Source organism: Lysobacter soli (assembly GCF_009755585.1).
Classification (GTDB): Bacteria; Pseudomonadota; Gammaproteobacteria; order Xanthomonadales; family Xanthomonadaceae; genus Lysobacter_J; species Lysobacter_J soli.
The window spans coordinates 2,730,799-2,786,152 of sequence record NZ_CP046603.1; the positions used below are offsets into that span (position 1 = coordinate 2,730,799).

A 55,354-nucleotide genomic window follows, 5' to 3' on the forward strand; every position below is an offset into this window, starting at 1 on the left:
GCGCGGCACGGCGGCCGCGGCTTCCAGCGTGTTGACGGTGACGCGGACCATTTCCGAGCCCGCGCGCCAGAGCTCGGCGACCTGTTTGGTGGTGGAGGCGACGTCGGCCGTGTCGGTATTGGTCATCGACTGGACGACGACCGGATGGCCGCCGCCGACGTCGACGCCGCCGATGCGGACCGCGGTCGTCAGTCGGCGCGGCAGGGGTCCGAAACCGGGGTGCGCACAGGGCGCCTGGGCATGCGAATTCATCTGCATATTGTAGGCCACGCGGGCGCCGCGGCCGTCCGTCTTCACGCGTGCGATCACGTGACCGGGGCCCCCACCTGCGGTACCGTGGCCGGCCATCGCAACGCCCCCGCCATGCGCGACCTCCCCGACGACACCCGCCCCGACACGGTGCTGACGCCCAGCCAGCTGAACACGCTGGCGCGCGACCTGCTGGAAGGCGCCTTCCCGTCGATCTGGGTCGAGGGCGAGCTGGGCAACGTCTCGCGCCCGTCGTCCGGGCACCTGTACTTCACGATCAAGGACGCGCGCGCGCAGGTGCGTTGCGCGATGTTCCGACCCAAGAGCAGCTGGCTGCGCTTCACGCCGCGCGAGGGCCTGCGCGTGCTCGGTCGCGGCCGGCTCACGCTGTACGAAGCGCGCGGCGAGTACCAGATGGTGTTCGACCATCTGGAAGAAGCCGGCGAAGGCGCGCTGCGCCGCGCGTTCGACGAACTCAAGGCCAAGCTCGCCGCCGAAGGTCTGTTCGATGCAGAACGCAAGCGTCCGCTCCCACGTTTCGCGCGCCGCGTGGCGGTGATCACCTCGCCCACCGGCGCGGCGGTGCGGGACGTGCTGAGCGTACTGTCGCGGCGCTTCCCGCTCGTCGAAGCCGATGTGCTGCCGGTGCCGGTGCAGGGCGAAGGCGCGGCGGCGCAGATCGTGGCGATGCTGCAGAAGGCGGTGGCGGCGCAGCGCTACGACGTGATCGCGCTCGCGCGCGGCGGCGGTTCGCTGGAAGACCTGTGGGCGTTCAACGACGAGCGCCTGGCGCGCACGATCGCCGCTTCGCCCGTGCCCGTGGTGTCGGCCGTCGGCCACGAAACCGACTTCAGCCTCAGCGATTTCGCCGCCGATGTGCGCGCGCCGACGCCGTCGGTCGCCGCCGAGCTGCTGGTGCCCAATCGCGAGGATCTGCTGCACCGTGTGCGCGTGCTCGACGCGCGTCTGCGCAATTTGCAACTGCAGCGCCTGCGGCAGGCGATGCAGCGCGCCGATCGCGCCGCGCTGCGCCTCAACGCGCTGCGTCCGCGCGCGCGGCTGGACATGCTCTGCCGTCGCCAGGCCGATGCGCTGCGCCGCCTCGACGCTGCGTGGAAGCGCCGCCTCGAACGCGAACGTGCGCACCTTCGCCATGCCGACGCCGTGCTGCGCGCGGCGCATCCGCAACGCCGAATCACGCGGCTGCGCGAGCGCCTCGCCGCCGTCGCGCAGCGCCCGCAATCGGCCATCGTGCGCCGGCTGTCGAAGGAAGCCCTGCACCTGCGCGGGCTGGCGCGATCGCTGGAAGCGGTGAGCCCGCTGGCCACGGTCGCGCGCGGGTATTCGATCCTCCGCCACGAAGACGGCCGCATCGTGCGCAGCGTGCTCGATGCGGCCCCGGGCGACCGCCTGTCCGCGCGGCTGTCCGACGGCGAACTCGCGGTGCGCGTGGAAGCGCACGACGGCGACACCTGATCGTCCGGGTCCTGCGCGACAACTGATCGCGCGCTAACGCGGGCTGCCCTACCCTTGCCGTTTTCCGGGAGCAGACCATGCCCAAGGACAAGAACAAGCGCGCCGGCAAGGGGCTGAAATCCAGCTATCCCTACTACCTCGCCAACCGTCCGGTCGCGGCCAACACCGATCTCGACGTCCTCGACAAATACAGCGGCAAGCGCGCCACGCGCGTGGCGCTGGCCGACGGCGCGGCGGTGCGCAAGGCGATCGTCGCGGGCTACCAGGCGCGCGAGGCGGTGGCGGCGTTTCCGCCGGATGCGCGCCGCGATGTGCTCGAACATTGCGTGCAGCGCTTTACCGAACGCTTCGACGAACTCGCGCTGGCGCTGTGCATCGAAGCCGGCAAACCCATCCGCGACGCGCGCGGCGAAGTCACGCGACTGATCGACACCTTCCGCATCGCGGCCGGCGAGGCGTCGCGCCCGGGCGGCGAAATGGTCGAGTTGCAGATCTCGCCGCGCACGCGCGGCTATCGCGGCATGGTCAAGCGCGTGCCGGTCGGGCTGTGCGGCTTCATCACGCCGTTCAACTTCCCGCTGAACCTGGTCGCGCACAAGGTGGCGCCGGCGATCGCCGCCGGCTGCCCGTTCGTGCTTAAACCCTCGGAGAAGACGCCGATCGGTGCGCTGATCATCGGCGAGATCCTCGCCGAGACCGATCTTCCGAAGGGCGCGTTCTCGATCATGGCGTGCAGCAACGACGACGCCGCGCAGCTGGTCGAGGACGAACGCGTCGCGCTGTTGAGCTTCACCGGCGGCCTCGTCGGCTGGGACCTGAAGGCGCGCGCCGGCCGCAAGAAGGTGACGCTGGAACTCGGCGGCAACGCGGCGTGCATCATCGATGACGAACCCGGTGCATCGCTGGACCACGTCGTCGAACGACTGGTCTTCGGCGCGTACTACCAGTCTGGCCAGAGCTGCATCAGCGTGCAGCGCATCTATGCGCACGCGGCGGTGTACGACCGGCTGCGCAAGAAGCTCAAGGCCGCGGTGGCGAAGCTGCGGATGGGCGATCCGCGCGAGGAATCCACCTTCATCGGGCCGATGATCGACGAGAAGGCGGCACAGCGGATCGAGTCGTGGATCGCCGCCGCGCGCAAGGGCGGTGCGAAGCGGCTGGCCGGTGGCGATCGCGCTGGCAACATGGTGCCGGCCACGCTGCTGGAGAACGTACCGCGCGATTCCGACCTGTACCGCAAGGAAGCCTTCGCGCCGGTCGCGATCATGGAACCGTTCGACGACTTCGAGCAGGCGCTCGACAAGGTGAACGACAGCGACTTCGGCCTGCAGGCGGGCGTGTTCACCGGGCGCCTGGACCATGCGATGCGCGCGTGGGACCGGCTCGAGGTCGGTGGCGTGATCGTCGGCGACGTGCCGAGCTTCCGCGTCGACAACATGCCCTACGGCGGCGTGAAGCAATCCGGGCTGGGCCGCGAAGGCGTCCGCTACGCGATGGACGACATGACCGAACAGCGGCTGCTGGTGATCCGCGACCCGGTCGGCTGACGCGCCTCAACCCCGTTTTGCGCGGACGCGCGTTTGCCACGGCGACCCAACCATGGAGTTCGCCGATGAACCGCACCGCCCTCGTTTCCACGCTGCTGTGCGCCGCGGTGGTCGCCGCGCTCGGCGGCTGCCGCAGCACGTCCCAACCCGCCGAACAGGCGGCCGCACGCCAGCGCGCCGAGCAGGAGAACGCCGCCCGGGCGCAGGCGAAGGCCGCTTCCGCCGATGCGGCGGCGGCGTCGGCCACGCTCGATCGCATCGAAGTCACCGGCAGCCGGATGCGGGAGGCGTACGCGCCGGCGGTCGCGCCCGCTCCGCCGCCGGCGCCGATGATGCTGATGCGCGTGGCCCCGATGCAGCCGGCCAACACCGAGAAGTACGCCGAGCGCACCGACAACCCCGTCCAGCGCGCCGCCGAGCAGCCGGTGTCGACCTTCTCCATCGACGTCGACACGGGCAGTTACGCCAACGTGCGGCGCATGTTGAACGATGGCGTGCGCCCGCCCAGCGATGCCGTGCGCGCCGAGGAGTTCATCAACTACTTCGATTACGGCCATCCCGCGCCGACCTCTCGCGAGACCCCATTCCGCGTCACCACTGAGCTGGCGACCGCGCCGTGGAATCCGCAGCGTCAGGTGCTGATGATCGGCATCAAGGGCTATGACGTGCCGAAGGCGAACCTGGCACCGGCCAACCTCGTCTTCCTCATCGACACGTCCGGGTCGATGGGCGAGCCCGACAAGCTGCCGCTGGTGAAACAGGCACTGCGGCAACTCGTACCGCAGCTTCGTGCGCAGGACCGCGTGTCGATGGTCGTCTATGCGGGCAGCGCAGGCCTCGTGCTGCCACCCACGCCGGGCAACCGGCACGGCGAGATCCTCGCCGCGCTCGACCGCCTCGACGCCGGTGGAAGTACCAACGGCGGCGAAGGCATCGCGCTGGCGTATGCGATGGCGAAGCAGGCCTTCATACAAGGCGGGGCGAACCGCGTGATCCTCGCCACCGACGGCGATTTCAACGTCGGCACGGTCGACCAGAACGCGCTGGAAACGCTCGTCGCCGATCAACGCAAGAGCGGTATCGCGCTGACCACGCTCGGCTTCGGCACGGGCAATTACAACGACGAGCTGTCCGAACGGCTGGCCGACGTCGGCGACGGCAACCACGCCTACATCGACAGCGTGCGCGAGGCGCGCAAGGTGCTGGTGCAGCAGATGGGCGGCACGCTGCTGACCATCGCGCGCGACGTGAAGATCCAGGTGGAATTCAACCCGGCGCAGGTCGCCGAGTACCGCCTGATCGGGTACGAGAACCGCATCCTGCAGCGCGAGGACTTCGCCAACGACAAGGTCGACGCCGGCGACATCGGCGCGGGCCACCAGGTAACGGCGCTGTACGAGATCACGCCTGCCGGTTCGTCCGCGACGCGCGTGGCGCCGCTGCGCTACGGCGATGCGAAGGCCGCGAAGCCCGACCTCGCGATCGGCAACGAACTTGCACACCTGCGCCTGCGCTACAAGCTGCCGGGCCAGGACAGGAGCAAGCTGATCGAAACGCCGATCCTCGCTTCGCAACTCACGCGCACGCCGGGCGAATCGCTGCGTTTCGCGAGCGCGGTGGCTGGATTCGCCGATGCGCTGCGCGGCGGCGAACGCATGGATGGCTGGGGCTGGGACGCGATGATCTCCGCCGCACGCAACTCGCGCGGCGACGATCCTCGCGGCGAGCGCGCGGAGTTGATCCAGCTGATGGACGCCGCGCGGCAGCAGGCCGGTGCGGACGAGCGCGTCGGCATTCGTCGGTAAGAGACGGCGCGCAGGCGCCGCTGGAGATCAGCCGGAAACGACGAGCTTCAGCGGCGTCACGCGCATGCGTTCGGCCGGATAGCCGAACAGATAGCCCTGGCCGTAGGTGCAGCCCAGTTCGCGCAAGGTCGCGCGCTGGGCTTCGTTCTCGACGCCTTCGCCGATGGTGTGGATGCCCAGCGTGCCGGCCAGCGCCTGGATCGCGCGGACGACCGCCACGCTTTCAGGCTGCGTATCGCCGACCAGGCCGGAGACGAAACTCTGGTCGATCTTCAGGCACTCGATCGGGAAACGATGCAGGTACGACAGCGCCGAGAAGCCGGTGCCGAAGTCGTCCAGCTGCGCGAGCACGCCGTGACTGCGCAGCGTGCGCAGCATGCGCAGCGCGCGCGGCACGTCGTCCAGCAGCGCGACTTCGGTGATCTCGATGCGCAGGCGATGCGGGTCGGCACCGGCCTGGTCGATCATGCGCAACAGACGGTCGGCAAAGTCCGACGAACGGAAATGCCGCGGCGACACGTTGACCGAGATGTAGCCTTCGCCGCCGCGCGCCAGTTCGTCCATCACCTGGCGATACAGGATCCAGTCGACTTCCTCGATCAGCCCGCTGTCCTCGCCCACGCCGATGAACTCGCTGGGCGTGAGCAGGCCGCGGCGTTCGTGACGCCAGCGCAGCAGCGCTTCGTGGCCGATCACGCGCTGGTCGTCCAGGCGCACGATCGGCTGGTAGAACGCGACGAAACCGTCGCCGTTGATCGCGCGACGCAGGTCGGCTTCGAGGTCGAGGATGCGCACGGCTTCCTCGCGCATCGCCTCGTCGAACACGGCGCAGCGATCGCGACCGGAGGACTTGGCGCGGTACATCGCCGCGTCCGCGTCGCGAAGGAGCTCGGCGCCGGTGCGGTAACGCGGATGCCACAGCGCGATGCCCAGGCTCGCCGACGGGAAGACCTCGCGGCCGGCGATCCAGCACGGTTCGCCGAGCGCGCGCAGCACGCGCTGTGCGAGTTCCTCGGCCACCTGCGGGCCGTCGATGTCCTCGATCAGGATCGCGTACTCGTCGCCGCCCAGTCGCGCGACGGTGTCGCCGGTGCGCACGGCATCGACGATGCGGCGGCCGGTTTCGATCAGCAGTTCATCGCCGGCCGAATGGCCGACCGAGTCGTTGACCAGCTTGAAGCGGTCCAGATCGAGGAACAGCACCGCAAACGTTCGCTGCGGCTCGCTCTGCGCACGCGCGATGGCGTGCGAGAGGCGGTCGAGCAGCTGGCTGCGATTGGGCAACCCCGTGAGCGCGTCGTGCGTCGCCTGGTGCGTGAGCTGCTGTTCGACGCGGAGGCGCTCGCCGATCTGCGACAGCAGCTCCGCGTTGGCCTGCGCGAGTTCTCGCGTGCGCGATTCGACGCGTTGTTCGAGTTCGGCATGCGCGGCGACCAGGCGGTCCTGCGACTGCTTGCGCGCAAGACCGATCGAGATGTGGTGCGCGACGAACGTCAGCAGTTCCTGGTCGCGCACGCTGAAGTTGATCGCCGGCGAATAGCTCTGCACGGTGATCACGCCGACCACCGATTCGTTGCGGAACAGCGGCACGCCCAGCCAGCAGTGCGCGAGCGAGCCGCGGCTGCGCACCAGCCCCTGCGATTCCAGCGCCTGGATGCGCTTGCGGTCGGCCAGCAGCGGGCGGCCGCGCGCGATCACGTACTCGGTCAGGCCCGAGGTCAGCTTGCGCATCTCGCGGACGGCGTCGCGTTCGTCGATCGAATACGGGAATTCCAGCCGCTCGCCATCGTCGGTGAGCAGCGCGATGTAGAAGTTGCGTGCGTACAGCAGGTCGCTGACGACGTCGTGCACCTGCGTGTAGAAGCGCTCCAGCGTCTCGGAGGTGATTGACAGTTCGGCGATGCGGAACAGCGCGCGCTGCAGGCGTTCGGCGCGCTGGCGCTCGATGATCTCGGCCTGCAGGTCGCGGTTGCTCAGCTGCAGCGCCTGCGTGCGTTCCTCGACGCGACGTTCCAGTTCCTCGCGTGCATGGAAGCGGTCCAGCGCGGTGAGGATGTGCTGCGCGACGAACGCGAGCAGCGCGCGCTCCTCTTCGCCGTAGACGTCGGGGCGGTCGTAGCTCTGCACGACGATGGCGCCGCAGATGCGGTCGTCGCGGCGCATCGGCACGCCGAGCCAGTCCTCGCTGTCGGGACCGTGCTGGATGTCGCGCGGCACGCCGAGGCGTTCGCGGATCGCCGCCGACGGACCCTGCAACGGCTCGCCATGGCGCAACAGCGCGACGGTCACGCTGTTGGGCATCTCGTCGACCGGGATGTCGCGGTCGGGTTCGGCGACGTAGGTATCGCGCTGGTCGGCGAAATACAGGAAACGCATCGAGTCGCGAACGTCGTCATACAGGACGATGTACAGGTTCGCCGCGTACATCAGGCCGGCGACGACCGTGTGGATCCGCCGCAGCATGTCGGCCAGTTCCAGGTCGGAACCGGCGAGGTCGGCGATCTCGAACAGCGCCTGCTGCAGGCGTTCGGACTTCTCCAGCGATTCGGCGCGCGCCAGGGTGCGCAAGGCGACCAGGTGCGCGCCGATCACCACGCGCGCCAGCGCCAGCCACATCTCGCGGGTTTCGGACGAGATTGCCGCCGGCAGCTGCGCGGCGAGGCCGACGCGCACGCCTTCGGACGTCGTCCAGCTTCCCTCGATGCGCTGGGAGTGGATCGTCAGCGGGTCGCGCGTCAGCAGCGATTCGGCCCGGTGGGCCAGCGAGGAGCTGGCGCCCAGCGACGCCGAACCGGCGACGCCCCCATAGCTGTCGCGCCACAGCACGGCCACTTCCGACCCGGCCGGCAGGGCTTCCTGCAGGGTGTCCGCGAGCGCGTCCCGCCCATGACGGGCATCGACGATTCTCACGGCCTTGGGCCTGGGACGAGTGGACACAGCGGAAGAACCCCTGGGCAGACGGGGCAGGATAACGCGGCAATTCGCCCGCGTGCTCAACCCCTTCCGGAACTGCGACCCGTTCGTCTGAATATGAACCTCGCGATCCGGGCCGCTGCCGGCCCCGCCCCAGTGCCGTGCGACTTCCCGCCGGCGCGCGCACCCCGTACCCTGCCGCGCATGAATGCGGGCGCGGATACCGACGACGACGTGCTGATGCGGGCCTGGGCGGCCGGCGACGCCGCGTCGTTCGAACTGCTCTACGCCCGCCATCGGGGTTCGCTGTACCGGTTCCTGCTACGGCAGCTGCGGGATCCGGCGCTCGCGGACGAGTTCTTCCAGGACGTCTGGCAGCGCGTCATCGCCGCCCGCCAGGGCTGGAAACCCGAGGCCGCGTTCAGGACCTGGCTGTTCCGCATCGCCCACAATCGCCTCAACGATTACTGGCGCGGCCTGAAGCACCGACCCGCCGCGCCCGAAGATGCCGACGAACGCGCCGCGCGCGTCCCGGATCCGAGCAGCCCGGAACGCGAGTTGTCGGAGTTCGAACAGCGCCGCCGCCTGCAGCTGGCGATCGAAGAACTGCCCGACGAGCAGCGCGAAGTCGTGCTGCTCCGGCTGGAGCAGGAACTGAGCCTGGAGGAGATCGGTGCCATCACCGGCGCCGGCCGGGAAACCGTCAAGTCGCGGCTTCGCTATGCGATGGACAAGCTGCGCGCGAGATTGAACGAATGAGCCGCTTCGACGACGAACCGCTGAGCCCGGAAGAACGCGCGCTGGCCGACCGCCTGGCGCGCCTGGGCCCGCACGACGGGCCGTCGCCGGCGCTCGACGCGAAGATCCTGGCCGCCGCGCATGCCGCGGCCGTGCCGAAGCCGAGTCGTCGCCCCTGGCTCGGCCTCACCGCGATTCCCGGAAGCCTGATCACCGGCACTGGCATGGCCGCCGCGCTGGTGCTGGTGATCGGCACCGTGTGGCAGTTGCGACCCAACGATCCCGCGCCCCGCCCTGCGCGCGAAGAAGGCGACGGCGCCTATGTCAGCGCGGAGATCATCAGGCGCGAGCAGAAGGTCGTGGCACCGCCTCCGCCCGCTGCCGACGCGCCCGCGCCGACGAAAGCCCCGAGCACGCCCGCCATCCCCAGCGCGTCCACGACGGCCCAGCGCAAGGCAGCGCCGATGGCACAGGCTGCCGCTCCGGCGTCCGTGCAGGAGGACGTTCCGGGCTCCGCCGCTGCCCGCATCGCGATCGTCGGACCGGACGAGCCCATCGCCTACCGCAACGCCCCGGCCGGCACGCGCGCGGCCGATCCGTTCACTGCGCCGGCGGCGGCGCCGGCCGCCCCGGTCGCCATGCAGGCGTATTCGGAAGCGGAAAAGACCGAGGCGTTCGAGCTCGCCCGCGCCCGCCAGCAGCGCAGCGAGGAGCAGGCGGTTTCCGCGAAGCGCTCCCTGATCGACACCGGGTCGGCCGCGCCCGTCGCCGCGGCGGCACCCGCTCCACCCGACGCCGGATCCGATGCCGCATCGGGCACGACGCTCGACCGCATCGAAGTCACCGGCAGCCGCATCACGCCGGCGGACCTGCTCGCCGCGACACCGGTCGCCGAGGACGCGCAGCTCGAGGCCGCCCAATGGCTCGAACGCATCCGCGAACGTCGCGATGCCGGCGATGCGGACGGCGCGCGCGAGAGCATGGCGCTGTTCCGCAAGGCGCATCCGCGCGTGCGCCTGCCGCGTGACCTGCGCGCGCTCGCGCAGCCCGCCGCCACGCGATGAGCAGCACGCTGGCCGGCCCGACCTCGCACCTGCTCGAGGTCAAGCACAGCCGTTTCCTCGTGAACGCCGCGCCGGTCGACAGCCCGGACGAGGCGCTCGCGTTCGTCGCGCGTGTCGGCGACCCCGCCGCGACGCACAACTGCTGGGCCTACCGCATCGGCAGCGAATACCGCTTCAACGATGACGGCGAGCCTGCCGGCACCGCCGGCCGGCCGATCCTCGCCGCGATCGATGGCCAGGGCCTGGACCGCGTGGTCGCGGTGGTGACGCGCTGGTTCGGCGGCATCAAGCTTGGCGCGGGCGGGCTGGTGCGCGCCTACGGCGGCAGCGCGGCCGAGTGCCTCCGCGTCGCGCCTCGCCGCGAACTGGTCGTGTTCGCCGAATTCGCCCTCGCCTACCCCTTCGCCGAAACCGGCCCGGTGCACGCGGCGGTCGCGCAATTCGAGGCCGAAAAACTCGACGAGCGCTTCGATGCCGACGGCGCGCGCCTGCATGTGCGCCTGCCGGCCGATCGCGTGGACGCCTTGAAAGCTCGCCTGCGCGACGCCACCCGTGACCGGGTGCGTTTCTCCGACGCCTGAGGCGGTACACGCCGAAGTCGAAACGCGGAAACTTCCGACCCTCGCGCGCGGTCCGTTCCGCGTCCTGCATTCCTGCTGCTGCCCCATACTGGCCAATCGATGACCACCGACGTCTCCACCGCCAAAGCCCCGATCGGCAGCCTGCGCACGCTGTGGCCGTTCGTGCAGCGACATCGCACGTTGTTCATCGCGTGGCTCGTCGCGCTGGCGGCTTCGAGCGCCGCGACGCTCAGCCTCCCGGTCGCGGTGCGCACGATGATCGACCAGGGTTTCGCGCAAGGCGGCGGCGCCGCGATCGACCGCGCGTTCCTGCTGCTGTTCGCCGTGGCGGTCGCGCTGGCGCTCGCGACTGCGGCGCGCTTCTTCTTCGTCTCGCTGCTGGGCGAGCGCGTGGTCGCCGACCTGCGCGAGCGCCTCTACGCGCACCTGATCGCGCTCGATGCCGGCTTCCACGACCGCAACCGCAGCGGCGAGTTGGTCTCGCGCCTTACCGCCGACGCCGAATTGCTGCGCAGCGTCGTGGGTTCGAGCATGTCGGTGGCGCTGCGAAGCACCGTCACGGTGGTCGGCAGCCTGGCGATGCTGTTCGTCACCGCGCCGCGTCTGGCGGCATTCGCGCTGGTCGGCATCCCGCTCGCCGTGTTGCCGATCGTCATTGGCGGGCGCCGCCTGAAGAAGATGTCGCGCGTAAGCCAGGACCGCGTCGCGGACGCCAACACGCTCGCGAACGAAACTCTCGGCGCCATCCGCACCGTGCAGGCGCATGCACGCGAGCCCTACGAGCGCGATCGTTTCGGTGCCGCACTCAAGGAAGCCGTGTCCACTGCGCGACGGCGCATCCAGGCGCAGTCGTGGGTCACGGCGATCGCCATCGTGCTGATCTTCGGCGCGATCACGCTGGTGCTGTGGTCCGGCGCGCACGACGTCGTCGCCAATCGCATGAGCGCCGGCACGCTCGGGCAATTCATGCTGTACGCAATGATCGGCGGCGGTTCGGTCGGCGCGCTCGCTGAAGTCTGGAACGAACTCCAGCGCGCCGCCGGCGGCATGGGGCGTATCAGCGAGTTGCTGGTCGAAACCGCGGCGGTGCAGTCGCCTGCGAACCCGGTGACGCTCCCGAAACCGGTGCGGGGCGAGCTGACATTCGACCGCGTGAGCTTCCATTACCCGTTGCGCCCCGACGCGCCGGCGCTGGAGGAGTTCGACCTGCGCGTGCGCCCGGGCGAGACGGTCGCGCTCGTTGGCCCATCGGGCGCCGGCAAGAGCACGGTGTTCTCGATGCTGCTGCGTTTCCACGATCCGCAGTCCGGCTCGGTACGCGTGGACGGCACCGACGTTCGCCAACTCGATCTGGCCGAATTGCGCGAGGCCATCGCGCTCGTGCCGCAGCAGCCGACGATCTTCGCCGCCAGCGCGCGCGACAACATCCGCTACGGCCGCCTCGAAGCCAGCGACGCCGACATCGAGCACGCTGTGAAAGCCGCGCATGCATCGGACTTCATCGGCGCGCTGCCGCAGCGCCTGGATACCGAACTCGGCGAACGCGGCGCGCGGCTGTCCGGCGGCCAGCAGCAGCGCATCGCCATCGCGCGCGCCTTGCTCAAGGACGCGCCGATCCTGCTACTCGACGAAGCCACCAGCGCGCTGGACGCACAGAGCGAGCGCGCCGTGCAGCAGGCGCTGGAAACCTTGATGGAAGGCCGCACGACGCTGGTGATCGCCCACCGCCTCGCCACCGTGCTCAAGGCCGACCGCATCGTCGTGATGGATCGCGGCCGCATCATCGCCGAAGGCACGCACGAGCAACTGCTGGCGCAAGGCGGCCTGTATGCGGAGCTTGCGAAGTTGCAGTTCCTGGATTGATCCGTCGAGTCGTTGCGACGGCGGGTCGTTCTGTGTCCCGAACGATGACGCGGAGCATGCTGTCGCGTCACGAGCCACGCTTGGAGCTAGGATGCGCTGGAAGAAAATTGCAAAGCTTTCCGCTGCGCTGACCGCGGTCTTGTTCGCTGGGCTTTTCGCGGCACCGGCGTACCGTTGGGGCAAGATCGAACTAGAACGCCGCGCCGAGGCACCCGATCCGGTCGTTGCCACCATGGATGAAACTCGCGCCATTCTGGCTGCCGTGTTGGCGCATCACGCGTATGAGGGCGTTCCTCCTCCACCGGCGCCTGAATATCGCCACGCGAGGACCGTCCGCGCACGCTGATCGTTTCCGATCGCTCTCTATGCCTGTACCGGAAAACGCCTCGCGCTGGCTGCGGCGATGGGGATAGCTCGTCCTGTATCCCGAGCTGGACGCTGTGGCGCCACTCAAGCTTCGCACAGAACTGGTGATGGCAAACCCGGAGGTGCAGGCGCTGTCGCTTGGCGGCGTTCCGGGAACGCGCGTGGTCGCGCAGACGGACATCGATCACGCGCTCCAGCAGCGCGGGTGGTGGGAGACGTTCTATCGACAGTTCGGCAAGTCGGCCGGCATGGTGCGGATCACGCGACCGGTTCTGGGCAACGGCCGATCGCGCGCATTGATTCTCGTGGATCACATGTGCGACGGTCTTTGCGGAAGCGTGACACTTTTTGAGCTCGAGCACCGGAATGCGCAGTCGCACGTGTCCGGAGCGTTCCAGATCGCCGTCAGGTAGTCCCCCTCCCCCCGGCTTCCGGTCACGACACACTTCGGCGCTATCACGTAGCCCACGCCCGCGCGATCAACGACCCCAGCTCGAAATCCCGCGGCAGCGTCCCGTACGCATTGCCGTGATCGCCGCCGATGCGCGTGCTGCAGAACGCCGCCGCCATCGGGCTGTCGTTTCGCAGCAGCAGGCTGGCCTGCAACGCCAGCGCCAGCGCTTCGACCCAACGCCGTGCTTCGACTTCGCCCGGCACCGTTTGGCCTTCCAGCACCGGACGCAACTCGGCGATCTCGGTGTCGAGGTCGGGATCCACGTTGTGCGCCGCTTCCAGTTCGGCGAGCAGCGCGCGCCCGGTGTGGGGCTCGCGCTGCAACGCACGCAACACGTCCAGGCACTGGATGTTGCCGCTGCCTTCCCAGATCGAGTTCAACGGCGCCTGCCGATAGAGACGCGGCAGCAGCGATTCCTCGACGTAACCCGCTCCGCCCAGGCATTCCTGCGCTTCGTTGACGAAGCCCGGCGCACGTCGGCACACCCAGTACTTCCCCACGGCGGTGGCGATGCGCGCGAACGCGGCCTCCTGAGGGTCGTACGGTGCGCGATCGACCGCGCGCGCCACGCGCATCGCCAGCACGACGGCCGCTTCGGCTTCGATGGCCAGGTCCGCCAGCACGTTGCGCATCAGCGCGTGGTCGGCCAGCCGCTTGCCGAAGGTCATCCGATGGTGCGTGTGATGCATGGCCTGCGCCAGCGCCATGCGCATCTCGGCGGCGGCACCGAGCATGCAGTCCAGTCGGGTGAGCATCACCATCTCGATGATCGTCGCCACGCCGCGGCCTTCGTCGCCGATGCGGTACGCCCAGGCGTCCATGAACTCGACCTCCGACGATGCGTTCGACCAGTCGCCGAGCTTGTCCTTCAAACGCATCAGGGCGAACGCGTTCTTCTGACCGTCCGGCGTCCAGCGCGGCAGCAGGAAACAGGTGAGGCCTCCGGTGGCCTGCGCCAGCACAAGGAAGGCGTCGGACATCGGCGCGGAAAAAAACCACTTGTGGCCGACGAGGCGATATTCATTTTCGCCCGACAACGCAGTGGCGACCGTGCGGTTAGCGCGCACGTCGCTGCCGCCCTGCTTCTCGGTCATGCCCATGCCGATCGTGATGCCGAGCTTCTGGTCGCCCACGATGTCGCGCGGGTCGTAGAACGGCGAGGTCGCCTTGCCTTCCCAGCCGACGAGGTCGGGCGCATGCCGCAGCACGGGCACCGCCGCGTGCGTCATCGTCAGTGGGCAACTGGTGCCGGGCTCCACCTGGTGATGCAGGTAACTGAGCGCGGCACGGGCGACGTGCGCGCCCGGTCGCGGCTGCGTCCAGGACAGGCCGGCGACGCCATGCTCGATCGCCGCCTGCATGATGCGGTGGTAATTCGGATGGAACTCGACCAGGTCGATGCGGTTCCCGAAGCGATCGTGCGTGCGCAGGCGCGGGCGGTCGCGATGCGCATCGAAGCTCAGCCGGTAGAGTTCGTCGCCCGCAAGCGCGCCGTAGGTCGCCAGCGTTTCGGCGAAATCGCCGCCTCCTTCGCGCACCACCGCTTCGCGCAGCGCGGCATCGTCCTGCCACAGATCGCGCGGGGCGAACTCGGGCGGCTGGTTCTCGACGCGATGCGTGGCGAACGGCGGCAGCGGGTCCATCTGCAGCTCCGGCATGGGTCTGGTGGGTGGGGACGCGCGGGATGGATCGATTCTAGGCCGCGTACCGTCGGCTACGCGTTTTCGACGGCGAGCCGGCCGGTCGTGTTTGGCGTGCGTTCCGCCAGGGCGCTGACGAAGCCGGCGTCGAGCGCGTATGTCCCCAGCCAGCCGCGACGGGTGCCGGTGAGCACGCGGAGCATCTGCCCGCGCCCGCCCGGCAGGCGCGACATCGGATGGAAAAGGCGGTCCCGCATCGCCGCCAGGCGGTCGCGTTCGGACTGGAACAACGGCGTGAGCCAGCGGCTCCAGAAGTGGTAGATGCCCAGATGATCGCGGCGGCGGCGCTCGTAATCGGCGAACGCATCGACGGGGCGTGCGTGCGTTCGCAGCGCGTCGCGTAGCGCGAGCGCGTCGGCCAGCGCCATGTTCACGCCCTGCCCCAGCTGCGGGCTCATCGCGTGGGCGGCGTCGCCCATCAATATGGCGCGCCCGCAATGCCAGCGACGCTGCACGGTGTCGCGGTAGCGCGCCTGCGCCAGTCCCGCCGGCACCGCCGTGCCGTGCAGGCGTTCGGCCGCCTCGGGCCAGACCGTAGCCACGTCGCGACGCCAGGCGGACTCATCGGTGCCGGCGTGCGGCAGCTCGGCCGCAGGCAAGCTCCAGAAGAAACTCAGTCGCGGCACGGGATCCCCGGGACGCGTGCCGACCGGCAGCATGCCCGCCATGCGGCGCGCGCCAACGTAGCGCTGGTGCAGTTCGTCGGGAAACTCCCATGCGTCCTGCGCGACCAGGCACCACTGCGCGCCCCACGGGTACGGACGATCGAGCGCCGGCGCGGCGACCGCGCCGCGCAGCATCGATGCGGCGCCATCGGCGACGATGACGACGTCGAAGGCGCCGTGCTCCTCGCCCGCGTCGTCCCGAAGCACGCCGCGAGCCGTGTCCACCTCGACGATGCGCCGGCCGCAGTGCACGCGCCGGCCGTCGCGCCAGGCGTCGTCGAGCAGGCCGAACAACGCGCCGCGCTGCATGCCCAGGCCGAAGAAATGCGGCGCCAGCTCGCGGTAGCGCATGTCCATCACCGGGCGACCGCCCGTGGTCTCGCCGAACAGGCGGCCGATCCGGGCGCCATGCGCGAGCGCGTCGTCGAGCAGGCCGAGCTCCCACAACACCGCCAGCCCGGTCGGCTGGAGCAGGAAGCCCGCGCCGACCGGTCCGAGCACCGGCGCGCGTTCGAAGACCTCCACGTCGTGGCCATCGCGCGTGAGCAGCAGCGCCGCGGTCTGGCCGGCGGTGCCGTAGCCGACGATCCCGATGCGCAATGTCGATCCCTGGCGCGTCATGCGATTCCCTTCAGATACCCGGACCCGTCGATCCCGGGCGAAAAAAAGGCCCCGCAGATGCGGGGCCTTCGAACGCGATGTGCGTGGTGCTCGGAGGGTTATCCCCGGAGGATCACGCGACCACGTTGATGTTGGACGCCTGGGCGCCCTTCGGGCCCTGCGTCAGCTCGTAGCTCACACGCTGGCCTTCCTGCAGGCTGCGGAAGCCCTTGGCGTTGATCGCGGAGAAGTGCGCGAACACATCTGCGCTGCCATCTTCGGGAGAAATGAACCCGAAGCCCTTGGCGTCGTTGAACCACTTCACGGTGCCGTACTGCATGTCCTTGTCAACCTCATGCTGGATGCGAGTCGCGCACCGACGCGGATGCGATCCGGAGCGCTCGGCGAGTATGCAAACTGAATGCCGGCTTGACAATCATCTTGTTGCACGGGCGCCGAGCAGCGCCGACAGGAGGCGCGGCAGGCCCGACGAGGCGGCGGCCACGTTGTCCAGCACGTCCTGCAGGGTGATGACCTCGTCCGGGTCCGGCCCGGCGCCGGCCGCCCAGTTGGCGACGATGGCCAGGCAGGCGTAGTCCAGGCCCATTTCGCGCGCGAGGCCGGCTTCGGGCATCCCGGTCATGCCGACCAGGTCGCAGCCGTCGCGCCGCATGCGGACGATCTCCGCACGGGTCTCCAGACGGGGGCCCTGCGTGGCGCCGTAGCAGCCGTCGGCGACCAGCGCGACGCCGGCCGAGGCCGCGGCGTCGATCACCTCCTGCCGGAGCGAGCGCGTGTATGGCTCGCCGAAATCCACGTGCAGCACCTCGGTGCCGGGCTCCTCGCAGATCGTCGAGACGCGGCCCCAGGTGTAGTCGATGAGCTGGTCCGGGCACGCCAGCACGCGCGGGCCGAAGCGCTCGGTGATGCCGCCGACCGTATTCAGCGCCAGCACTCGCGTGGCGCCCAGCGCCTGCAGCGCGGCGAGGTTGGCGCGGTAGTTGATCTTGTGCGGCGGGAGCGAATGGCCTTCGCCATGGCGCGCCAAGAATGCCACGCGGTGCCCGCCGAGGGTGCCGACGCGCACCGGCCCGGACAGTGCGCCGTAGTGTGTGACCGGCTGGTGCGTCTCGACGTCCTGCAGGTCGGCCAGCTTGTACAGGCCCGTGCCGCCGATGACGGCCAATGCGATATCGGTCATCGGCTCAGTCCTTCAGCGCGTAGATCGCCGGCAGGTTGCGGCCCTGCTCGTGGTAATCCATGCCGTAGCCGAAGACGTAGCGATCCGGCACGTCGACGCCGACGTAATCGGCGCAGATGCCTTCGACGCAGCGGTCGTGCTTCTTCACCGCGAGCGCGGCGATGCGCACGTCGCGCGCGCCCTGCCCCAGGCACCAGTCGCGGATCGCCGCGAGCGTGTGACCTTCGTCGAGGATGTCGTCGGCGAGCAGCACGCGACGGTTCTTCAGCGGCGTCGCCGGGCGGTGCTTCCACACCAGTTCGCCGCCGGAGGTCTCGCCGCGGTAGCGCGTGGCATGCAGATAGTCGAATTCGAGGTCCTGTCCCAGCGCGCCCAGCTCCATCGCCAGCTGCGCCGCAAACGGCATGCCGCCGTGCATGACGGTCAGGTACACGGGCACGTCGGCAGCGGTGTAGTCGGCGTCGATCTGGCGCGCCATGCGTGCGATCGCCTGTTCCAGCGTGGCGCGATCCAGAAGCAGATCGGAGTTGGCCAGCGCGGCGGCCAGGTCGTGCGTGTTCGCAATGGTGTCCATCAAGCCAGTCCTTCCTGCCGGTTGCGGGCGGCGTCGTAGCGGGCGTCGGCCAGCAGGCCGTCCCATCCCAGCGCGCCGCGGCCGATCAGGCCGGCGAGCGCCATCGTGTTGAGCTTTCGGCCTTCGACGGCCGCGAGCGCGTCTTCGACCAGCTCCGGGTGGCAGACGAGGATCGCGTCGCAGCCGGCGTCGTAATGCGCGTCGATGCGCCCCTTGACGCCACCCGGATGTTCGCCGGCCTTCATGCCGATGTCGTCGGTGAAGACGACGCCGCGGAAATGCATCTCGCCGCGCAGGATCTCCTCGATCCAGCGCTTCGAAAAACCGGCAGGTTCCGGCGCCACGGCCGGGTACTTCACGTGCGCCATCATCACCGCGTCGGCCTTGGCATCGATGCCGGCGACGAAGGGCACCAGGTCGTTCGCACGCAGCTCGTCGAGCGGGCGCGGATCGACCGCCTCGTTGAAATGCGTGTCGGCCAGCACCGAGCCGTGGCCCGGGAAATGCTTCAGCGTCGCCGGCATGCCGGCGCCGTGCATGCCGCGAATGTAGGCGCGCGTGAATTCGGCGACGACCGTGGGATCCTCGGAGAACGCGCGATTGCCGATGGCGAGGTTGCCGCGCCCGAGGTCCGCGACCGGCGCGAAGCTCAGGTCCACGCCGCTGGCGAGCACTTCTTTCGCCATCAGCCAGGCGTGTTCCTCGGCCAGCTTGAGGGCGGCCGCGGGATCGGCGGCGTAACGCCTGCCGAAGCCGTCCAGCGGCGGCAGCGCGCTGTAGCCGTCACGGAAGCGCTGCACGCGTCCGCCTTCCTGGTCGACACAGACCAGCTGCGGGCGCGGTGCCGCTTCGCGGATGGACGCCGATAGTTCGGCGACCTGCGCCTTCGACGCGAAGTTACGGCTGAACAGGATCACGCCGGCGCAGGCGTCGTGCTGCAGCCAGTCGCGCTCCTGCGCGGTGAGTTCGGTGCCGGCCACGCCGATCACGAGCATGCGGAAGACTCCGGTTGTCTGGGCCGCGCCCGTTGCGCGGGCCCGCATTGTCGCGCAGATGCCCGAACGGGGCATCCGCACGTGTCTGGCTTGCGTGAAGGCGCCGGCGTCAGACCGCGCAGCCGTCCGGGCCGCAGGCGTCGCTCGACGCGTGTTCGTCCGACGGGCGCGCTTCCACGCCGAGGCGCTCGAACACCTGCGCGAACACCGCCGGCGTCTGCGCGCCCTGCACCGCCAAACGTCCGTCGAAGACGAATGTCGGCACCGCCTGGATGCCCAGCGAGTGGGCCTGCGCGAGCTGCGCGCGAACTTCGGCGATGCCTTCGTCCGAGTCCAGCATCTGCCGCACGCGTGCTTCCGGCAGCCCGCCTTCGGCGCCAGCGTCGATCAGCGTCTGCACGTCGGCGAGATTGCGGCCTTCGGCGAAGTGCGCACGAAACAGCGCCTCGCCGACCTTGTCCGCATCGCCTTCGCGGCCGGCGAGCCACACCAGGCGATGCGCCTTGAGCGTGCTCACGCGCACCTGCCCGCGATCGAAATCGAACGGCAGGCCTTCGGCGCGACCGGTGGCCTGCGTTTGCGACAGGATCTGCTCGGTGCGTTCGGCGCCGCCGAACTTCTTTTCGTAGGCCTCGCGCAGTGGCACGGGCGTGTCGCCGGGCGCGTCGTTCAAATCCGGATCGAGCTGGAACGCGTGCCAGTGGATCTCGGCCGTGCGGCCCTTTTCGCCCAGCTGCGCCAGCGCTTCACGCAGGCGGTGCTTGCCGATCCAGCACCAGGGGCAGACCACGTCGGACCAGATGTCTATGCGCAAAGGAGTGTTGTCCATGGACTCGAAATGGGGCCGCGGTGCCCTTACGCAACCAGGCCCGCGCGCTCGTCCGCGCTCCATTGCGCGTACGGACGCGTGGCGAGCGCGAGGTTGTAGTAGCGCGACGATTCGGTGACTTCCGCGCCGATCCACTCCGGGCGCGCGAAGGCTTCATCCGCGCTGGACAACTCGATCTCGGCGACGACCAGCCCCGCGTTGTCGCCGAGGAACTCGTCGACCTCCCACAGATGCCCTTCGTGCTGCACGTAGTGGCGACGCTTGTCGACCAACCCGCCTACGCACAGCGCGAGCAGCGCGCGCGCGTCGGCGACCGGAATGGCGTAATCGAACTCCTGCCGCGTGTGGCCGAGTTCGCGCGACTTGAGGTTGAGGAACGCCTCGTCGCCGGCGATGCGCACGCGCACCGACGCCTTCATCGCGCCCTCGTCCATCGCCTTCTGGTCGTTGATGTACCCCTGCGCCATCGGCACGACCTCGCGTGCGGCCGCGCGCCAGCCGTCGCCGGTGACCAGGAACTTGCGTTCGATTTCGAGTGCCATGCGGTGTGTCCTGTGCGGGCGATCGCGATCAGCGCTCGAACAGCGCGATCGATTCCACGTGCGCGGTGTGCGGGAACATGTCCATCACGCCGGCGGCCTTGAGCTTCCAGCCGCGCTCCTTCACCAGGAAACCGGCGTCGCGTGCGAGCGAGGCCGGATGGCAGCTGACGTAGACGATACGGTCGAACTGTTTCAGCGGCAGCTGCGCCAGCACGACGTCGGCGCCCGAGCGCGGCGGGTCGAGCAGCAGCTTGTCGAAGGGCTCCTTCATCCAGCTCTCGCCGGACAGGTCCTTCGCCAGATCCGCCGCATGGAACTGCGCATTCGCGATGCCGTTGTGCGCGGCGTTCTCGCGCGCGCGACGCACCAGCCCCGCCTCGCCCTCCACGCCGACGACTTCGCGCACCTGGCGCGCCAGCGGCAGCGTGAAATTGCCCAGGCCCGCGAACAGGTCGAGCACGCGGTCTTCGGGCCTGGGATCGAGCAGATCGAGCGCCAGCTGGATCATCTTGCCGTTGAGGCCAGCGTTGACCTGGATGAAGTCCAGCGGGCGGAACAGGAATTCCAGGTTCCACTGCGGCAGCGAAAACGCCAGCTTCGGCGCTTCGGGCCACAACGCGTGCACGGTATCCAGGCCGCCGGGCTGGAGGAAGATCGCGAACCCGTGCGCCTTGCCGAACGCGACCAGCGCCTCGCGATCACTGTCGGTGAGCGGCACCAGGTGGCGGATCGTCAGCGCGACGCCGCCGAAGGCCTCGCCATGCGAACCATCCTGCGCGTCACCGGCGATGAACTCGATCTGCGGGATCTCGCGCCGCGCCTGCATGCCGTCCACCAGCGCGGCGAGTTCGGGCAGCTTCGACGCGATCTGCGGCATCACCGTGTGGCATTCGCGGATGTCGGCGACGAAGCGCGGATCGGTTTCGCGGAAGCCGACCAGCGTCTTGTCCTTCTTCTCGACGCGACGCACCGAGAAACGGCCCTTGCGGCGATAGCCCCACGACGTATCGACCAGCGGCGGCAGAATGCGTTCGGGCGCGACGTGGCCGATGCGCTCGAAGTTCTCCATGAGCACGCGCTGCTTGGCGAGGATCTGTCTTTCCTCGTCGTAATGCTGCATGGCGCAGCCGCTGCACACGCCGAAGTGCGCGCAACGCGGCGCGACGCGTTCGGGCGCGGCTTCGAGGACTTCGACGGTCTTCGCCTCGTCGAAACTCCGATGGCGACCGGTCTGCGAGGCCATGACGCGCTCGCCGGGCAGCGCGCCGGCAACGAACACGGCCTTGCCGTCGGGACGGCGGGCCACGCCGCGGCCGTCGTGGGTCAGGTCGGTGATGAGGACTTCGAAGGGGGTTTGATCGATGCGGGCCACAGCGGCTGGCGGTACTGCTCAACAGGGCCGCGTATTGTCGCAGATCGAGCGAGCCCGCCCGACCTGCCCCCCTCCCATTGCGGGAGAGGGGCGTTCAGGTCACTTCTGGCGCCAGCCGCCACCGGCGTCCTGCACCCACCAGCCCGGCCGCGCGCTGTCGACCCACTGGCGCGCGAACACGGCGCGGATCTGCTGTTCCCATTCGGGATGATCGTTGGCCACGGCGATTTCGCGATAGACGGCGCGGGCGTCGCGATTCTGTTCGGCGACGGCCTGGTTCACGCCGACGCGCTGCGGCAGCGGGATCTTGGCCGCGTCGCGCACGTCGATGGTGCCGTCGTTGGCGATGCCCAGCGCGCCGGATTCGAAATGCGCCTTGAGCTGGCCGTCGAAACGCTGCGCCATGCGCGCCTGGATCGACTGGATCGCCGGCGTCTTGATCGTGATGTCCGGCTGGCCCTGCGCCTGCGCGGTGCCGATGCCCATCAGCGACAACCAATCGATGCGCGAGGCGAGCGAACGCTCCGCCGACGGCACGTAGGCGCTCTGGCCGCCTGGCTTTTCCTGCGGCTTCGGCGCGGGCTGTGCGTCGTCGCCGATCACCTTCTCGACGAACTCGCGCGCCGCTTCCTTCGCCTCGGCGGCGGGGAAGTACACGTTGATCGTGACGCAGGCAGTCAGCGCGACCGCTGCCACCGGGATGCCCATCCAACGACGCATGACGATTTCTCCTGTTGATCCGATGCCGGCAGCACGTGCGTGCGGCCGGCGCGATGCAGCGAAACTTACCCGAAGCGAGCGACCGGCAGCCAATCAGTCGAAGACCGGCTTCACGTCGCCCGTGCTGGCGGCCTTCAACCGTTCCAGCAGGGTCGGCCAGTCCACGTCGCGGTTGAACCCCACCACCGCCAGCCGCGGCAGGCCGGCCCCTTCGACGATAGTGAATCCGTTGCCGGCTGAACCCAGACCGCTCATCCGGCAGACCTGGTCGCCGAGATAGCACGACAGGCCGATGCGCCGATAGCCGAAATCGTCGAACAGCCCGATCAGCTGCGACTGCAGCGAACTGACGAAGGAGGCATCGGACACGCTCGACAGGTCCTGCACCGCGCGCTGGCTGATGCGCTGGCGCACGCCGGCGCGGCGTGCGGCATCGGCGTCGGTCGCGATGGCGGCCTCGAACGCGACGGGCTGCCAGTCGACCAGCCGCAGCCGGTCGAAGCGCCCGTCGAGCTTCCCCGTGATTTCGCCGAAGCCGAGCACGCCGGTCAGCGATTGCAGGTCGATGTCCTCGAAGGCGATGTCCGACGACAGCGTCGGCGCGACGCCGAACGGCCGCTCCATCGCCAGCGACGACACCTGCACCGTGCCGCCGAACAGCTGCACCGACAGGCCGCCTTCGAAATCCAGGCGGTCGTCCGCGTAGCGCGCTTCCGGGATGTGGCCGGTGAGCTCGCCGGTGAACGCGGGCCAGCCCAGCGCCTGCGCGAGCTGCGCGATGTCCAGCCGGTCCAGGTCCAGGCCGAAGCGGATCTGCAGCCCCTGCCCGTCCGCCGGCGGCCGCAGGCTGAGGTGGTCGATCGACACATTGCCGCCGAGCATCGCCATGGTCGACGCCTCGCGCAGGCGCAACTCGCCGGCATCGCTCACGAAAGGCAGCCGTGCCGGACCGAAGGCGAGGCCGTGCAGGCGCCCGCCGGTCCAGCGCAGTTCGCTTTCGAGCTGTTCGGCGCGGGAAAAACGCACGTCGCCTTCGAGCCCGGCGAAGTCGAACCGCCCGCGCGGGTCGTCGATCGCCACGCCGTGCGGCACGAAGGCCGCTTCGTGCACGGTGCCTTCGTCCATGCGCAGCTGGACGTCTGCCGCGCCGCGCAGTTGGAGGTCCGCCAGTCCCGCCAGGCCGAGGAAGCCGGTGAGATAGCCATCGCGCATCGGCGCCAGATCGGTGCTGCGTGCGCGCACGTCGAGCGAGCGTAGCGACGCGTCCGCGCCGAGGTACGCGCTCCCCTGCGCCGTGAGCACGCCGGGGTCGTCCCATCGGAATCGCGGAATCTGCCAGCCGCCAGCGCCGTCCTGTCTCGCCAGCAGGTCGACCGCGACCCGTCGCTTCTGCAAGGCGATGTACGCGTTGCCGAACAGCAGGTCGCCGCCGAGCAGCGCGCCGTCGATGGCGAAGTTCGTGTTGGTGCCGAAGGTCGCGTCGAGCGTCGCCTGCGCGGAAAGGTTTTCGCCAGCGGTGAGACCGTCGGCCGTATCGAAGGCGACGCCCGTCAGGCGCAGCGGGCCGGTGACGCGCAGTGGCGCGTTGGCGGGCGCGCGCACGTCGATACGACCATCGAGCGTGCCCGTGCCGAATCGCCCGGCCGCCCAGGCCTGCGACATCAGCGCCTGCGCCCACGTAACCGGGACCTGCGCCAGGTCGATACGCGTGAGGTCGGGCGTCCGGCTTTCGCGATTGAGGGCGATGCGGCTGCGACCCTGGGACAGGCTCGCGTCGGTGCGGGCGTCGTCGATATCGATGGCCAGCGTCAGCGCGGCGCTTCGCCCCTCGCGCACGGCGCCTTCACACTGCCACCGGTTTCCTGCATGCGACAGTGGACACTGCCAGGTGACGTCACGGAAGCGGTAACCCAGCCCCGGCGCGTCGATGCGCGCGGCCTGCAGGCGCAACACGCCCTGGGGCGCCGAGTCGGGCCAGTCGAGCTGGACGCGAACGCCTTCCAGCGTCGCGACCGCGGTGCGTATTCTGGCGATCTTCGCCTGGGCAGTCGCCGCGGAAGCGGCATCGGTCCACGCGGCGAACGCGATGGCCGATGCAACCAGCAGCAGGCGTAAGATCGAACACGACATCCGAGCAGCATACCGACAGGACGCGAAATGCCGATGATGCGCGACACACTTCCCCGCATCCTGCTCGTCGAGGACGATCCGACCAGCCAGGCCTTCCTCACTGCCGCGTTGCGCGCGACGCCGGCCGAGGTCGACGCGGCCGACACGATGGGCGCGGCGCTGGCGCTCGCGGCATCGCAGACCTACGCGGCCTGGATGATCGATGCCCGGTTGCCCGACGGCAGCGGCGCGGAACTGCTGGCAAGACTGCGCGAACGCGACACGCGTACACCGGCCATCGCCCACACGGCCGCGCACGAATCCGACGTGCTCGATGCGCTGGTCGCGGCAGGCTTCGCCGAGGCGCTGGTCAAGCCGATGCCCGCCGCCACGCTGCAGTCTGCATTGCGGCGCGTGCTTGGGTCGGCCGCCGACGAGGCGCCCGCGGCCGAACTGGCCATCGTCGAGGACGTTCCGCTGTGGGACGACGACGCGGCCGCACTCGCGCTCAATGGCAACCGTGCGCACGTGGAAACGCTGCGCGAACTGTTCGTGCAGGAACTGACGAAGTCGGTGTATGCGATTTCCACCGCGGCCGAGCGCGGCGACCTCGATTCGGTGCGCGGCGACCTGCATCGACTGCGTGCGAGCTGCGGCTTCGTCGGTGCGCAGCGACTGGCGGCAGCCGTGCAGGCGTTGCAGCAGGATCCTGCATCGCCGGCACGACTCGATGCGCTGGAGCACATTGCGCACGAGACCCTGGCGCACGCCGGCGTCGTGCCGCATTCGGCGCCGATCGTGGAAGCTCAGTCGGCCGCGTTCTGATCCCGCGGTCGCGACACGCGGTTCAACTCGGAGAGCATGTCCCACGATTTCAAGCCGCGTGGCCCCAGATGGTGCGCGAGCACGTCGCGCATGGCACGGCGAAGGCCGGGCAGATCGTCGGTTTCAGGCACGAGGTCGGCCGCCAGCGCCAACAGTCCGCGGCCGGTCGCGGCGCGGCTGCGATCGCCATGGCCGCGATCGCTCAACACGCGGCGCGGCCCGTATTCGGGTTCCAGCCGGTAGCGCGCGGCGGGATCGATCGGCGCGCCTTCGCCGTCGTGCGACAGGTCGAAGCCAAAGCCAAGCGCATCGATCAGGTCGCGCTCATAGCGGCGCAACGTCCACGCCAGCGGTTCGCCGGCGCCCAGTCGCGCGCGGGCACGGCCGTAGGCGTCGTAGAGCTCGGACGACGGATCCTGGCGCGGGGCCAGGCGCAGGGTGAGTTCGTTGAGGTAGAAGCCCGACAGCATCGCCTCGCCCGACAGCCGCGGCGCGACATCGAGCGCCTCGGCAGCGTTCAGGCGGGCGAGCTCGCCGACCTGCACGGCGTCGAGCCGGATCCACTGCAGCGGCTGCAAGGCCGCGCGCAGGAGCTGCTTCTTCGGCCCCTGCACGCCGCGCGCGACCAGGCCCAGCCGGCCGTGATGTTCGCTCAGCACTTCCACCAGCAGGCTGGTCTCGCGCCACGGGCGCGCATGCAGGACGAAGGCGGATTCGGCGCTAAGTCGCATGGAGGCCGGGGCGGCGGATCAAGGTAGAAGACGAAGACGTCGGCGGGCTCGGTTTCGGGTTCGCACCGGAGCCCTCGCCGTTCGTCGTGGATCAGTCGTGGTAGCCGAACGCCCGCAGCGCCGCTTCGTCGTCCGACCAGCCTTCGCGTACGCGCACCCAGGTTTCCAGGAACACCTTGCTGCCGAACAGGCGTTCCATCTGCTGGCGGGCCTTGGCCCCGATCTCGCGCAAGCGCTCGCCGCCCTTGCCGATGACGATCGCCTTCTGACCATCGCGCTCGACCCAGATCACCGCGCCGATGCGCAGCAGGTTGCCGTCGACCTCGAACTTCTCGATCTCCACCGTCGTCGCGTACGGAAGTTCTTCGCCCAACTGGCGCATGAGCTGCTCGCGCACCATTTCGCCGGCGAGGAAGCGCTGGCTTTTGTCGGTGATCTCGTCTTCGCCGTACAGCGCAGGCTGCTCGGGCATCAGCGCCAGCACGTCCTTCACAAGCGGTTCCAGCCCCTTGCGGCGGAGCGCGGAAATCGGGTGCACGGCGGCGAAGTCGCGCCCGTCGCTCACCTTCGCCAGGAACGGCAGCAGCGTGGTCTTGTCCTTGATGCGATCGACCTGGTTGGCGACCAGCACTACCGGCACGCCGCCCTTCTTCAGCGCGTCGTAGGCCAGCGAGTCCTCGTCGTCCCACTGGCCGGCACGGACGACGAGGATCGCGGCGTCGACGCCCTCGAGCGCACCACGGGCGGCGCGATTCATCCAGCGGTTCATCGCGCGCTTCTGCTCGCGATGGATACCGGGGGTGTCGACCAGCAGCAGCTGGCCTTCAGGGAAGGTCGCGATACCGAGCAACTGGTGCCGCGTGGTCTGCGGGCGATCGGAGGTGATACTGACCTTCGCGCCGACCAGGGCGTTGACCAAGGTGGATTTGCCGACGTTTGGACGGCCGATGACGGCCACATGGCCGGCTCGATGGGCGGGGGTATTCATCCGGGAATTGTAAGGCGCCCGTGCCGGGCCCGTACGGCGAACGACGCTGTCAGCGTTCCTGCAGCAGGTCCAGGACGGCCTCGGCGGCCGCCTGTTCGGCCGCCCGTCGCGAGGTTCCGACGCCCTCGGCCGTCACCGGTGGGTGACTCAGCGTACAGCTGACCTGGAAGCTCTTGGCATGTTCCTCGCCCGTCTCGCCCAGCAGCGTGTACACCGGCAGCGGCTTCTGGCGGGCCTGAAGCCACTCCTGCAATCGCGTCTTGGCGTCCTTGCCGACCTTGTTCGGCGGCGGGAGCGCGGCAATCGCCGATTCGAACCACGGCATGACCGCGGCGCGACAGGTCGGAAAGTCGGAATCGAGGTAGATCGCCGCGATCAGTGCCTCGAGCGCGTCGGCCAGGATGGAGTCGCGGCGATGGCCACCGGATTTCATCTCGCCCGGGCCGAGGGTCAGGCGGGGACCGAGGTCGAGGGTCCGCGCGATGGGTGCCAGTGCCGACTCGCGCACCAGTTCGGCGCGCGCCCGGGTGAGCGCGCCTTCGTCCGCGCGTGGCCAGTGTTCGTACAGCGCCTCGGCGACGATCAGGTTGACCAGCGCGTCACCGAGGAACTCCAGCCGCTCGTTGTGCGGCGCACCCGCACTACGGTGCGTCAGGGCCTGCTGCAGCAGTTCCGGACGCGAGAAGCGGTGGCCGATGCGATCAGTCATCCCCGGCATTGCGCGAGAGGACCTGTTCGGCATTGAAGTGGCCGACGATGTCGAAGTTGGCGATCAAAGGGCGACGCACTTCGTAGTCGACCGTCATCACGTAACCGGCGTCCTTGCGCGCGATCTTTACGTCGGTGGGCTTCACGTTGCTCGAATAGCTGATGTCCAGACGCGTAAAGAACTGCTGCTTGATCCGGGCCGGGTCCAGCTGAGAGACGCCCGGCTCCTGCGAAAGTTGCTTGAGCGCCTGCTTCACCGAGAAGAACTCCGAATACATCGGAATGACCTTCATGCCCATGTAGATGAACACGCCGACAACCGCCAGCACGATGATGAACCCGATCAGGGTCATGCCGCTCTGAGTACGCTTCATTACCAATCCCCCATGTTTGCAATGTGCCCCCGCCGGCGCTTTCCCCTCGCCGACGGGTGATTGTTACTGGATCCTGTTGCCGATGCGCGAGGTGTCCACGCCACCGTCGAAGTTCATCCAGATCAAGAATGCCTTCCCGCGCAGGTTTTGTTCCGGCAGGAAGCCCCAGTATCGGCTGTCCTCGCTGTTGTCGCGGTTGTCGCCCATCACGAAATAGTGTCCGGGCGGGACGATCCAGTCGCCCTCACCCTGGTCGATGAACGGCAGGTTGGTGCGCTCGAGCACGTGGTGCTGGCGGCCCAGCAGGTCTTCCTGCAGTTCCTCGGCGCCGGTCATCTCGGTGCCGTTGCCCTTGCCCTGGAAGACGCCGATCGGCGCGTACGCCAGCGCCTTTCCGTTCACGCTGACCTGGTTGTCGTGGTAGCCGACGCGGTCGCCCGGCAGGCCCACCACGCGCTTGATCCAGTCCTGGTCCGGATGGTGCGGCGGGCGGAAGACCACCACGTCGCCGCGTTGCGGCTCGCCGATGCCGATCACCTTGTGGTTGTTGATCGGCAGGCGCAGGCCGTAGGTGAACTTGTTGACGAGGATGAAGTCGCCCGTCAGCAGCGTCGGCATCATCGAGTTGGACGGGATGCGGAAGGGTTCGGCCACGAAGCTGCGCAGGATCAGCACCACCGCGAGCACGGGGAAGAACGCCTTGGAATAGTCGACGACGATGGGTTCCTTGCCGTCGTCCAGCAGGCCCTGCCGCGCTTCGCGACGCTTGGCCAGCACCAGCTTGTCGAGCAGCCAGACCAGGCCGGTGAACAGCGTCAGGACGACCAGGGCGATTTCAAACCAGCGCATGCATGCTCCTTTGCAGAGCGGAGAACGGGACGAACGGGAAAACCATCGGGGACATCGCAACCGGGCCGAACGACCGGCCAGCTGCGCAGGTCGCTCCCCGGCAACCTGCCACGGCGAGGATAGCGGCGGGCGTGCCGTCCGTCATGGGCGAATCCTTGCCGCAGCCGGCGGGAACTCCGCCTTCGGGTGTAGGAAAACCGCGCGCCACCGGCCTGCTTACTTGTCGACCTGCAGGACGGCGAGGAACGCCTCCTGGGGGATCTCGACGCGGCCGACCTGCTTCATGCGCTTCTTGCCCTCCTTCTGCTTCTCGAGGAGCTTCTTCTTGCGACTGATGTCGCCGCCGTAGCACTTGGCCAGCACGTTCTTGCGAAGCGCCTTGACCGTGGTGCGCGCGATGACCTGCGAGCCGATCGCCGCCTGGATCGCCACGTCGAACATCTGGCGCGGGATGAGTTCCTTCATCTTCTCGCACAGCTCGCGACCGCGACGGTCGGCGTGGCTGCGATGGCAGATGATCGAGAGCGCGTCGACCTTGTCGCCGTTGATGAGCGTGTCCACGCGCACGAACGGACCCGCGTCGAAGCGCAGGAAGTGGTAGTCCAGCGAGGCGTAGCCGCGGCTGACCGACTTGAGCTTGTCGAAGAAGTCCAGCACCACCTCGGCCATCGGCAGCTCGTAGCTGATCTGCACCTGGCTGGCCAGGTACTGGATGCTGATCTGCACGCCGCGCTTTTCCTCGCACAGCTTGATGATGTTGCCGATGTACGCCTCGGGCGTGAGGATGTTGGCGCGGATGATCGGCTCGCGGATTTCCTGGACCAGGTTCAACTGCGGCAGCTTGGCCGGGTTGTCCATGGGCATGATCTCGCCGTCCGTGCGCAGCACCTCGTAGATCACCGTCGGCGCGGTGGTGATCAGGTTGAGGTTGTACTCGCGCTCCAGACGCTCCTGCACGATTTCCATGTGCAGCATGCCGAGGAAGCCGCAGCGGAAACCGAAGCCCATGGCCTCGGAGCTTTCCGGCTCGAACCGCAGCGCCGCGTCGTTCAGGCGCAGCTTGTCCAGCGCTTCGCGCAGGTCCGGGTAATCCTCGGCGTCCACCGGGAACAGACCGGCGAACACGCGCGGCTGCATTTCCTGGAAGCCCGGCAGCGGCTTGGCAGCAGGATCGCCAGCCAGCGTGAGCGTGTCGCCCACCGGCGCGCCGTGCACGTCCTTGATCGAGGCGTGGATCCAGCCCACTTCACCGGCACCGAGCTTGGGCAGGTCCTTCCGCTTGGGCGTGAACACGCCGACCTTGTCGACCTGGTGCGTGCGGCCGGTCGACATCACCAGCAGCTTGTCGCCGGGCTTGATCTCGCCCTGCATCACGCGCACCAGCGAGACCACGCCCAGGTAGTTGTCGAACCACGAGTCGATGATCAGCGCCTGCAGCTTGTCGGTGTCGCGCGGCTTCGGCGGCGGGATGCGATGGACGATCGCCTCCAGCACGTCCACGACATTCAGGCCGGTCTTCGCACTGATGGCGACCGCATCTTCGGCATCGATGCCGATGACGGCCTCGATCTCGGCCTTGGCGCGTTCGATGTCGGCGGTGGGCAGGTCGATCTTGTTGAGGACCGGCACCACTTCCAGTCCCTGCTCCACCGCGGTGTAGCAGTTGGCGACCGACTGCGCTTCAACGCCCTGCGCGGCGTCTACCACCAGCAGCGCGCCTTCGCACGCGGCCAGCGAGCGGCTGACTTCGTAGCTGAAGTCGACGTGGCCGGGCGTGTCGATGAAGTTGAGGAAGTAGGTCTGCCCGTCGCGCGCCTTGTACGGCAGCGATACGGACTGGGCCTTGATGGTGATGCCGCGTTCGCGCTCGATCGGGTTGGAGTCGAGGACCTGCGCTTCCATCTCGCGGGCTTCGAGGCCGCCGCAGAGCTGGATGATGCGGTCGGCCAGCGTCGACTTGCCGTGGTCGACGTGGGCGATGATGGAGAAGTTTCTGATCTGCTGCATGCGGGGGCGCGCGAGGCTGGCCGTTCCTTGAAATCAACGCGCGATTATCGCACAGGCCCCGGCGCAGCCGACTCTCCGCCCCGCGTCCCGGCGCCGCCCGTGGGCGGACGCCGGGTCGCGGATCGATGCGTCAGCCGGTCCGGGCGTCGTCCTGGGCGGTGACAGCGATGAACTGCGTGGAGCCCTGGCGGCGGACCAGCAGCATCACGGTGTCGCCGGACTTCACTGAGCCCAGCTCCTTGTCGAGCGCGGCGGCCGAGCCAACCGCGCTGCGGCCGACCTGAAGCACCACGTCGCCCGGACGGAGCCCGGCTTCGGCGCCGGAGTCGCCCGGGTTGCGGATCAGCACGCCCTCGCCCGAACGCAGGCCCAGGCGCTGGCGCTCGCCGGCCGACAGGTCCTGGCCGACCAGACCCAGCGCGTTGCCGCCGGACGGCTTCGACGAACCTTCGTCCGCCGCCGGGCGCGGCGAGGCGCGACCGGTGCCGGCGAGTTCGTCCAGCTCGTTCACGGTGACGGTCTTGTCGAGCGTGCGACCGTCGCGGACCAGCGTGACCTTGGCCTTCGTGCCGGGCGCCATGTTGCCGATGATCGGCGGCAGGTCGGCGGAGTCGTTGATCGTGCGACCGTCGACCGCGCGGATCACGTCGCCGCGTTCGATGCCGGCCTTTTCGGCCGGGCTGCCGGGCAGCACGTCGGCGATCAACGCGCCGCTGCTGTCGGGCAGGCCGAGCGCCTTGGCCGATTCGCTCGTCAGCGCCTGCACCTGCACGCCCAGCTGACCGCGGCTGACCTTGCCGGTCGCGCGCAGCTGTTCGGCGGCGCTCATCGCGACGTCGATCGGGATCGCGAAGCTCACGCCCATGTAGCCGCCCGAGTTGCTGAAGATCTGCGAATTGATGCCGACCACTTCGCCGCTGGTGTTGAGCAGCGGGCCGCCCGAATTGCCCTGGTTGATGGCCACGTCGGTCTGGATGAAAGGCACGTAGCGCTGGTTCGCGTACGGGTTGGCGCGGCCGACCGCGCTGACGATGCCCGCGGTGACCGAGTGGTCCAGGCCGAACGGCGAGCCGATCGCGATCACCCACTGCCCGGCCTTGGTGCCGTTGGCCGGCGCCATGCGCAGGAACGGCAGGCCCTTCGCGTCGATCTTCAGCAGTGCCACGTCGGACTGCTCGTCGCTGCCGATGACCTTCGCGGTGAATTCGCGGCGATCCGACAGGGTCACGGTGACGGTGTCGGCGCCTTCGACGACGTGGTGATTGGTCATCACGTAACCGTCGGCCGACATCAGGAAACCGCTGCCCAGCGACGTGCCGCCGCCGCGCGGCCCGCGCGGGCCGGGGCCGCCCGGACCACCGGGGAACGGCATCTCGTCGCCGAAGAAGCGGCGGAAGATTTCCGGGATCTGCTCTTCGTCCGGCATCTGCTGCTGGCCGCGGGCGGTGCGGCGCGGCGTGACTTCGGCGCGGATGTTGACCACGGCCGGACCGACGCGCTGCACGAGGTTGGTGAAGTCCGGCAGGCCCGACACCAGCGGCGGCGCGGGCGTAGCCGCGGGCTGTGCGATCGGATTGGCGGGCTGCTGCGCGCATGCGACCGGAAGCGCTGCGGCGATGGCAGCGACCAGGAAGATGCTGCGCAGCGGGGTGCGGGGCGTGCGGTTCATTGGCATCGGGCCTCGGGAATCGTTGGGATGAGTGTGGGCGGTGCGCCGTTTTCGCGGCGCGAGGAAGGGGAATCGATGAGGCCGATCGTGGGAACGGCCCGAGGGGTCAGTCCTGCGGCCCGCGCTGGGCCGGCGCATCTTCGACGGCGGGCGTCGCGGTCTGCGGTTCGAACGGATAGAACGAGGGCGACGCCGCGCTGCTGGTGCCGAAACTCGCCGTCAGTGCGCCATTGCCCGAGTACTGCGGCAATACCGCGCGTGGCCACGGCCGCGACGCCGCTTCGACGTGTTCCGGCTGGAACGGCTTGACGTGCTGCGGCGCGGGAAGCGCGGTGTCGGCGATGGCCGTCTGCGGAACGGCTGCGCTCGCGACGGCGGGCTGTTCGACCTGCCGCCCGATGCGAGCCGAAGAACGCTGGCTCTGGTTGCGCGAGGCACGACGTTCGCTCGCACGACGTGGTACTTCGGCGACGGCCACTGCCGCGGCTGTCGCGCCCAGCGTGCTGTCGGGAGATTGGGGATTTGCCGGCGCTGCAGGCGCGCGCGGCGTCGCAACAGTCGATGCGCGCGATGCCGCCGCGGCAGCCACGCGCGGCAACGACGCCGCAGGCACGCTTGCGACATTCGGCGACGCGCTGCGGCCCGAGGGCGCCGCATCGTCGGAGAACGGACGCGTCACGAACAGCGCGGCCACCGCGACCGACGCCGCCAGCGCCCCGCCCATCCAGCCGCGACGTCCACTGAAGGCCTTGGCCGGCAGCGCGACCGGCTGCGACTGCTCTTCGCGCAATGCGAGCGCCACGCGATCGGCGAACCCGTTCGGGGCCACGCCCTGCGCCTGCCCGCGCAGCGCGTCGCCATAGAGTTGCCAGCGGCCGACGGTATCGCGCCATTCCGCGTCGTGGCCCAGCCGCTTCAGCGCGAAGCGTGCTTCGTCGGCGGCGAGTTCGCCGTCGAACAATGCGCACAGTGTTTCGCGCTCGTCGCTCGAGTGGGCCGGTCTATCGTCGATGGGTCGGTGGTTGGAAGTCATCGCTTGGCAGCTTTGGCAGTGTCGTGGTCCAGCAGGGGCCGCAGTTCGGTATCGATCGCTTCGCGCGCGCGGAAGATGCGCGAGCGGACCGTACCGATGGGGCACCCCATCTTCTGCGCGATGTCCTCGTAACTGAGGCCGTCCACCTCGCGCAGGGTGATCGCGGCCCGTAATTCTTCCGGCAATCCTTCGACCACACGCATCACCGTGCGTTCGATTTCCTGCCGCAGCAATTCATGTTCCGGCGTGTCGGTGTCGCGCAGTCGCGTGCCGGTGTCGAACAGCTCCGCCTCGCCGGCATCGACGTCGTCCGTCGGCGGGCGGCGGTTCTGTGCGACCAGATGGTTCTTGGCGGTATTCACGGCGATACGGTGCAACCATGTATAGAACTGCGCGTCGCCCCGGAAGTTCGGCAGCGCCCGGTAGGCGCGGATGAAGGTTTCCTGGGCCACGTCCTGGCATTCGCTCCAGTCGGCGATGTAACGGCCGATCAGCGCGGTGATCCGATGCTGGTACTTGCGCACCAGCGCATCGAAGGCCGCACTGTCGCCTCGCTGCACGCGCGCGACCAGCTCCTGGTCCAACTCGACATCTTTGGGCAACGTCATTTCGGCCATGCCGCGCCGGCGCTCCTGTCAGCTCGGCCATGGCCGAACGAATGGACAGCCCCGTGGAGGAAAAGTTCAAAGGTCGACGATGAACTTCAACGGGGCGAAGACTGAATCACGTTCATTAATGGGGACTGGCCGGAAGCCCGCAAGCGCCAGCCGTCATGGCATGTTGGCCACCCGCCGCCCGAAGCGGCGATTGACGCCGGCGAAGCATCGTCGGGATGATAGCGGCCTCTCCATACCTGAACGGATGGTGCGCAGATGATGGCTGGCCTCGATGGTCTCCGCTTCCAGCACTGGCAGACCGAGCTTCGCCCCGACGGCGTGCTGCTCCTCTCCTTCGACAAGGCCGGCACGCCGGTCAACACGTTCTCGCAGGACGTGCTGATCGAGCTGGACACCCTGATCGAACGCCTCGCGCTCGACCCACCGAAGGGCGTGGTGCTGCGTTCGGCCAAGTCGTCCGGCTTCATCGCCGGCGCCGATATCAAGGAATTCCAGGCCTTCGACGAGAAGGGCACGGTGGGCGACGCCATTCGGCGCGGCCAGCAGACCTTCCAGCGCCTGGCCGAGCTGCCCTGCCCGACCGTCGCGGCCATCCATGGCTTCTGCATGGGCGGCGGCACCGAGATCGCGCTGGCCTGCCGTTACCGCGTCGCCAGCAACGATTCGTCCACCCGCATCGGCCTGCCGGAAGTGAAGCTCGGCATCTTCCCGGGCTGGGGCGGCAGCGTGCGCCTGCCGCGCCTGATCGGCGCGCCGGCCGCGTTCGACATGATGCTGACCGGTCGCACGCTTTCGGCCTCGGCCGCGCGCGCGAACGGGCTGGTCGACAAGGTCACCGATCCGGCGTCGCTGATCGATGTCGCCGCGTCGTTCGCGCTGAAGGGCGCGGCGCCGCGACCGTTCAAGCAGCGCTTCCTCGGCTGGGCGACCAATACCCTGCCCGCGCGCAAGCTGCTCGCTCCGATGCTGACCAAGCAGGTCGCCCGCAAGGCGCGCAAGGAGCATTACCCCGCGCCGTACGCGCTGATCAACAGCTGGGCCAATGCCGGTGGCGGCGTCCAGCAGCAGCTGTCGGCCGAGCGTAAAGCCGTGGTGAAGCTCGCTTCGACGCCGACCGCGCGCAACCTCATCCGCGTGTTCTTCCTGCAGGAACGGCTCAAGAGCCTGGGCGGGAAGGAGCACGGGATCCGCCACGTGCACGTCGTCGGTGCCGGCGTGATGGGCGGCGACATCGCCGCCTGGTCGGCATGCAAGGGGTTCAACGTCACGCTGCAGGACCGCGAGCAGCGCTTCATCGATGCCGCGCTCGTCCGCTCGCAGACGCTGTTCGAGAAGAAGGTGAAGGACGAAGCCAAGCGCATTACGGTCTCCCAGCGCCTGAAGGGCGACCTGTCGGGCGATGGCGTGGCCGAGGCGGACCTGGTGATCGAGGCGATCATCGAGAACGCCGAAGCCAAGCGCGAGCTGTACGCGTCGCTGGAGCCGCGCATGAAGTTCGACGCGCTGCTGACGACCAACACCTCGTCGATTCCGCTGACCGAACTGCGCGAACACATCGCGCGCCCGGTGCACTTCGCCGGCCTGCACTACTTCAACCCGGTGGCGCTGATGCCGCTGGTGGAAATCATCCACCACGACCGCGTCGCGCCGCAGACCGAGCAGCGCCTGGCCGCGTTCTGCAAGGCGATCGACAAGCTGCCGGTCCCCGTCGCGGGCACGCCGGGCTTCCTCGTCAACCGCGTGCTGTTCCCGTACATGCTCGAAGCGGCCACGGCGTATGCCGACGGCGTGCCGGGCGCGGCGATCGACAAGGCCGCGGTGAAGTTCGGCATGCCGATGGGGCCGATCGAGCTGATCGACACGGTGGGCCTGGACGTCGCCGCCGGCGTCGGCGCGGAGCTCGCGCCGTTCCTCGGCCTGCCGATCCCGCCGTCGCTTTCCACGCCGCCGGAAGCCGGCAAGCGCGGGAAGAAGGACAACCAGGGCCTGTACAAGTGGGAGAACGGCAAGCCGGTGAAGCCCGCGCTGCCGAAGGATTACCAGATTCCTTCCGACCTGGAGGACCGCCTGATCATGCCGCTGATCAACGAAGCGGTCGCCTGCCTGCACGAAGGCGTCGTGGACGATGCGGAACTGCTCGATGCCGGCGTGATCTTCGGCACCGGCTTCGCGCCGTTCCGCGGCGGCCCGATCCAGTACGTTCGCGAAGCTGGCGTGGACAACCTGCTGGCTCGCCTGGCGATCCTCGAACAGCGTTACGGCGACCGTTTCAAGCCGCGTCCGGGCTGGGATAACCCGGCGCTGCGGCCGGAAGCTGTGGCGGCGAGCAAGGCCGCCTGATCGGACATCGTCGATGACGCGTCGACAGGCGCGTCGGCGAACTCAGTGCCGCGGCAGATGTCGCGGCACTTTTGTTTTCAGCAGTCGCACCAGCGACTCATCCATGTATTCGAAATCGTCGGGGATATCGAGGCACACCACGCGCGCGTGGCCGATGTGCGCCTCGTAACGCGACGAAAGCTTCGTGCGATGCGCGCGTTCCATCACGAAGACGATGTCCGCCCACGCCAGCAACTCCGGCGTGACCGGATTCTCGGCATCGTGGTTGAGACCGGCCGACGAGGTTTCGATCCCTGGCCAGTCGGCGAAGACGTGTTCGGCGGTCGGGCTGCGCAGCCGGTTCTGGCTGCAGACGAACAGGACGCGCTTCACGCCTTACATCGTGTGCGTCGGGCGTTCCGCCGCAAGCGTGCCGGCGAGCAGCGCTTCGATCTTGCCCTTCACCGTTTCGCCTTCGGCGCTGTCGGCGAACTGCACCCCGATGCCGGCCGGGCGATTGCCCTGCGCGCCCACGGGCGTCACCCACACGACCTTGCCGGCGACCGGCAGGCGCTCGTTGGATTCGGGCAAGGTGAGCAGCAGAAAGACCTCGTCGCCGAGGAAATAGCGCTTGGGCGTGGGCACGAAGATGCCGCCGCTCTTGAGGAACGGCATGTACGCGCTGTAGAGCTGCGCCTTGTCCTTGATCGCGCACGACAGGATGCCCTGGCGCGCGCCGCCCGCTGCGTTCATACCGCTCATCTTCTACTTCCCCCAGACGCCTGGGCGCCGTTCGCGCCACGCCAGGCCAGCAACAATTCGGTGACCGCGAGGTCCGCCCGCACCGTGGTGCGCAGCAGGTCCCGGGTCCGGTTCGCCTGATCGAACCACGCGGCCAGACTGCGCGTTCGCATCGGGTCGGTCAAGCCGGCGGCCTCGGCCAGCGCGAGGTCCGCGGCATGCCGCAGCCGAAGCGCCGCCTGTTCATCTCCGACCCAGCGCTGCGCGATCTCGACCGCGCCCGCATCGCCGCGGCCGAGCTTCGCCAGATCGGCGGCGACGTCGCGACGCAGCTTCAGGCCGTCGTTCTCGATCCATTCCTGCGCCAGGCCGGGATGGCCGCGCGCGGCGTCCAGCGCCTCACGCGCCACGGCGTCCGCATGGCCGTTGCCCCGGAGCCAGGCCAGCGCCTCGTCATGCGGCGGAAGCTTGAATTCGTAACGTTGGCAGCGGCTGCGGATCGTCGCCGACAACCGCGCCGGATGCGCGCTCACCAGCCACAGGTAGCGACCCGGCACGGGCTCCTCGAGCGTCTTGAGCAGCGCATTGCCGGCGGCGTTGTTGATCGCCTCGGCCGGATCGAGGATCGCCACCTGTGCGCCGCCGTATTGCGGCGTGAGCGACAGTTTTTCGGACAGTTCGCGGATCTGCTCGATCACGATTTCCGTGCGCAGCCGAGTCCCTTCCTTGTTCGGAACGAAGGAGACGACGTGATAGTCGGGATGCGTGCCGGAATCGATCAGGTGACAACCCCGGCATTTGCCGCAGGGCTCGCCTCCGGCGACCGGCTGCTGGCACAGCACGCGGCGCGCAAGTCGTTCGGCCACCGCGCGCTTGCCGAGCTTCGCCGGACCGCAGAACAGCAGCCCATGCGCGAGCCGGCCGGCGTCTAGCGCCGCGACGGCCTGGTCGTACACGCGCTGCTGCCACGGCGCGAAGTTGGCGACGTTGGAGATCATGCGTTCGCTCCGATCCAGTCGCGCAGGTGCGCGACGGCCTGCGAGGCGACGACGTCGGCCGGTTGCGTCGCGTCGATCACTCGGAAGCGCGCGGTATCCGCCTTCGCGCGTGCGAGGTAACCCTCGCGCACACGTTCGAAGAAATCCTCGCGTTCGGCCTCGATGCGATCGGTCGCGCCGCGTCCGCGCGCACGTTGCAGGCCGATCGCGACGGGCACGTCGAGCAACAGCGTCATGCCGGGCGCGATGCCGACGACGCGGCGTTCGAGTTCGCCGATGAAGTCGAGGTCGCCGCCGCGCGCCGCGCCCTGATAGGCGTAACTGGCGTCGGTGAAGCGGTCGCTGATCACCCACGCGCCGCGCTCCAGCGCCGGCAGGATGGTCTCGCGCACATGCTGCGCACGCGCGGCGAAGACCAGCAGCAACTCGGCTTCGGTCGTCGGCGGTTCGTGGTGCGTGTCGAGCAGCAGGCCGCGGATCTGTTCGGCCAGCGGCGTGCCGCCCGGCTCGCGCGTCACGATGGTGTCGCGTGCATCGCCCGCCAGCACCTCGCGCAGCGCGGCGAGCACGGTCGACTTGCCGGCGCCCTCGCTGCCTTCCAGCGTGATGAAGCGCGGGTACGAACGAAGCGTCATTGGCGTTCCTGCGTCTTCGCGCCGGCCGCCGGCTCGGCGGTGCGTTCGGCCGCGCGCGCCTGGCGGTATTTCTGCAGGTAGCGCTGCACGTTCGCCTCGTGTTCGGCGAGCGTGCGCGCGAACAGATGACGCCCGCTGCCATCGCCCACCGCGACGAAATACAGCTCCTCGCCGCGCTGCGGACGCGCGACCGCCTGCAGCGCGTCGACGCCGGGCATCGCGATCGGCGTCGGCGGCAGGCCGGTGCGCGTGTAGGTGTTGTACGGCGTGTCGGTGGTGAGGTGGACCTTGCGCAGGTTGCCCTCGTAATTCGTGCCCAGGCCGTAGATCACCGTCGGGTCCGTCTGAAGGCGCATGCCGATCTGCAGGCGGCGTTCGAAGAGGCCTGCGATGCGCGGGCGTTCCTCAGCGATGCCGGTTTCCTTTTCGACGATGGACGCGAGCACCAGCATTTCGTCGGGCGTCTTCAGCACGCTGTCGGGCACGCGGCGTTCCCACGCGGCGGCGAGCGCCTTTTCCATCGCCTCGTGCGCGCGCTTGAGCACATCCAGGTCGCTGTCGCCGCGCGTGAACAGATAGGTCTCCGGCAGGAAGCGGCCTTCCGGATGCTGGCCGGCATGGCCCAGCGCTTTCATCAAGGCGGCATCGTCGAGGCTGGTCGTTTCGTGCTTGAGTTCCTCCGCCCGCGACAACGCCGCGCGTAGCTCGCGGATGTTCCAGCCTTCCACGATGGTGAAGCGGCGACGCACGACCTTGCCGTCGCGCATCGCGGTGAGCAGGTCGCGCGGCGAGGTGCCGGGTTCCAGCGCGTATTCGCCGACTTGCAGCTTGCCGGCGGCGCCGAGCTGGCGCGCCAGCGCCCGCCATTCGACCAGATCGCCCTGGTGGACGCCGGCCTCGCGGAGCTTGCGGACGATGGCCGGGAGCGAATCGCCGCGTTCGACGACCAGGCTTTCGCCTGTTTCCAGACCCGCCAGCGGCGCATCGGCGAAACTGGTGTAGCGCTGCCACAGGTACGCGCCGACGCCGGCGGCGATCAACAGCAACACGAACAAGAAGCCGCCCAGGCGGCGTCCAGATTTGCGACTCACGCAACCTCCGTGGCGAATGCGGGATGCTCGGCGGCCAGGCGACGGCGAAGTTGCGCCACCTGCGGGTGCGGTCGCCAGACGCGAGCGCCGAGCCGCGCCACGGGCAGGATACCGCGCGCGGCATTGCACAGGAAAACGGCCTCGGCCGCTTCGACTTCGGTCACAGCCAGGCGCGCCTCCCGCGCCTGAAGGGCGTCGATCGCCCATTCGCGGCACACGCCGGCGATGCCACAGCGGTCTACGGCCGGGGTCGTCCAGTGGCCGTCGTGCAGGACGAACAGGTTGGCCGCAGTGGCGCTGACGACGTCGCCTTCGGTGCTGCGCATCAGGCCTTCGTCGACGTCGGCATCGCGCCATTCGGCACGCGCCAGCACCTGTTCGAGCCGATTGCAGTGCTTGATCCCCGCCAGCGCTGGCTGCACTGCGAGGCGCGTGTCGCACCAGCGCAGCGTCAGGCCGTCGGCCGGCGCCGCGGGCGGCGCGTCGTGGCGCGACAGGATCCAATGCGGCGAGTTGGCATCGAACGGCGCATAACCGCGGCCGCCAACGCCGCGACTGACGATCAGCTTGAGCACGCCGCCGGCGCCATCGAGTAGAGCCTGCGCTTCGTGGCGAACGCGTGCCTGGTCCGGCAACGCGATTCCGATCGCGTGAGCACCGCGTTCCAACCGCCGCCAATGCGCCGGCCACCAGTGCACGTTGTCCTCGTGGGCACGCATGGTTTCGAACAACCCGTCGCCGTATGCGAGGCCGCGATCCAGGTCGGGCGTGTTCGCCACGGACTGATCGCCGACGAAGTGCCGCACGCTCATCCGGCCACTCCCAGCGCGCGCAGCATGCCGCGCGCCTTGGCGCGGGTTTCGTCGAGTTCCTTGCGCGGGTCGGAATCGGCCACGATCCCGGCGCCGGTGCGGAAGCGCAGCGTCGCGCCGTCGGGCGTCGATTCGAGCTCGGCGCTGCGGATCAGGATGTTCAGATCCATGTCGCCATCGCGGTTGAGCCAGCCCATCGCACCGGTGTAGGCGCCGCGGCCAACGCCTTCGAGCTCGGCGATGATCTGCATGCAGCGCACCTTCGGGCAGCCGGTGATGGTGCCGCCCGGAAACACCGCGCGGATCACCTGCCCGGGCGTCGCGTCGCTGCGCAGCCGCCCGCGCACGTTGCTCACGATGTGGTGCACGTGCGCGTAGCTTTCGACCGTCATGAGTTCATCGACTTCGACGCTGCCCGGCGTGCAGACACGTCCGAGGTCGTTGCGTTCCAGGTCGATCAGCATCACGTGCTCGGCGCGCTCCTTCGGATGGCCGACCAGTTCCTGGATGCGCGCCGCGTCGTCGTCGCCATCGAATCGCGGACGCGTGCCGGCAATGGGACGCGTCTCGACGACGTCGCCGCGCACCGACACCAGCCGCTCCGGTGACGCGCTGACGACGGCCCAGTCGTCGCCCGCGAACACACCGGCGAACGGTGCGGGGTTGTTCTCGCGCAGGCGCTGGAACAGTTCGGCGGCCTGCACGTCGCGACCGAAACGCGCGCGCCAGCCGCGCGACAGGTTGGCCTGGAAGACATCGCCGGCGGCGAGGTAATCGAGCACGCGGCGTACGCCGTCAGTGAAGCGATCGGGCTCGTCTTCGTTCAGCGCGACGGGCGCGTGCCACGCCGGCAGCGGGGGCTGCGCGGCGAGCTGGGTGATGTCGTTGAGGACGTCGTCGCGCAGCGTCTCGTGTGCCGTTTCGACGACCAGCACGCACTCGCCACTGGTGTGATCGCGCAACACGGCGGCGGGGCAACGCAATGCGAGCGCGACTGGAAGGCGACCTTCCGCGCGCGGCAGCGACAGGATCGGTTCGACCTGCGCCGCGGCCTCGTAACCAAAGAGCAGTGCCCAGCCGCCACGGAACGGCCAGCGCGGCTCATCGCGCGCGACGCGCTCGGCCTGCCATTGGGCGTCGAGCGCAGCGAAGAAATCGGTACCCATCCCGGTGCCGTTTTCGTCGCGAACGACTGCGTCGGCGTCGAGGCGAAGCTGGCCGCCATCGGCAACGAGCAGCAGGTCCCAACGGCCCTGCGCGGTGCCGTGCGCGCTGGATTCCAGCAGCAGCGGATAGCGGGCCGGCGCCAGGCGCTGGAGCGCGAGCAGGTCGAAGGAGGTGGGAAGCGGATGGGTCAGGAGCATGGCGACATTGTCGTCTATTGGCGCGGTCTGGCGGCCCGTACACCCACCCTCCCGACGATCCGCGCGCCGGCACACGCGATCGGGTGAATCCCGGACTGAACTGGGCGGCTGTGCAGAAAAAGAAATCCCCGCCGAAGCGGGGATTTCGGGGTCGCACTTCAACGACGATCAGACGCGCCGGAACACCAGCGTGCCGTTGGTGCCGCCGAAGCCGAAGCCGTTCGACATCGCGACGGCGATCTTCTTCTCGCGTGCCACGTTCGGCACGTAGTCCAGGTCGCAACCCTCGCCCGCTTCGAACAGGTTGATCGTCGGCGGGATGATGCCGTGGTGCAGCGCCAGCACGGAGAAGATGGCCTCCACGCCGCCGGCCGCGCCGAGCAGGTGGCCGGTCATCGACTTGGTGGAGCTGACCATCGTCTTGTAGGCGTGGTCGCCCAGCGCGCGCTTGATCGCGAGCGTTTCGGCGAGATCGCCCAGGGGCGTCGAGGTGCCGTGCGCGTTGAGGTACTCGATCTGCTCCGCGTTGACGCCCGCGTCCTTCATCGCCGCAACCATGCAGCGCGCCGGCCCTTCGCCGTTCTCGCTGGGGGCGGTCATGTGGAAGGCGTCGGAACTGGCGCCGAAACCGGCGAGTTCGCAATAGATGCGAGCGCCGCGCGCCTTGGCGCGTTCGTACTCCTCCAGCACCAGGATGCCGGCGCCGTCGCCGAGCACAAAGCCGTCGCGGTCCTTGTCCCACGGGCGCGACGCGTGCGTCGGGTCGTCGTTGCGGGTGGACATCGCCTTCATCGAGCAGAAGCCCGCGACCGACGTCGGCGAGGAGCCGCGCTCGGCGCCGCCTGCGATCATCACGTCGGCATCGCCGTACTGGATCATGCGCATCGCCATGCCGATGGAATGGTTGGCGGTGGCGCAGGCGGAGACGGCCGAGAAGTTCGGCCCCTTGATGCCGGTCAGCAGCGACACCTGGCCGGGCAGCATGTTGATGATCGTGCTGGGCACGTAGAACGGCGAGACCTTGCGCGGGCCGCCTTCGTGGAACTTGACCGTCTGTTCCTCGATGCCCAGCAGGCCACCGATGCCGGAGCCGATGAGCGCGCCGATGCGCTCGGCGTTGGATTCGTCGACCGTGAGGTCGGCGTCCTTCATCGCCATCAGCGAGGCGGCGACACCGTAATGGATGAACTCCTCCATCTTCTTGGCGTCCTTCGGGTTCACCCACTGGGTGATGTCGAAGTCGCGCACTTCGCCCGCGATGCGGGTGGTGAAGTTGGTGGCGTCGAAATGGGTGATCGGGCCGATGCCGGAGCGACCGTTGACGATGCCGTCCCAGGTGCTGGCGACGTCGTTGCCCAGCGGCGACACAGCGCCCAGGCCGGTCACGACTACGCGTCGGTTGTTGGACATGAAACACTCCGTCTGACACTACGCCGGCGTATAGACCGGCTGATAAGACACGGGGCCGCTATGTGCGGCCCCGGTCTGATTTTCCTGACGTACCAGGCGCCGAAGCTCGGCGTTGGTTTTCGCGGACGCCGGGCCAGTGGGCCGGCATCCGCCAAGCGATGGACGCTTAGCTCTTGACGTGAGCCTTCACGTAGTCGATCGCCTGCTGCACCGAGGTGATCTTCTCGGCCTCTTCGTCCGGGATCTCGCACTCGAACTCTTCTTCGAGCGCCATCACCAGCTCGACGGTGTCGAGCGAGTCCGCGCCGAGGTCGTCGACGAACGAAGCGTTGTTGGTGACTTCTTCTTCCTTAACGCCAAGCTGTTCGACCACGATCTTCTTGACGCGTTCTTCGATGCTGCTCATGGGTTCTCACTCCTCCCGGGACGGGATATTCGACGGAATAGTCTAATTGAATCGAGGACGATCGCGAGCATACGCGAAAGCCCTTTGGATTCAAGCGGTTACAGCTGAAACAGTGATCGGCCGAGGCCGCTCACGGCATGTACATGCCGCCATTGACGTGCAGGGTCTCGCCGGTGATGTAGGCCGCCGACGGGCCGGCCAGGAAGGCCACTGCGCGGGCGATGTCCGCCGGCTCGCCGAAACGGCCGAGCGCGATCTGGCCGAGCATCGCGTTCTTGGCGTCTTCCGGCAGCGCCTTGGTCATGTCGGTGTCGATGAAGCCCGGCGCCACGACATTGACCGTGATATTTCGGCTGCCGATCTCCTTCGCCAGCGACTTGCTGAAGGCGATGATGCCGGCCTTGGCCGCGGCGTAGTTGGCCTGGCCGGCATTGCCGGTCACGCCGATCACCGAAGCGATGTTGATGATGCGGCCCTTGCGCGCCTTCATCATCGAGCGCATCACCGCCTTGCTGGTGCGGTAGACGCTGGTGAGATTGGTGTCGAGGATCGCCTGCCAGTCCTCGTCCTTCATGCGCATCAGCAGGTTGTCGCGCGTGATGCCGGCATTGTTCACGAGGATCGAGATGGCGCCGATGTCCTTGGCGATGCCGTCAATCAGCGTTTCGATCGATGCGGCGTCGCTGACGTCGAGCACGCGGCCGTGGCCGCCGTGCGCGGCGAGGCGTTCGCCGATAGCGTTCGCGCCGCTTTCGGACGTGGCCGTGCCGATCACCGTCGCGCCCTGCGCGGCCAGTTCGTCGGCGATCGCCGCGCCGATGCCGCGGCTGGCACCAGTGACCAGGGCGATTTCACCTTTGAGAAGCTGGGTCATTGAGGTCTCCATTGAGAGCGCAGTGAAGCGCACATCCGTCGGGATGCGCATCCGGTGCGGGATCACGCGGATCCGCGCGCCTGCATGCCGATGATCATTTCCACTCGGCGAGTGCGGACTCGAACTCGCCCACCGCGCCGATCGCGCGTGCGTCTATGCCCTTGTCGATGCGCTTGACCAGGCCGGCCAGGACCTTGCCGGGGCCGCATTCGCCCATGCGCGTGGCGCCCTTGCCTGCCAGCGCCTGGACGCAACCGGTCCATTGCACGGGCAGGTAGAGCTGGCGCACGAGCGCGTCGCGAATGGCGTCCACGCTTTCGTGCACCCGTGCATCGACGTTCTGCACGACGGGCCGGTCGGGCATGCGCCAGGACAGGCCGGCCGTCGCTTCGGCGAGGCGGTTGGCGGCCTCGCGCATCAGCGGCGTGTGCGAGGGCACGCTGACGGCGAGCTTCACCGCCTTGCGCACGCCGCGCTCGCCAAGCATCGCCAGCGCCTTGTCGACCGCCGCGGCATGACCGCCGATGACGATCTGGCCGGGCGAATTGAAGTTGGCCGGAACCACCACCTCGGTGCCGGATACGGCTCCGCAGACTTCCTGCACGAGTGCGTCTTCGGCACCGAGCACCGCGGCCATCGCGCCGACGCCCGCCGGTGCGGCGTCCTGCATCAATTGCCCGCGCAGCCGGACCAGATGCGCGCCGTCCTTCAGCGACAGCGCGCCAGCGGCGACCAGGGCGGTGTATTCACCCAGGCTGTGGCCGGCAAGCTGCGCCGGCGAACGACCTCCCTGCCCGTGCCACGCGCGCCACACTGCCACGCCCGCGGCGAGCAGCGCCGGCTGGGTGTACTCGGTGCGGTTGAGCATTTCTTCCGGACCGCCTTGGCTCAGCGCCCACAGGTCGACGCCGGCGCCATCGCTGGCCTCGCCGAAGGTCTCGCGCACGATCGGGTGCAGTTCGGCCAGCTCCGCGAGCATGTCGACGGACTGGGAACCCTGGCCTGGAAACACGAAGGCCAGCGAAGCGTCGTGGGCGGTGGAATCGGTCACTCGGCGGGGGTCCCTGCGAAAAGAGTGCGCATGATACGAGCCTTTGCTCTAGTGCGTCTGTACCGGGTCGTATTGAAGGCCGGATGCGTTGCGGAACTGTGAAGGCGCGCGCTTCGTAAACGGCTCGCGCAGCAGCCTCGCTGGCCGATCACGTTCGGCGACGCAATTCGTCCCGCTGTACGCGTCGGCGTGTGTATTCGTCCGCCTATTCATGGGCCGCTTGTTCGTGTCGCTCGAGATCGGGAAGCATGACGTGCATGCGGGATCGATGGCATCGCAACAGTGCGCGACAGGATGTAGGCGACTTCCGAGGATCGCGTCAGGCTCGCCGTCTCGACGGCACAAACAGGAACGCCTCCGCAGCGAGCGGAGGCGTCATGTTCTTCGCGACGAGGAAACTCAGTAGCGCAGCAGCGCCGAGCCCCAGGTGAAACCGCCGCCGAAGGCTTCGAGCAGTACGAGCTGGCCACGCTGCACCTTGCCCGAACGCACGGCTTCATCCAGTGCCAGCGGCACCGAACCCGACGACGTGTTGCCGTGCTTGTCGACGGTGACGACCACGCGCTCCATCGGCATGTCCAGGCGCTTGGCCGTGGCTTCGATGATGCGCAGGTTGGCCTGGTGCGGGATCAGCCAGTCGATGTCGTGGCGATCCAGGCCGTTGGCTTCCAGCGTTTCTTCCACGACAGAATCCAGCGCCTTCACCGCATGCTTGAAGACCTCGTTGCCTGTCATCAGCACGCGCACGCCGGCGTTGTGTTCTTCGGGCTTGAAACCGACCGACACGCCGACCGGATTCCACAGCAGTTCCTTCTTGCCGCCATCGGCGTGCATGTGGGTGCTGAGGATGCCGGTTTCGGTGTCGGCCTTGAGCACGACCGCGCCGGCGCCGTCACCGAAGAGCACGCAGGTGGAGCGGTCGCTCCAGTCGAGCATGCGCGTCAGCGTTTCCGCACCGACCACGAGCACGGTCTTCGCGGCGCCGGAACGAATGAACTTGTCGGCCACCGTCAGCGCGTAGACGAAACCGGTGCAGGCGGCGTTGACGTCGAACGCGGGGCAGCCGTTGGCACCGAGACGGTGCTGCAGCAGGCAGGCGGTTGACGGAAAGATGAGATCGGGGGTGGTCGTGCCGACGACGATGAGGTCGAGATCCGTGGCATCGACACCGGCCGCTTCGAGGGCGCGCACGGAGGCGTGATAGGCCAGGTCGCTCGTGGTCTCGCCTTCGGCGGCAATGTGGCGCTCGCGGATGCCGGTGCGGGCCGCGATCCATTCATCGCTGGTATCGACGATCTTCGCGAGGTCGTCGTTGGTCAGCACCTTCTCGGGAAGGTAGCTGCCGGTTCCCGCGATGCGGGAATAAATCTGTTGCGTCATCGCCACTCCGCTGCACAGCCGTGATGGCCCTGTCGGGCACTTGCCGGGGACCGCCGGCGAAGCCGACGGAAGCGTACCGCCGCTACCCTAATGCATCGGGATCGCGGCCACGGCCACGCTGCCTCGCGGGGCCTTGCGGCGGCGGACAGTCGGCCCGGCGGCGTCCGCGCGCGTCGGTCGACGGGCGCGGGCGGCGGTGGGCGAAGAGATTACTCTTCGTCGGCAACCTTGGACTTGGTGTCGATCACCTTCTTGCCGCGGTAGTAACCGTCGGCGGTGACGTGGTGACGCAGGTGGGTCTCGCCCGTGGTCGGGTCGGTGGCCAGCTGCTTGGCGGACAGCGCATCGTGCGAACGACGCATGCCACGCTTGGACGGGGAAACGCGGGACTTCTGGACAGCCATGGTCTTGCTCCAAAAAAACTAGTTCGAATGTTTCTTCAACGCCGACAACGCAGCGAATGGGTTCACGCGCTCCGGCTCCGGTCCCTCTTCAGGAGCGGGCCAGTCGCCTTCCACCGCTTCCGTGCCGGGCATGATCGGCACGACCGGAACGGCGAGGATGAGTTCGTCCTCGACCAGTTCGACGGTCCGCAGCTGGCCGTTTTCAGGCACCAGCAGCGGCTCGTATCCGGGCGGCAACGCGGCTTCGTCCGCTTCGTCGCGAATGAGGCCGAGCCGCTGCACGATGTTCACCGGCAACAGGAACCGCTGCAGGCTGCGCTGACAGGTCAGCGGCAGCTCGGCATCGATACGCAGTTCGACATAAGGCACCTTGAGCGAGTCGCGATCGAAATCGAGCGCGAATCGCACTTCACCCTGGGTGTCGACCAGGCTGTCCCGCAGCCGCGTCAGCGCCGACAACGGCACACGGCCTTCCACGCCGCGCCGCGCCGCCACCATGCGCCAAGCATCAAGAATCTCGGGCAGGTCCGCTGACATAAGCTGCGGAATGTTAGAGATCGCCGTACCCGCTGTCAAACCTGAACGCATCGTGCCGGAGCGGGCCAGTTCACGTTTTCCGCCCGTCGCATTTGCGGGGCGCGGGGCGGCCCTTCACACTGAAGGCCTTCCGTCCTTCCGTCGACGATCGTGACCATCGCCCTGCTCCTGCTGGTGTCCGCCCTGGTGATCGCGGCACTGGTCTATTCCCGCTCCCGACCCAGCCGGCGCGACCGCGCCATGCGCGACGTCCTGGATGCGGCCGATGCGCTGGAAGCCCAGCTGCGCGTGGCGCGGGCCGAGATCGAGGCAGTCACCGGCGGGGACGGCGACGACCCGGTCGGCGAGGCCATGCGCGAGATGCTCCGCCAGCGGCTGTGGCTCCGGGACCACGGTCCCGACGCCAGCCTCGCCCAGCTCGACGAGGTCCGCACCTCCATCGACGCAGCACGCGGCCGGATCGACCAGCAATTGTCGCGCATCGCCCAGGCCCGCGCACCGGGCGCATGAACGCGACGCCCCGGCTCATCCTGGCCTCCACCTCCATTTACCGGCGCGAACTGCTCGCCCGCCTCGGGGTGCCGTTCGATACCGAGCGCCCCGGCACCGACGAGACGCCGCTTCCCAACGAGACGCCCGAAGCGCTGGCCCGGCGTCTGTCCCGGGCGAAGGCTTCGGACATCGCTGCGCGGCATCCCGGCGCGTGGGTAATCGGCTCCGACCAGGTCGCCGAATCCGATGGCCGTGCGCTCGGCAAGCCCGGCGGCCACGAAGCCGCCACGGCGCAACTCGCCTCGATGTCCGGGCAGCCGGTGCGGTTTCATACCGGCCTGTGCCTGGTGCGCCACGGCGAGCAGCCGCTGGAGGCGATGGATTGCACGGTCGTACGCTTCCGGGAACTCGCCGCCGACGAGATCGAACGCTACCTGCGTGCCGAGCAGCCCTACGACTGCGCCGGCAGCTTCAAGTCCGAAGGCCTCGGAATCGCGCTGTTCGAGGCGATCGAGAATCGCGACCCGACCGCGCTCATCGGCCTGCCTCTGATCGCCACTGCACGACTGCTGCGCGAAGCGGGCTTCCGCCTGCCCTGACGCCTACCGCGTCAGTTCGATCGGCTGCTCGGCCCAGGTTTCCACACTGCCGTCGCGGCCGGTGAGCCGCAGGCCGAGCCAATGCGTGCCCGGCGCGAAGCCGCTGTCCTCGCCCAGCTGGATGCTTGCATCGAATCCGACACGCGGATGCTGCGGGTCGTTCGACACAGGCCACACCTGCTGCAATCCGGGGAACTCGCGCCCGTAACGCGCCTGCCCGACGACCTTGCCGTCCAGCGTGACCTCCACGTTCGACAACCCGACGCCGTCCTTGAACGCCCAGCCCCGCACGTCGAAACGACGGCCCACGCGCGCGTCGGCAACGGGCGAATCCACCCACGCCATCGACGGCGTCGTGCACGGGCCGGGGACCGGTTCGCCCGTCAAGGCAAACAGCAGGAAGCGCTGCCGTCCGTGGTCGATGTTGAGCACCTCCGGGGGCGGCAACGGGCCGACCATTCCGCACAGTGCGTGATAGCGATCGAGCAGGTCGCGGTATTTCACTTCCGTGGCGCCGACGACGAGCAGCACGGGCGCGGCGCCCCACTCGCTGCGTCCGGCCGTCTGCAATCCCCACAAGCGCAGCTGTGGCGCGCGTCCGTGCTTGAGGTTGATCGGATGATCGAGCACCGGGATGCGCGCATCGCCCAGCGCGAAGCCGAGCTCGGCCCCGATCTTGAAGTTGTCGGCGACCACGCGCGTGCCTTCGGGCATCGTGTCGAGCTTCGCGCGGACCGTGTCGGCGAGCGTTTTCCATCCGGCGAAGTTGGCCGGGTACCACTTCTCCGCCGCGCTGGCTTCGCGCCAGTTCGCATTCGAGACGGCGACGTAATAGCCGAGGTTGGCAACCAGCCCGGCGCCCGCCAGCCACCACGTCGCCAGTCGCCACGCTCGCGGCCACGTGACGAGCACCGCCGGTACCAGCGGAAGCAGCGCGAGGTAGCCCGGCAACGGCCAATGGAAACTGACGCGCTCGGTATCGGCGAAGAAGCCCAGCGCGAAGAAGCCCGCGACCACGCCCGTGCCCAGCAGCGCGAAATAGCGCGACACCGTCGAGGCACGCCTCAGGCTGCGCTGTGCCGCGACCGCCATTGCCGCGAACAGCAGCGGCGTCACCAGCAGGGCCTGGATGCCGATGAAGAGGATGCCGTCGGCATGAAACGACCAGGGGTGGCGATCCACGAGCTGGAAGCGCAGTCCCGCGTCGGCGTTGTCCAGGTTCCAGGCCACCAGCGGCGCCCACGCCGACGCACCGAAGGCAATGGCGACCACCACCCTCACGTCGCGCAGCACGCGGCGACCTTCAGGGAGCATCAGCAGTGCGACGAAGCCGACCACGATCACAGCGATGAAGCGGTAATGGCACAGCGCGCCCAACGCGAGTCCGAAGGCCAGTTCCAACGCAGCGGGCGCGTCGACCTGCCGCAACAGGCGTGCGCCCGCATCCAGGCACAGCAGCGTGGCCAGCGCCATCGCCGCATCGGGCAGCGCCATCAGCCCGAGCGCGCCGGCCAGCGGCAACAACAGCGTCAGCACGCCGGCTTGCCATCCCGTTTTCGCACCGAACTCACGCGACGCCACGTGCACCATCAGCAGCGGCACCGCCGCGCCAATGAGCAGGAACGGCAAACGCAGGGCGAACGTGCCCTCGCCCAGCGCCGTGCCCAGCCGCGTCAGCCACGCCGTCAGGCCCGGGAGATCGGAGTACGCCGCCGCCGGATGCCGCCCTTCCTGCCAGTAGAACGCTTCGTCGACGAACAGAGGCAGGCGCGCGGCGATGAGCAGCTTCACCGCCAGTACCGAGACCCACAGCACCCAAAAGGCACGCCGCGCCTGCACTGCATCCCGCATCCGTTCGTGACCTCGCTACACTCGGGTGAAATGAAGGGTCCGGCATGATTCGACGCGCCGGCCGCCTCGCGAAGGGGGAGCTCGTCGGCGACTGGCCGACTCGCGCGGCGCACCACCGGAACAATCCAGGAGACACGCACGATGGCGGTATCCCTTTCGACGGCGGCCATGCTAACCGATGGCCTTCGCGCATCCCTCGACCGCGCGCAGACACAGGTCAACGCGCTGGTGCTCGGCAAGCCGCAGGAAGTGCGCCTGGCGTTCGTCGCGTTGCTGGCCGGCGGGCATGTGCTGATCGAGGACCTGCCGGGCCTGGGCAAGACGACGCTGGCGCACGCGCTTGCCGCGACGCTCGGCCTGGACTTCCAGCGCGTGCAGTTCACCTCCGACCTGCTGCCTGCCGACGTGGTCGGCGTGTCGGTGTTCGATCCGCAGGCGCGGCAGTTCCAGTTCCACTCCGGTCCGGTGTTCACGCAGGTGCTGCTCGCCGACGAGATCAATCGCGCGCCGCCGCGGACGCAGAGCGCGCTTCTCGAGGCGATGGCGGAATACCAGGTCACCGTCGACGGCACGACGCATCGGCTGCCCGAGCCCTTCTTCGTGATCGCCACGCAGAACCCTGTGGATCTGTCCGGCACGTATCCGCTGCCCGATTCGCAGCTCGACCGCTTCCTGCTGCGGCTGAGCCTGGGTTATCCCGGCGAAGCCGCCGAACGCGACCTGCTCGCCGGCACCGACCGCCGCGACCTGATCGCCCGCGCGACGCCGCAACTCGGCGTGCAGGACGTGATCGCCGCACGTCAGGCCGTGCAGGACGTGCATGCCAGCGAGGCGCTCATCGCTTATGTGCAGGCGCTGCTCGCGCGCAGCCGCCGGCATCCGGGCGTGCGCGTCGGCCTGTCGCCGCGCGCGGGACTCGCGTTGCTCCGCGCGGCACGCGCGTACGCATTGCTGCTCGGTCGAGCGCACGTATTGCCGGAGGACGTGCAGGCCCTGTTCCCGGCCGTCGCCGCGCACCGCCTCGTCGCCGAGGTCGACGCGGGCAAGGATGCGGCACTGGCGAAGGCGATCCTGCACGCGGTGCCGGTGGACTGATCCATGCCCGTCGCCGCTGCACGGCGCCTGTACCTGCGCGCCCACGCGATCGCGATGGTGTTCACGCGGCCCCGCGATCCCGAACCGCTTCCCGCGCGCCTGGACCGGCGCCGCATCTACGTGCTGCCCACGCGCTTTGGCATGTTCTATGCGATGGCGCTGATCACGATGCTGGTCGGTGCGTTGAACTACAACAACAATCCGGCGCTGCTGCTCGGCCTGCTGCTCGCCGGTGCGGGACTCGCGAGCCTGCTCGCGGCGCAGATGCAGCTATCCGACCTCCTGCTGATCGCCGCCGACGCCGAACCCGTCGCGGCCGGGACGCCGCTCGAACTGCGCCTGCACACGCGTGCCGAACCCGGCCGCCTGCGTCGCGGCCTGCGCCTCGACGACGATGGCACCTTCGACGCAGAGCCCTCCGTCCTCAACCTCGACAAGGGCGCGGGTGACGCGCAACTGCTGTTGCCCACCGAACAGCGCGGATGGTTCGACGTCCCGAAGCTGCGGCTCTCGACGACGCGCCCGCTGGGCCTGGCGCGCGCGTGGGCTTACGTCTGGCCCGAGACGCCGCTGCTGGTCTATCCCGCGCCGGAGCCGCATGGCCCGCCGCTTCCCGGCGGTCGGGGCGAAAGCGCGCAGGCGCGGCTGCATCCGGCCGGCGACGACGTGCACCACCTGCGCAGCTATCGCGCGGGCGACGCACCGCGGACGATCGCGTGGAAGTCCTCCGCCCGTCGCGACGCGCTGATCGTGCGCGAGTTCGAACAGCCGCTGGGCTCGGAAATCGTGCTCGACTGGCACGCGACATCGGGGCTCCCGTACGAGGGACGGATCTCGCGCCTTGCCCGCTGGGTCGATGAGGCCGAGCGCGAAGGCCGCCGCTACCGCCTGCAATTGCCCGGCCAGCCGGCCGTTGGTCCCGATCGCGGGCCGGTCCACCGTCACGCCTGCCTGCGTGCCCTGGCATTGATGCCGCATGTCTAGACACGCGCCGCTGCCGCTGGACGACCGCACGCGCCGCTGGGCGCTCTGGAGCACCGGCGCGTGCCTGCTGCCCTTGCTGCTCCAGTTGCCTGCGCAACTGGCTGGCGGTATCGCGGCCAGTGCCATCGCTGTCGTGGCGCTATCGTGGCGCCGGCCGGTGCCCAGCCTGTTGCGCCTGCTGATCGCGCTGGCGCTGATCGCGCTGGTCCTCGGGCTCAGCCGTTTCGCGATCGGTCGCGACACCGGCTGCGCGCTGCTGGCGGCAATGCTCGCAGTGAAACCGGCGGAAACTTTCAACCTTCGCGATGGGCGCAGCCTGATGGGCTTCGCGCTGTTCGCGCCGTTCGCGACGTTCCTGCTGGACCAGGGGCCTCTGTCGCTCGCACTCGCGCTGTGCGCGGTGCTGCTGGTGCTCGCGACACTGCAACGCATGGCGGAGCTCGAATCCGGCGACGTGAGGCCCACGGGGCCCGGGCAGCGGCTGAAGGGCATCGGACGCCTGCTCGCGGTGGGCCTTCCGATCGCGCTGGCGGCGTTCTGGCTGTTCCCGCGCATGGCCTCGCCGATATGGGGCATTCCCGAGCGCGCCATGGCGCGCACCGGCCTGTCGGACCGCATGAGTCCGGGCGACTGGATCGACCTGATGGCCGACGACACGCCGGCGTTGCGCGTGCGTTTCTTCGGCGCGACGCCGCCGACGTCGCAGATGTACTGGCGTGGACCGGTGTTGTGGGATTTCGACGGGCGCACGTGGACGCAGCCGCGCTGGCGTCCGGGCGAGGCTCGACCGCAGGTCGAATCCGGTGGCGTGCGCTGGGATTACGAAATGGAGGTCGAACCGACCGACGGACGCCAGCTCGTGGCGCTCGATCTGCCGCTGGGGCAGCCCAATGGCACGCAGCTGGATCCCGACCACGTGCTGCAGGCGTTTCGACCACTGGTCGCCATCAGCCGCTGGCGCCTCCAGTCGTCGCCGCCGGAACGCTACGAAGCCGATCTCTCTGCCGCCGTTCGTCGCCACGCGCTGAGGCTGCCGGAGGGGTTCAACCCACGCACGATCGCCCTGGCCCGCCAGTGGCGCGCCGAAGCCGGCACCGGCGGCGATGCAGTCATCGTCGACCGCGCACTTACGTGGATCCAGCGCGAATTCGCGTACACCCTCCAAACGCCGCTGCTGGGTCGCAATACCGTCGACGAATTCCTGTTCGACCAGAAGGCGGGGTTCTGCGAGCACTTCAGTTCGTCCTTCGTCGTGCTGATGCGCGCGGCCGGGATTCCGGCGCGCGTGGTGACCGGATACGCCGGCGGTTATCGCAATCCGCTCGGCGATTACTGGCTGGTGCGGCGCTCGGACGCGCACGCCTGGGCGGAAGTCTGGCTGCGCGGCCGCGGCTGGGTACGCGTGGACCCGACCGCCGCGGTGGCGCCGGAGCGCATCTACGACACGCTCGATTCGCGCGAGGCGGCCGACTCCGGACTGCAGGGTGTGCGCTCGCTCTACGACGTCACCGACTGGATGCGTCGCGGCTGGAACGAGCTGGTCGTGTCGTTCGATGCACAACGCCAGGAACGACTGCTCAGCCCGCTCGGCGTGGATCGCGTGGACTGGCGCATGCTCACCGCCTTGCTGGTGGGCGCGATGACGCTCGGCCTGCTCTGGATGGTGTGGTTCAGCCGACGCAGCGAACGCGAACGCGATCCGGTGCTGCGCGCATGGCATCGCCTTGGACGCCGCTATCGCCGCTTCGGGCTCGAGCGGTCGCCCAGCGAGGCGGCATCGACCTGGGTGTCGCGCGTCGCCGCCGCGCGTCCGGACTTGGCCGTGGAACTGAACGTGCTCAGCCAACGTTTCAACGATTGGCGGTACGCTGATGCCCAAACGGGGGGACGTTCGGCTCGCGCCTTGGCCAAGGCGCTGCGCGCGCATCGCCCGCCCGCGACTTCTCCAGGAGAACGCCGATGAACGTCCGTCTCGTCCTACTCGCATTGGGCGCCGCGCTGCTGAGCGCGTGCGTCTCGGCGCCGCAGCCGCTGCAGGGCGCCTATAACCCGATCACCCCGCGCGAGGCGGCTGCGTCCGACTCCACCGGCGCCTCGGTGCGCTGGGGCGGGCGCATCGTCAGCGTCGAGCCGCAGCAGAACCGCAC

Annotated in this window: 54 protein-coding genes (2 of these 54 running past the window's edge); 17 read left to right on the forward strand and 37 right to left on the reverse strand. The window is 68.8% G+C overall.

Annotated elements, in window-relative coordinates:
- Window positions 1–252, reverse strand: partial view of a flavodoxin-dependent (E)-4-hydroxy-3-methylbut-2-enyl-diphosphate synthase gene (ispG, locus tag GOY17_RS12410; protein ID WP_157030638.1) — the start only. It extends 1,023 nt beyond the left edge of the window; the window shows 252 of its 1,275 coding nt (coding positions 1–252); it begins with the start codon at window positions 250–252; the stop codon falls past the left edge of the window.
- Window positions 253–363: 111 nt separating this feature from the next.
- Here ispG and xseA point away from each other — a divergent pair, with 111 nt between their 5' ends.
- The 3 genes from xseA to GOY17_RS12425 all read left to right on the forward strand — a co-directional run bounded on the left by xseA (window position 364) and on the right by GOY17_RS12425 (window position 5,077).
- Window positions 364–1,725, forward strand: coding sequence for an exodeoxyribonuclease VII large subunit (xseA, locus tag GOY17_RS12415; RefSeq protein WP_157030639.1), 1,362 nt, complete (start codon window positions 364–366; stop codon window positions 1,723–1,725).
- Window positions 1,726–1,802: 77 nt separating this feature from the next.
- Window positions 1,803–3,272, forward strand: coding sequence for an aldehyde dehydrogenase family protein (locus GOY17_RS12420; protein ID WP_157030640.1), 1,470 nt, complete (start codon window positions 1,803–1,805; stop codon window positions 3,270–3,272).
- A 65-nt stretch (window positions 3,273–3,337) separates the two neighbouring features.
- Entirely contained in the window at window positions 3,338–5,077 is a 1,740-nt protein-coding gene (locus GOY17_RS12425; RefSeq protein ID WP_157030641.1) for a vWA domain-containing protein, read from the forward strand.
- A 27-nt stretch (window positions 5,078–5,104) separates the two neighbouring features.
- Here the strand turns inward: GOY17_RS12425 and GOY17_RS12430 are convergent, their stop codons facing one another.
- Entirely contained in the window at window positions 5,105–7,987 is a 2,883-nt protein-coding gene (locus tag GOY17_RS12430; RefSeq protein ID WP_232338423.1) for a sensor domain-containing phosphodiesterase, read from the reverse strand.
- A gap of 207 nt (window positions 7,988–8,194) precedes the next feature.
- Between GOY17_RS12430 and GOY17_RS12435 the strand changes: the two genes are divergently transcribed.
- The 6 genes from GOY17_RS12435 (at window position 8,195) to GOY17_RS12460 (ending at window position 13,015) form a co-directional block, all read left to right on the forward strand.
- Entirely contained in the window at window positions 8,195–8,749 is a 555-nt protein-coding gene (locus GOY17_RS12435; protein WP_157030643.1) for an RNA polymerase sigma factor, read from the forward strand.
- Window positions 8,746–9,792 carry a hypothetical protein gene (locus GOY17_RS12440; protein ID WP_157030644.1) on the forward strand — a complete coding sequence of 349 codons (1,047 nt, stop codon included), beginning with the start codon at window positions 8,746–8,748 and terminating at the stop codon, window positions 9,790–9,792. The genes GOY17_RS12435 and GOY17_RS12440 overlap by 4 nt, the downstream gene beginning before the upstream one ends.
- Window positions 9,789–10,373, forward strand: coding sequence for an IMPACT family protein (locus GOY17_RS12445; protein ID WP_157030645.1), 585 nt, complete (start codon window positions 9,789–9,791; stop codon window positions 10,371–10,373). Before GOY17_RS12440 ends, GOY17_RS12445 begins: the two co-directional genes overlap by 4 nt.
- 99 nt (window positions 10,374–10,472) lie before the next feature.
- Window positions 10,473–12,236, forward strand: a complete 1,764-nt coding sequence (locus tag GOY17_RS12450; protein ID WP_157030646.1) for an ABC transporter transmembrane domain-containing protein — start codon at window positions 10,473–10,475, stop codon at window positions 12,234–12,236.
- A gap of 91 nt (window positions 12,237–12,327) precedes the next feature.
- Window positions 12,328–12,582 carry a hypothetical protein gene (locus GOY17_RS12455; RefSeq protein WP_157030647.1) on the forward strand — a complete coding sequence of 85 codons (255 nt, stop codon included), beginning with the start codon at window positions 12,328–12,330 and terminating at the stop codon, window positions 12,580–12,582.
- 94 nt (window positions 12,583–12,676) lie between these two features.
- Window positions 12,677–13,015 (forward strand): hypothetical protein, encoded by a 339-nt coding sequence (locus tag GOY17_RS12460; protein ID WP_157030648.1) that lies wholly within the window; start codon window positions 12,677–12,679, stop codon window positions 13,013–13,015.
- Window positions 13,016–13,058: 43 nt separating this feature from the next.
- On the opposite strand, the gene GOY17_RS12465 is transcribed toward GOY17_RS12460, so the two are convergent.
- The 11 genes from GOY17_RS12465 to GOY17_RS12515 form a co-directional block, all read right to left on the reverse strand.
- A complete protein-coding gene (locus GOY17_RS12465; protein WP_157030649.1) occupies window positions 13,059–14,699 on the reverse strand; it encodes an acyl-CoA dehydrogenase family protein in 1,641 nt (546 codons plus the stop codon).
- Between the two features lie 71 nt (window positions 14,700–14,770).
- Window positions 14,771–16,042 (reverse strand): FAD-dependent oxidoreductase, encoded by a 1,272-nt coding sequence (locus GOY17_RS12470; RefSeq protein ID WP_157030650.1) that lies wholly within the window; start codon window positions 16,040–16,042, stop codon window positions 14,771–14,773.
- Between the two features lie 112 nt (window positions 16,043–16,154).
- A complete protein-coding gene (locus GOY17_RS12475; RefSeq protein WP_115842987.1) occupies window positions 16,155–16,361 on the reverse strand; it encodes a cold-shock protein in 207 nt (68 codons plus the stop codon).
- A gap of 96 nt (window positions 16,362–16,457) precedes the next feature.
- Window positions 16,458–17,222: an S-methyl-5'-thioinosine phosphorylase gene (locus GOY17_RS12480; RefSeq protein ID WP_157030651.1), complete on the reverse strand. Its 765-nt coding sequence runs from the start codon at window positions 17,220–17,222 to the stop codon at window positions 16,458–16,460.
- 4 nt (window positions 17,223–17,226) lie between these two features.
- Window positions 17,227–17,796: a hypoxanthine-guanine phosphoribosyltransferase gene (locus tag GOY17_RS12485; protein ID WP_157030652.1), complete on the reverse strand. Its 570-nt coding sequence runs from the start codon at window positions 17,794–17,796 to the stop codon at window positions 17,227–17,229.
- Entirely contained in the window at window positions 17,796–18,791 is a 996-nt protein-coding gene (gene nagZ, locus GOY17_RS12490) for a beta-N-acetylhexosaminidase (RefSeq protein WP_157030653.1), read from the reverse strand. Before nagZ ends, GOY17_RS12485 begins: the two co-directional genes overlap by 1 nt.
- 109 nt (window positions 18,792–18,900) lie before the next feature.
- Complete coding sequence (locus GOY17_RS12495; protein WP_157031720.1) at window positions 18,901–19,605, reverse strand: DsbA family oxidoreductase; 705 nt, start codon at window positions 19,603–19,605, stop codon at window positions 18,901–18,903.
- Window positions 19,606–19,646: 41 nt separating this feature from the next.
- Window positions 19,647–20,162: a CYTH domain-containing protein gene (locus tag GOY17_RS12500; RefSeq protein ID WP_157030654.1), complete on the reverse strand. Its 516-nt coding sequence runs from the start codon at window positions 20,160–20,162 to the stop codon at window positions 19,647–19,649.
- 28 nt (window positions 20,163–20,190) lie between these two features.
- Window positions 20,191–21,534 carry a 23S rRNA (uracil(1939)-C(5))-methyltransferase RlmD gene (rlmD, locus tag GOY17_RS12505; protein WP_157030655.1) on the reverse strand — a complete coding sequence of 448 codons (1,344 nt, stop codon included), beginning with the start codon at window positions 21,532–21,534 and terminating at the stop codon, window positions 20,191–20,193.
- Window positions 21,535–21,633: 99 nt separating this feature from the next.
- Window positions 21,634–22,254 (reverse strand): DUF1318 domain-containing protein, encoded by a 621-nt coding sequence (locus tag GOY17_RS12510; RefSeq protein ID WP_157030656.1) that lies wholly within the window; start codon window positions 22,252–22,254, stop codon window positions 21,634–21,636.
- 93 nt (window positions 22,255–22,347) lie between these two features.
- Window positions 22,348–24,384 (reverse strand): translocation/assembly module TamB domain-containing protein, encoded by a 2,037-nt coding sequence (locus GOY17_RS12515; protein ID WP_157030657.1) that lies wholly within the window; start codon window positions 24,382–24,384, stop codon window positions 22,348–22,350.
- Window positions 24,385–24,411: 27 nt separating this feature from the next.
- Between GOY17_RS12515 and GOY17_RS12520 the strand changes: the two genes are divergently transcribed.
- Window positions 24,412–25,188, forward strand: coding sequence for a response regulator (locus tag GOY17_RS12520; protein WP_157030658.1), 777 nt, complete (start codon window positions 24,412–24,414; stop codon window positions 25,186–25,188).
- Here the strand turns inward: GOY17_RS12520 and recO are convergent.
- From recO to rpoE, 9 genes are all read right to left on the reverse strand, one after another.
- A complete protein-coding gene (gene recO, locus GOY17_RS12525; protein WP_157030659.1) occupies window positions 25,170–25,919 on the reverse strand; it encodes a DNA repair protein RecO in 750 nt (249 codons plus the stop codon). The two genes, GOY17_RS12520 and recO, sit on opposite strands and share 19 nt — an antisense overlap.
- A gap of 91 nt (window positions 25,920–26,010) precedes the next feature.
- Complete coding sequence (gene era, locus GOY17_RS12530) at window positions 26,011–26,907, reverse strand: GTPase Era (RefSeq protein WP_115842977.1); 897 nt, start codon at window positions 26,905–26,907, stop codon at window positions 26,011–26,013.
- Window positions 26,908–26,956: 49 nt separating this feature from the next.
- Entirely contained in the window at window positions 26,957–27,616 is a 660-nt protein-coding gene (gene rnc / locus GOY17_RS12535; RefSeq protein ID WP_425482268.1) for a ribonuclease III, read from the reverse strand.
- On the reverse strand, window positions 27,609–27,989 hold the full coding sequence (locus GOY17_RS12540; RefSeq protein ID WP_157030661.1) for a DUF4845 domain-containing protein: 381 nt from the start codon (window positions 27,987–27,989) through the stop codon (window positions 27,609–27,611). Before GOY17_RS12540 ends, rnc begins: the two co-directional genes overlap by 8 nt.
- Window positions 27,990–28,052: 63 nt before the next feature.
- Window positions 28,053–28,838 carry a signal peptidase I gene (lepB, locus tag GOY17_RS12545; protein ID WP_157030662.1) on the reverse strand — a complete coding sequence of 262 codons (786 nt, stop codon included), beginning with the start codon at window positions 28,836–28,838 and terminating at the stop codon, window positions 28,053–28,055.
- Window positions 28,839–29,054: 216 nt separating this feature from the next.
- Complete coding sequence (gene lepA / locus GOY17_RS12550; protein ID WP_157030663.1) at window positions 29,055–30,845, reverse strand: translation elongation factor 4; 1,791 nt, start codon at window positions 30,843–30,845, stop codon at window positions 29,055–29,057.
- Between the two features lie 130 nt (window positions 30,846–30,975).
- Entirely contained in the window at window positions 30,976–32,514 is a 1,539-nt protein-coding gene (locus GOY17_RS12555) for a DegQ family serine endoprotease (RefSeq protein ID WP_157030664.1), read from the reverse strand.
- Between the two features lie 106 nt (window positions 32,515–32,620).
- Window positions 32,621–33,547 carry a sigma-E factor negative regulatory protein gene (locus tag GOY17_RS12560; protein WP_157030665.1) on the reverse strand — a complete coding sequence of 309 codons (927 nt, stop codon included), beginning with the start codon at window positions 33,545–33,547 and terminating at the stop codon, window positions 32,621–32,623.
- Window positions 33,544–34,164 carry an RNA polymerase sigma factor RpoE gene (gene rpoE / locus GOY17_RS12565; RefSeq protein WP_115842971.1) on the reverse strand — a complete coding sequence of 207 codons (621 nt, stop codon included), beginning with the start codon at window positions 34,162–34,164 and terminating at the stop codon, window positions 33,544–33,546. The genes GOY17_RS12560 and rpoE overlap by 4 nt, the downstream gene beginning before the upstream one ends.
- Window positions 34,165–34,419: 255 nt before the next feature.
- On the opposite strand from rpoE, the gene GOY17_RS12570 reads away from it, so the two are divergent.
- A complete protein-coding gene (locus tag GOY17_RS12570; RefSeq protein ID WP_157030666.1) occupies window positions 34,420–36,504 on the forward strand; it encodes a 3-hydroxyacyl-CoA dehydrogenase NAD-binding domain-containing protein in 2,085 nt (694 codons plus the stop codon).
- Between the two features lie 42 nt (window positions 36,505–36,546).
- Here the strand turns inward: GOY17_RS12570 and GOY17_RS12575 are convergent, their stop codons facing one another.
- The 14 genes from GOY17_RS12575 to GOY17_RS12640 all read right to left on the reverse strand — a co-directional run bounded on the left by GOY17_RS12575 (window position 36,547) and on the right by GOY17_RS12640 (window position 48,186).
- Window positions 36,547–36,876: a low molecular weight protein tyrosine phosphatase family protein gene (locus GOY17_RS12575; RefSeq protein WP_157030667.1), complete on the reverse strand. Its 330-nt coding sequence runs from the start codon at window positions 36,874–36,876 to the stop codon at window positions 36,547–36,549.
- Between the two features lie 3 nt (window positions 36,877–36,879).
- Window positions 36,880–37,245, reverse strand: coding sequence for a PilZ domain-containing protein (locus tag GOY17_RS12580; RefSeq protein WP_115842968.1), 366 nt, complete (start codon window positions 37,243–37,245; stop codon window positions 36,880–36,882).
- Window positions 37,242–38,222 (reverse strand): DNA polymerase III subunit delta', encoded by a 981-nt coding sequence (locus GOY17_RS12585; protein WP_157030668.1) that lies wholly within the window; start codon window positions 38,220–38,222, stop codon window positions 37,242–37,244. The genes GOY17_RS12580 and GOY17_RS12585 overlap by 4 nt, the downstream gene beginning before the upstream one ends.
- Complete coding sequence (tmk, locus tag GOY17_RS12590; RefSeq protein ID WP_157030669.1) at window positions 38,219–38,857, reverse strand: dTMP kinase; 639 nt, start codon at window positions 38,855–38,857, stop codon at window positions 38,219–38,221. Before tmk ends, GOY17_RS12585 begins: the two co-directional genes overlap by 4 nt.
- Window positions 38,854–39,948 (reverse strand): endolytic transglycosylase MltG, encoded by a 1,095-nt coding sequence (gene mltG / locus GOY17_RS12595; protein ID WP_232338424.1) that lies wholly within the window; start codon window positions 39,946–39,948, stop codon window positions 38,854–38,856. The genes tmk and mltG overlap by 4 nt, the downstream gene beginning before the upstream one ends.
- The gene (gene pabC, locus GOY17_RS12600; RefSeq protein WP_157030670.1) at window positions 39,945–40,760 is read right to left on the reverse strand and encodes an aminodeoxychorismate lyase; all 816 of its coding nucleotides are present in this window, start codon (window positions 40,758–40,760) and stop codon (window positions 39,945–39,947) included. Before pabC ends, mltG begins: the two co-directional genes overlap by 4 nt.
- Window positions 40,757–42,124 (reverse strand): aminodeoxychorismate synthase component I, encoded by a 1,368-nt coding sequence (locus GOY17_RS12605; protein WP_157030671.1) that lies wholly within the window; start codon window positions 42,122–42,124, stop codon window positions 40,757–40,759. The genes pabC and GOY17_RS12605 overlap by 4 nt, the downstream gene beginning before the upstream one ends.
- 168 nt (window positions 42,125–42,292) lie before the next feature.
- Window positions 42,293–43,534: a beta-ketoacyl-ACP synthase II gene (fabF, locus tag GOY17_RS12610; RefSeq protein WP_157030672.1), complete on the reverse strand. Its 1,242-nt coding sequence runs from the start codon at window positions 43,532–43,534 to the stop codon at window positions 42,293–42,295.
- Window positions 43,535–43,700: 166 nt separating this feature from the next.
- On the reverse strand, window positions 43,701–43,940 hold the full coding sequence (gene acpP / locus GOY17_RS12615; RefSeq protein ID WP_031373652.1) for an acyl carrier protein: 240 nt from the start codon (window positions 43,938–43,940) through the stop codon (window positions 43,701–43,703).
- A 130-nt stretch (window positions 43,941–44,070) separates the two neighbouring features.
- Window positions 44,071–44,814, reverse strand: a complete 744-nt coding sequence (gene fabG, locus GOY17_RS12620; protein ID WP_157030673.1) for a 3-oxoacyl-ACP reductase FabG — start codon at window positions 44,812–44,814, stop codon at window positions 44,071–44,073.
- 94 nt (window positions 44,815–44,908) lie between these two features.
- Window positions 44,909–45,793 carry an ACP S-malonyltransferase gene (fabD, locus tag GOY17_RS12625; RefSeq protein WP_425482307.1) on the reverse strand — a complete coding sequence of 295 codons (885 nt, stop codon included), beginning with the start codon at window positions 45,791–45,793 and terminating at the stop codon, window positions 44,909–44,911.
- 471 nt (window positions 45,794–46,264) lie between these two features.
- Window positions 46,265–47,245, reverse strand: coding sequence for a beta-ketoacyl-ACP synthase III (locus GOY17_RS12630; protein WP_157030675.1), 981 nt, complete (start codon window positions 47,243–47,245; stop codon window positions 46,265–46,267).
- 209 nt (window positions 47,246–47,454) lie between these two features.
- Window positions 47,455–47,649 (reverse strand): 50S ribosomal protein L32, encoded by a 195-nt coding sequence (gene rpmF, locus GOY17_RS12635; RefSeq protein ID WP_115842959.1) that lies wholly within the window; start codon window positions 47,647–47,649, stop codon window positions 47,455–47,457.
- 18 nt (window positions 47,650–47,667) lie between these two features.
- Window positions 47,668–48,186 (reverse strand): YceD family protein, encoded by a 519-nt coding sequence (locus GOY17_RS12640; RefSeq protein WP_157031722.1) that lies wholly within the window; start codon window positions 48,184–48,186, stop codon window positions 47,668–47,670.
- Between the two features lie 150 nt (window positions 48,187–48,336).
- Between GOY17_RS12640 and GOY17_RS12645 the strand changes: the two genes are divergently transcribed.
- Together GOY17_RS12645 and GOY17_RS12650 are read left to right on the forward strand one after the other, a co-directional pair.
- On the forward strand, window positions 48,337–48,696 hold the full coding sequence (locus tag GOY17_RS12645; RefSeq protein ID WP_115842957.1) for a hypothetical protein: 360 nt from the start codon (window positions 48,337–48,339) through the stop codon (window positions 48,694–48,696).
- Window positions 48,693–49,277, forward strand: coding sequence for a Maf family protein (locus GOY17_RS12650; protein WP_157030676.1), 585 nt, complete (start codon window positions 48,693–48,695; stop codon window positions 49,275–49,277). The genes GOY17_RS12645 and GOY17_RS12650 overlap by 4 nt, the downstream gene beginning before the upstream one ends.
- Window positions 49,278–49,280: 3 nt before the next feature.
- Here GOY17_RS12650 and GOY17_RS12655 read toward each other — a convergent pair whose 3' ends face one another.
- Window positions 49,281–51,128, reverse strand: coding sequence for an ArnT family glycosyltransferase (locus GOY17_RS12655; protein WP_157030677.1), 1,848 nt, complete (start codon window positions 51,126–51,128; stop codon window positions 49,281–49,283).
- A gap of 141 nt (window positions 51,129–51,269) precedes the next feature.
- Between GOY17_RS12655 and GOY17_RS12660 the strand changes: the two genes are divergently transcribed.
- The 4 genes in view from GOY17_RS12660 to GOY17_RS12675 are tightly spaced (at most 33 nt apart) and all read left to right on the forward strand, a layout consistent with a single transcriptional unit that may run on beyond the window.
- The gene (locus GOY17_RS12660; protein WP_332310570.1) at window positions 51,270–52,223 is read left to right on the forward strand and encodes an AAA family ATPase; all 954 of its coding nucleotides are present in this window, start codon (window positions 51,270–51,272) and stop codon (window positions 52,221–52,223) included.
- A gap of 33 nt (window positions 52,224–52,256) precedes the next feature.
- Window positions 52,257–53,207, forward strand: a complete 951-nt coding sequence (locus GOY17_RS12665; RefSeq protein WP_425482308.1) for a DUF58 domain-containing protein — start codon at window positions 52,257–52,259, stop codon at window positions 53,205–53,207.
- Window positions 53,200–55,170: a transglutaminase TgpA family protein gene (locus GOY17_RS12670; protein WP_157030678.1), complete on the forward strand. Its 1,971-nt coding sequence runs from the start codon at window positions 53,200–53,202 to the stop codon at window positions 55,168–55,170. The genes GOY17_RS12665 and GOY17_RS12670 overlap by 8 nt, the downstream gene beginning before the upstream one ends.
- Window positions 55,167–55,354: the 5' end (the start) of a Slp family lipoprotein gene (locus GOY17_RS12675; protein WP_115842953.1), read on the forward strand. 298 nt of this gene lie beyond the right edge of the window; 188 of the gene's 486 nt are visible here — the first part of the coding sequence; its start codon is at window positions 55,167–55,169; its stop codon lies beyond the right edge, outside the window. The genes GOY17_RS12670 and GOY17_RS12675 overlap by 4 nt, the downstream gene beginning before the upstream one ends.

What these genes read in the sequence shown, in the direction of transcription:
- xseA (WP_157030639.1), top strand. Translation starts at nt 364, where the DNA reads ATGCGCGACCTCCCCGACGACACCCGCCCCGACACGGTGCTGACGCCC.
- GOY17_RS12420 (WP_157030640.1), top strand. Translation starts at nt 1,803, where the DNA reads ATGCCCAAGGACAAGAACAAGCGCGCCGGCAAGGGGCTGAAATCCAGC.
- GOY17_RS12425 (WP_157030641.1), top strand. Translation starts at nt 3,338, where the DNA reads ATGAACCGCACCGCCCTCGTTTCCACGCTGCTGTGCGCCGCGGTGGTC.
- GOY17_RS12435 (WP_157030643.1), top strand. Translation starts at nt 8,195, where the DNA reads ATGAATGCGGGCGCGGATACCGACGACGACGTGCTGATGCGGGCCTGG.
- GOY17_RS12440 (WP_157030644.1), top strand. Translation starts at nt 8,746, where the DNA reads ATGAGCCGCTTCGACGACGAACCGCTGAGCCCGGAAGAACGCGCGCTG.
- GOY17_RS12445 (WP_157030645.1), top strand. Translation starts at nt 9,789, where the DNA reads ATGAGCAGCACGCTGGCCGGCCCGACCTCGCACCTGCTCGAGGTCAAG.
- GOY17_RS12450 (WP_157030646.1), top strand. Translation starts at nt 10,473, where the DNA reads ATGACCACCGACGTCTCCACCGCCAAAGCCCCGATCGGCAGCCTGCGC.
- GOY17_RS12455 (WP_157030647.1), top strand. Translation starts at nt 12,328, where the DNA reads ATGCGCTGGAAGAAAATTGCAAAGCTTTCCGCTGCGCTGACCGCGGTC.
- GOY17_RS12465 (WP_157030649.1), bottom strand. Translation starts at nt 14,699, where the DNA reads ATGGACCCGCTGCCGCCGTTCGCCACGCATCGCGTCGAGAACCAGCCG.
- GOY17_RS12470 (WP_157030650.1), bottom strand. Translation starts at nt 16,042, where the DNA reads ATGACGCGCCAGGGATCGACATTGCGCATCGGGATCGTCGGCTACGGC.
- GOY17_RS12475 (WP_115842987.1), bottom strand. Translation starts at nt 16,361, where the DNA reads ATGCAGTACGGCACCGTGAAGTGGTTCAACGACGCCAAGGGCTTCGGG.
- GOY17_RS12480 (WP_157030651.1), bottom strand. Translation starts at nt 17,222, where the DNA reads ATGACCGATATCGCATTGGCCGTCATCGGCGGCACGGGCCTGTACAAG.
- GOY17_RS12485 (WP_157030652.1), bottom strand. Translation starts at nt 17,796, where the DNA reads ATGGACACCATTGCGAACACGCACGACCTGGCCGCCGCGCTGGCCAAC.
- nagZ (WP_157030653.1), bottom strand. Translation starts at nt 18,791, where the DNA reads ATGCTCGTGATCGGCGTGGCCGGCACCGAACTCACCGCGCAGGAGCGC.
- GOY17_RS12500 (WP_157030654.1), bottom strand. Translation starts at nt 20,162, where the DNA reads ATGGCACTCGAAATCGAACGCAAGTTCCTGGTCACCGGCGACGGCTGG.
- GOY17_RS12510 (WP_157030656.1), bottom strand. Translation starts at nt 22,254, where the DNA reads ATGCGTCGTTGGATGGGCATCCCGGTGGCAGCGGTCGCGCTGACTGCC.
- GOY17_RS12515 (WP_157030657.1), bottom strand. Translation starts at nt 24,384, where the DNA reads ATGTCGTGTTCGATCTTACGCCTGCTGCTGGTTGCATCGGCCATCGCG.
- GOY17_RS12520 (WP_157030658.1), top strand. Translation starts at nt 24,412, where the DNA reads ATGCCGATGATGCGCGACACACTTCCCCGCATCCTGCTCGTCGAGGAC.
- recO (WP_157030659.1), bottom strand. Translation starts at nt 25,919, where the DNA reads ATGCGACTTAGCGCCGAATCCGCCTTCGTCCTGCATGCGCGCCCGTGG.
- era (WP_115842977.1), bottom strand. Translation starts at nt 26,907, where the DNA reads ATGAATACCCCCGCCCATCGAGCCGGCCATGTGGCCGTCATCGGCCGT.
- rnc (WP_425482268.1), bottom strand. Translation starts at nt 27,616, where the DNA reads ATGACTGATCGCATCGGCCACCGCTTCTCGCGTCCGGAACTGCTGCAG.
- GOY17_RS12540 (WP_157030661.1), bottom strand. Translation starts at nt 27,989, where the DNA reads ATGAAGCGTACTCAGAGCGGCATGACCCTGATCGGGTTCATCATCGTG.
- lepB (WP_157030662.1), bottom strand. Translation starts at nt 28,838, where the DNA reads ATGCGCTGGTTTGAAATCGCCCTGGTCGTCCTGACGCTGTTCACCGGC.
- lepA (WP_157030663.1), bottom strand. Translation starts at nt 30,845, where the DNA reads ATGCAGCAGATCAGAAACTTCTCCATCATCGCCCACGTCGACCACGGC.
- GOY17_RS12555 (WP_157030664.1), bottom strand. Translation starts at nt 32,514, where the DNA reads ATGAACCGCACGCCCCGCACCCCGCTGCGCAGCATCTTCCTGGTCGCT.
- GOY17_RS12560 (WP_157030665.1), bottom strand. Translation starts at nt 33,547, where the DNA reads ATGACTTCCAACCACCGACCCATCGACGATAGACCGGCCCACTCGAGC.
- rpoE (WP_115842971.1), bottom strand. Translation starts at nt 34,164, where the DNA reads ATGGCCGAAATGACGTTGCCCAAAGATGTCGAGTTGGACCAGGAGCTG.
- GOY17_RS12570 (WP_157030666.1), top strand. Translation starts at nt 34,420, where the DNA reads ATGATGGCTGGCCTCGATGGTCTCCGCTTCCAGCACTGGCAGACCGAG.
- GOY17_RS12580 (WP_115842968.1), bottom strand. Translation starts at nt 37,245, where the DNA reads ATGAGCGGTATGAACGCAGCGGGCGGCGCGCGCCAGGGCATCCTGTCG.
- GOY17_RS12585 (WP_157030668.1), bottom strand. Translation starts at nt 38,222, where the DNA reads ATGATCTCCAACGTCGCCAACTTCGCGCCGTGGCAGCAGCGCGTGTAC.
- tmk (WP_157030669.1), bottom strand. Translation starts at nt 38,857, where the DNA reads ATGACGCTTCGTTCGTACCCGCGCTTCATCACGCTGGAAGGCAGCGAG.
- pabC (WP_157030670.1), bottom strand. Translation starts at nt 40,760, where the DNA reads ATGAGCGTGCGGCACTTCGTCGGCGATCAGTCCGTGGCGAACACGCCC.
- GOY17_RS12605 (WP_157030671.1), bottom strand. Translation starts at nt 42,124, where the DNA reads ATGCTCCTGACCCATCCGCTTCCCACCTCCTTCGACCTGCTCGCGCTC.
- fabF (WP_157030672.1), bottom strand. Translation starts at nt 43,534, where the DNA reads ATGTCCAACAACCGACGCGTAGTCGTGACCGGCCTGGGCGCTGTGTCG.
- acpP (WP_031373652.1), bottom strand. Translation starts at nt 43,940, where the DNA reads ATGAGCAGCATCGAAGAACGCGTCAAGAAGATCGTGGTCGAACAGCTT.
- fabG (WP_157030673.1), bottom strand. Translation starts at nt 44,814, where the DNA reads ATGACCCAGCTTCTCAAAGGTGAAATCGCCCTGGTCACTGGTGCCAGC.
- fabD (WP_425482307.1), bottom strand. Translation starts at nt 45,793, where the DNA reads ATGCTCGCGGAGCTGGCCGAACTGCACCCGATCGTGCGCGAGACCTTC.
- GOY17_RS12630 (WP_157030675.1), bottom strand. Translation starts at nt 47,245, where the DNA reads ATGACGCAACAGATTTATTCCCGCATCGCGGGAACCGGCAGCTACCTT.
- rpmF (WP_115842959.1), bottom strand. Translation starts at nt 47,649, where the DNA reads ATGGCTGTCCAGAAGTCCCGCGTTTCCCCGTCCAAGCGTGGCATGCGT.
- GOY17_RS12640 (WP_157031722.1), bottom strand. Translation starts at nt 48,186, where the DNA reads ATGTCAGCGGACCTGCCCGAGATTCTTGATGCTTGGCGCATGGTGGCG.
- GOY17_RS12650 (WP_157030676.1), top strand. Translation starts at nt 48,693, where the DNA reads ATGAACGCGACGCCCCGGCTCATCCTGGCCTCCACCTCCATTTACCGG.
- GOY17_RS12655 (WP_157030677.1), bottom strand. Translation starts at nt 51,128, where the DNA reads ATGCGGGATGCAGTGCAGGCGCGGCGTGCCTTTTGGGTGCTGTGGGTC.
- GOY17_RS12660 (WP_332310570.1), top strand. Translation starts at nt 51,270, where the DNA reads ATGGCGGTATCCCTTTCGACGGCGGCCATGCTAACCGATGGCCTTCGC.
- GOY17_RS12670 (WP_157030678.1), top strand. Translation starts at nt 53,200, where the DNA reads ATGTCTAGACACGCGCCGCTGCCGCTGGACGACCGCACGCGCCGCTGG.